Source organism: Streptococcus cristatus (genome assembly GCF_003943535.1).
Classification (GTDB): Bacteria; Bacillota; Bacilli; order Lactobacillales; family Streptococcaceae; genus Streptococcus; species Streptococcus cristatus_L.
In genome coordinates this window covers 1-57,671 of the sequence record NZ_RJPU01000006.1, presented here as the reverse complement: position 1 = coordinate 57,671, position 57,671 = coordinate 1, and the positions used below count along the sequence as shown (strand labels likewise).

57 protein-coding genes, 1 pseudogene and 1 riboswitch (1 of these 59 running past the window's edge) are annotated in these 57,671 nt (G+C 42.4%); of the genes and pseudogenes, 5 read left to right on the top strand and 53 right to left on the bottom strand.

All coding sequences use genetic code 11. The features are described 5' to 3' along the window. On the top strand, positions 1 to 590 hold the final stretch of the coding sequence (locus D8790_RS08225) for an alpha-amylase (protein ID WP_125388256.1). The gene continues 859 nt to the left of window position 1, outside the view; 590 of the gene's 1,449 nt are visible here — the last part of the coding sequence; its start codon lies beyond the left edge, outside the window; its stop codon occupies positions 588 to 590. Positions 591 to 677: 87 nt separating this feature from the next. Here the strand turns inward: D8790_RS08225 and D8790_RS08220 are convergent, their stop codons facing one another. The 30 genes from D8790_RS08220 to D8790_RS08070 all read right to left on the bottom strand — a co-directional run bounded on the left by D8790_RS08220 (position 678) and on the right by D8790_RS08070 (position 30,380). Then, the gene (locus D8790_RS08220; protein WP_125388255.1) at positions 678 to 1,949 is read right to left on the bottom strand and encodes a hypothetical protein; all 1,272 of its coding nucleotides are present in this window, start codon (positions 1,947 to 1,949) and stop codon (positions 678 to 680) included. A 15-nt stretch (positions 1,950 to 1,964) separates the two neighbouring features. Further along, positions 1,965 to 3,002, bottom strand: a complete 1,038-nt coding sequence (locus D8790_RS08215; protein WP_125388285.1) for a M42 family metallopeptidase — start codon at positions 3,000 to 3,002, stop codon at positions 1,965 to 1,967. A gap of 191 nt (positions 3,003 to 3,193) precedes the next feature. Continuing rightward, the gene (locus D8790_RS08210) at positions 3,194 to 3,898 is read right to left on the bottom strand and encodes an MIP/aquaporin family protein (RefSeq protein WP_125388254.1); all 705 of its coding nucleotides are present in this window, start codon (positions 3,896 to 3,898) and stop codon (positions 3,194 to 3,196) included. Positions 3,899 to 3,968: 70 nt separating this feature from the next. Continuing rightward, entirely contained in the window at positions 3,969 to 5,795 is a 1,827-nt protein-coding gene (glpO, locus tag D8790_RS08205; RefSeq protein ID WP_125388253.1) for a type 1 glycerol-3-phosphate oxidase, read from the bottom strand. Between the two features lie 68 nt (positions 5,796 to 5,863). Further along, positions 5,864 to 7,372 (bottom strand): glycerol kinase GlpK, encoded by a 1,509-nt coding sequence (gene glpK, locus D8790_RS08200; RefSeq protein ID WP_125388252.1) that lies wholly within the window; start codon positions 7,370 to 7,372, stop codon positions 5,864 to 5,866. Positions 7,373 to 7,529: 157 nt separating this feature from the next. Next, entirely contained in the window at positions 7,530 to 8,957 is a 1,428-nt protein-coding gene (locus tag D8790_RS08195) for an AcpB/EbpR/MafR family transcriptional regulator (protein WP_125388251.1), read from the bottom strand. 289 nt (positions 8,958 to 9,246) lie between these two features. After that, complete coding sequence (locus D8790_RS08185) at positions 9,247 to 9,996, bottom strand: CPBP family intramembrane glutamic endopeptidase (protein ID WP_125388250.1); 750 nt, start codon at positions 9,994 to 9,996, stop codon at positions 9,247 to 9,249. A 24-nt stretch (positions 9,997 to 10,020) separates the two neighbouring features. Continuing rightward, entirely contained in the window at positions 10,021 to 10,476 is a 456-nt protein-coding gene (locus D8790_RS08180) for a hypothetical protein (RefSeq protein WP_125388249.1), read from the bottom strand. Further along, positions 10,469 to 10,660, bottom strand: coding sequence for a hypothetical protein (locus D8790_RS08175; RefSeq protein ID WP_045496978.1), 192 nt, complete (start codon positions 10,658 to 10,660; stop codon positions 10,469 to 10,471). The genes D8790_RS08180 and D8790_RS08175 overlap by 8 nt, the downstream gene beginning before the upstream one ends. Positions 10,661 to 10,714: 54 nt before the next feature. Then, positions 10,715 to 11,602, bottom strand: a complete 888-nt coding sequence (locus D8790_RS08170) for a DUF4300 family protein (protein ID WP_125388248.1) — start codon at positions 11,600 to 11,602, stop codon at positions 10,715 to 10,717. A gap of 241 nt (positions 11,603 to 11,843) precedes the next feature. Further along, a complete protein-coding gene (locus tag D8790_RS08165) occupies positions 11,844 to 12,155 on the bottom strand; it encodes a hypothetical protein (RefSeq protein ID WP_048763436.1) in 312 nt (103 codons plus the stop codon). Between the two features lie 113 nt (positions 12,156 to 12,268). Next, positions 12,269 to 14,035 carry a glycoside hydrolase family 13 protein gene (locus D8790_RS08160; RefSeq protein WP_125388247.1) on the bottom strand — a complete coding sequence of 589 codons (1,767 nt, stop codon included), beginning with the start codon at positions 14,033 to 14,035 and terminating at the stop codon, positions 12,269 to 12,271. Between the two features lie 263 nt (positions 14,036 to 14,298). Further along, the gene (locus tag D8790_RS08155) at positions 14,299 to 14,970 is read right to left on the bottom strand and encodes a CPBP family intramembrane glutamic endopeptidase (protein ID WP_125388246.1); all 672 of its coding nucleotides are present in this window, start codon (positions 14,968 to 14,970) and stop codon (positions 14,299 to 14,301) included. A 135-nt stretch (positions 14,971 to 15,105) separates the two neighbouring features. Then, on the bottom strand, positions 15,106 to 15,234 hold the full coding sequence (locus D8790_RS08150) for a hypothetical protein (protein ID WP_000900078.1): 129 nt from the start codon (positions 15,232 to 15,234) through the stop codon (positions 15,106 to 15,108). Positions 15,235 to 15,245: 11 nt separating this feature from the next. Next, positions 15,246 to 16,052 (bottom strand): alpha/beta hydrolase, encoded by an 807-nt coding sequence (locus D8790_RS08145; RefSeq protein ID WP_125388245.1) that lies wholly within the window; start codon positions 16,050 to 16,052, stop codon positions 15,246 to 15,248. Between the two features lie 44 nt (positions 16,053 to 16,096). Further along, positions 16,097 to 17,455 (bottom strand): 23S rRNA (uracil(1939)-C(5))-methyltransferase RlmD, encoded by a 1,359-nt coding sequence (gene rlmD / locus D8790_RS08140; protein WP_125388244.1) that lies wholly within the window; start codon positions 17,453 to 17,455, stop codon positions 16,097 to 16,099. Between the two features lie 181 nt (positions 17,456 to 17,636). After that, positions 17,637 to 18,974 carry an LCP family protein gene (locus tag D8790_RS08135; RefSeq protein ID WP_125388243.1) on the bottom strand — a complete coding sequence of 446 codons (1,338 nt, stop codon included), beginning with the start codon at positions 18,972 to 18,974 and terminating at the stop codon, positions 17,637 to 17,639. After that, entirely contained in the window at positions 18,971 to 19,819 is an 849-nt protein-coding gene (pheA, locus tag D8790_RS08130) for a prephenate dehydratase (protein ID WP_125371724.1), read from the bottom strand. The genes D8790_RS08135 and pheA overlap by 4 nt, the downstream gene beginning before the upstream one ends. Continuing rightward, positions 19,816 to 20,292 (bottom strand): shikimate kinase, encoded by a 477-nt coding sequence (locus D8790_RS08125; RefSeq protein ID WP_125371725.1) that lies wholly within the window; start codon positions 20,290 to 20,292, stop codon positions 19,816 to 19,818. The genes pheA and D8790_RS08125 overlap by 4 nt, the downstream gene beginning before the upstream one ends. Next, on the bottom strand, positions 20,285 to 21,568 hold the full coding sequence (aroA, locus tag D8790_RS08120) for a 3-phosphoshikimate 1-carboxyvinyltransferase (RefSeq protein WP_125371726.1): 1,284 nt from the start codon (positions 21,566 to 21,568) through the stop codon (positions 20,285 to 20,287). The genes D8790_RS08125 and aroA overlap by 8 nt, the downstream gene beginning before the upstream one ends. 210 nt (positions 21,569 to 21,778) lie before the next feature. Continuing rightward, positions 21,779 to 21,970, bottom strand: a complete 192-nt coding sequence (locus D8790_RS08115; RefSeq protein WP_062005208.1) for a DUF3272 family protein — start codon at positions 21,968 to 21,970, stop codon at positions 21,779 to 21,781. Positions 21,971 to 22,008: 38 nt separating this feature from the next. Continuing rightward, entirely contained in the window at positions 22,009 to 23,673 is a 1,665-nt protein-coding gene (gene dnaX / locus D8790_RS08110; RefSeq protein WP_125388242.1) for a DNA polymerase III subunit gamma/tau, read from the bottom strand. Next, a complete protein-coding gene (msrC, locus tag D8790_RS08105) occupies positions 23,673 to 24,170 on the bottom strand; it encodes a free L-methionine (R)-S-oxide reductase MsrC (RefSeq protein ID WP_125371728.1) in 498 nt (165 codons plus the stop codon). Before msrC ends, dnaX begins: the two co-directional genes overlap by 1 nt. 221 nt (positions 24,171 to 24,391) lie before the next feature. After that, positions 24,392 to 24,994, bottom strand: coding sequence for a lysozyme family protein (locus D8790_RS08100; RefSeq protein ID WP_125371729.1), 603 nt, complete (start codon positions 24,992 to 24,994; stop codon positions 24,392 to 24,394). After that, a complete protein-coding gene (locus D8790_RS08095; RefSeq protein WP_125371730.1) occupies positions 24,994 to 25,968 on the bottom strand; it encodes a nucleoid-associated protein in 975 nt (324 codons plus the stop codon). Before D8790_RS08095 ends, D8790_RS08100 begins: the two co-directional genes overlap by 1 nt. A gap of 1 nt (position 25,969) precedes the next feature. Next, positions 25,970 to 27,232, bottom strand: a complete 1,263-nt coding sequence (gene glyA, locus D8790_RS08090) for a serine hydroxymethyltransferase (protein WP_125371731.1) — start codon at positions 27,230 to 27,232, stop codon at positions 25,970 to 25,972. A 47-nt stretch (positions 27,233 to 27,279) separates the two neighbouring features. Beyond that, the gene (locus D8790_RS08085; protein ID WP_125388241.1) at positions 27,280 to 27,870 is read right to left on the bottom strand and encodes an L-threonylcarbamoyladenylate synthase; all 591 of its coding nucleotides are present in this window, start codon (positions 27,868 to 27,870) and stop codon (positions 27,280 to 27,282) included. Then, complete coding sequence (prmC, locus tag D8790_RS08080; RefSeq protein WP_125388240.1) at positions 27,863 to 28,693, bottom strand: peptide chain release factor N(5)-glutamine methyltransferase; 831 nt, start codon at positions 28,691 to 28,693, stop codon at positions 27,863 to 27,865. Before prmC ends, D8790_RS08085 begins: the two co-directional genes overlap by 8 nt. Continuing rightward, complete coding sequence (gene prfA / locus D8790_RS08075; RefSeq protein WP_125388239.1) at positions 28,693 to 29,772, bottom strand: peptide chain release factor 1; 1,080 nt, start codon at positions 29,770 to 29,772, stop codon at positions 28,693 to 28,695. The genes prmC and prfA overlap by 1 nt, the downstream gene beginning before the upstream one ends. Before the next feature lie 35 nt (positions 29,773 to 29,807). Continuing rightward, complete coding sequence (locus D8790_RS08070; protein ID WP_062005196.1) at positions 29,808 to 30,380, bottom strand: thymidine kinase; 573 nt, start codon at positions 30,378 to 30,380, stop codon at positions 29,808 to 29,810. Positions 30,381 to 30,541: 161 nt separating this feature from the next. Here D8790_RS08070 and D8790_RS08065 point away from each other — a divergent pair. Continuing rightward, positions 30,542 to 30,730, top strand: a pseudogene (locus tag D8790_RS08065) (4-oxalocrotonate tautomerase); the annotation flags it as partial. A gap of 53 nt (positions 30,731 to 30,783) precedes the next feature. On the opposite strand, the gene D8790_RS08060 reads toward D8790_RS08065, so the two are convergent. The 12 genes from D8790_RS08060 to nox form a co-directional block, all read right to left on the bottom strand. Beyond that, positions 30,784 to 32,124, bottom strand: coding sequence for an MATE family efflux transporter (locus D8790_RS08060; RefSeq protein WP_125388238.1), 1,341 nt, complete (start codon positions 32,122 to 32,124; stop codon positions 30,784 to 30,786). A gap of 238 nt (positions 32,125 to 32,362) precedes the next feature. After that, positions 32,363 to 33,628, bottom strand: coding sequence for a nucleobase:cation symporter-2 family protein (locus D8790_RS08050; protein WP_005592204.1), 1,266 nt, complete (start codon positions 33,626 to 33,628; stop codon positions 32,363 to 32,365). Between the two features lies 1 nt (position 33,629). Continuing rightward, on the bottom strand, positions 33,630 to 34,211 hold the full coding sequence (locus D8790_RS08045; protein ID WP_125388237.1) for a xanthine phosphoribosyltransferase: 582 nt from the start codon (positions 34,209 to 34,211) through the stop codon (positions 33,630 to 33,632). Positions 34,212 to 34,327: 116 nt separating this feature from the next. Beyond that, positions 34,328 to 34,425: riboswitch (purine riboswitch) on the bottom strand. Next, positions 34,420 to 35,403, bottom strand: a complete 984-nt coding sequence (gene guaC / locus D8790_RS08040; RefSeq protein ID WP_125388236.1) for a GMP reductase — start codon at positions 35,401 to 35,403, stop codon at positions 34,420 to 34,422. (Overlaps the previous riboswitch by 6 nt.) A gap of 170 nt (positions 35,404 to 35,573) precedes the next feature. After that, a complete protein-coding gene (locus D8790_RS08035; protein ID WP_125388235.1) occupies positions 35,574 to 35,759 on the bottom strand; it encodes a twin-arginine translocase TatA/TatE family subunit in 186 nt (61 codons plus the stop codon). Then, a complete protein-coding gene (tatC, locus tag D8790_RS08030; protein ID WP_125388234.1) occupies positions 35,759 to 36,466 on the bottom strand; it encodes a twin-arginine translocase subunit TatC in 708 nt (235 codons plus the stop codon). Before tatC ends, D8790_RS08035 begins: the two co-directional genes overlap by 1 nt. Further along, the gene (locus tag D8790_RS08025) at positions 36,459 to 38,156 is read right to left on the bottom strand and encodes an FTR1 family iron permease (protein ID WP_125388233.1); all 1,698 of its coding nucleotides are present in this window, start codon (positions 38,154 to 38,156) and stop codon (positions 36,459 to 36,461) included. Before D8790_RS08025 ends, tatC begins: the two co-directional genes overlap by 8 nt. Continuing rightward, complete coding sequence (gene efeB / locus D8790_RS08020; protein WP_125388232.1) at positions 38,134 to 39,342, bottom strand: iron uptake transporter deferrochelatase/peroxidase subunit; 1,209 nt, start codon at positions 39,340 to 39,342, stop codon at positions 38,134 to 38,136. Before efeB ends, D8790_RS08025 begins: the two co-directional genes overlap by 23 nt. A 4-nt stretch (positions 39,343 to 39,346) precedes the next feature. After that, positions 39,347 to 40,219 (bottom strand): iron uptake system protein EfeO, encoded by an 873-nt coding sequence (gene efeO / locus D8790_RS08015; protein ID WP_125388231.1) that lies wholly within the window; start codon positions 40,217 to 40,219, stop codon positions 39,347 to 39,349. Positions 40,220 to 40,345: 126 nt separating this feature from the next. Continuing rightward, positions 40,346 to 41,899, bottom strand: a complete 1,554-nt coding sequence (locus D8790_RS08010; RefSeq protein WP_125388230.1) for a H(+)/Cl(-) exchange transporter ClcA — start codon at positions 41,897 to 41,899, stop codon at positions 40,346 to 40,348. A gap of 183 nt (positions 41,900 to 42,082) precedes the next feature. Further along, a complete protein-coding gene (locus tag D8790_RS08005) occupies positions 42,083 to 42,901 on the bottom strand; it encodes a PrsW family glutamic-type intramembrane protease (protein WP_125388229.1) in 819 nt (272 codons plus the stop codon). 203 nt (positions 42,902 to 43,104) lie between these two features. Further along, the gene (nox, locus tag D8790_RS08000) at positions 43,105 to 44,484 is read right to left on the bottom strand and encodes a H2O-forming NADH oxidase (RefSeq protein ID WP_125388228.1); all 1,380 of its coding nucleotides are present in this window, start codon (positions 44,482 to 44,484) and stop codon (positions 43,105 to 43,107) included. A 230-nt stretch (positions 44,485 to 44,714) separates the two neighbouring features. Here nox and D8790_RS07995 point away from each other — a divergent pair, with 230 nt between their 5' ends. Genes D8790_RS07995 through D8790_RS07985 form a run of 3 tightly spaced genes read left to right on the top strand, consistent with a single transcriptional unit; the run spans position 44,715 to position 47,527 of the window. Further along, positions 44,715 to 45,644 carry an FAD:protein FMN transferase gene (locus D8790_RS07995; RefSeq protein ID WP_312023757.1) on the top strand — a complete coding sequence of 310 codons (930 nt, stop codon included), beginning with the start codon at positions 44,715 to 44,717 and terminating at the stop codon, positions 45,642 to 45,644. Between the two features lie 19 nt (positions 45,645 to 45,663). Then, positions 45,664 to 46,272 carry an NADPH-dependent FMN reductase gene (locus D8790_RS07990; protein WP_005589803.1) on the top strand — a complete coding sequence of 203 codons (609 nt, stop codon included), beginning with the start codon at positions 45,664 to 45,666 and terminating at the stop codon, positions 46,270 to 46,272. Positions 46,273 to 46,294: 22 nt separating this feature from the next. After that, on the top strand, positions 46,295 to 47,527 hold the full coding sequence (locus tag D8790_RS07985) for an NAD(P)H-dependent oxidoreductase (RefSeq protein ID WP_005589802.1): 1,233 nt from the start codon (positions 46,295 to 46,297) through the stop codon (positions 47,525 to 47,527). A gap of 51 nt (positions 47,528 to 47,578) precedes the next feature. Here D8790_RS07985 and sdbB read toward each other — a convergent pair whose 3' ends face one another. From sdbB to D8790_RS07930, 11 genes are all read right to left on the bottom strand, one after another. Beyond that, the gene (gene sdbB, locus D8790_RS07980) at positions 47,579 to 48,130 is read right to left on the bottom strand and encodes a thiol-disulfide oxidoreductase-associated lipoprotein SdbB (RefSeq protein ID WP_045496869.1); all 552 of its coding nucleotides are present in this window, start codon (positions 48,128 to 48,130) and stop codon (positions 47,579 to 47,581) included. A 12-nt stretch (positions 48,131 to 48,142) separates the two neighbouring features. Then, on the bottom strand, positions 48,143 to 48,850 hold the full coding sequence (gene ccdA2 / locus D8790_RS07975) for a thiol-disulfide oxidoreductase-associated membrane protein CcdA2 (RefSeq protein WP_045496866.1): 708 nt from the start codon (positions 48,848 to 48,850) through the stop codon (positions 48,143 to 48,145). Positions 48,851 to 49,036: 186 nt separating this feature from the next. After that, positions 49,037 to 50,740 carry a cache domain-containing sensor histidine kinase gene (locus D8790_RS07970; protein ID WP_125388226.1) on the bottom strand — a complete coding sequence of 568 codons (1,704 nt, stop codon included), beginning with the start codon at positions 50,738 to 50,740 and terminating at the stop codon, positions 49,037 to 49,039. Beyond that, positions 50,737 to 51,471 (bottom strand): response regulator transcription factor, encoded by a 735-nt coding sequence (locus tag D8790_RS07965; RefSeq protein WP_125388225.1) that lies wholly within the window; start codon positions 51,469 to 51,471, stop codon positions 50,737 to 50,739. The genes D8790_RS07970 and D8790_RS07965 overlap by 4 nt, the downstream gene beginning before the upstream one ends. Before the next feature lie 59 nt (positions 51,472 to 51,530). Beyond that, the gene (gene msrB, locus D8790_RS07960) at positions 51,531 to 52,649 is read right to left on the bottom strand and encodes a peptide-methionine (R)-S-oxide reductase MsrB (protein ID WP_125388224.1); all 1,119 of its coding nucleotides are present in this window, start codon (positions 52,647 to 52,649) and stop codon (positions 51,531 to 51,533) included. A gap of 15 nt (positions 52,650 to 52,664) precedes the next feature. Beyond that, positions 52,665 to 53,228 carry a TlpA family protein disulfide reductase gene (locus tag D8790_RS07955; RefSeq protein ID WP_062004823.1) on the bottom strand — a complete coding sequence of 188 codons (564 nt, stop codon included), beginning with the start codon at positions 53,226 to 53,228 and terminating at the stop codon, positions 52,665 to 52,667. A 68-nt stretch (positions 53,229 to 53,296) separates the two neighbouring features. Beyond that, positions 53,297 to 53,617 (bottom strand): hypothetical protein, encoded by a 321-nt coding sequence (locus tag D8790_RS07950; RefSeq protein ID WP_125388223.1) that lies wholly within the window; start codon positions 53,615 to 53,617, stop codon positions 53,297 to 53,299. 27 nt (positions 53,618 to 53,644) lie between these two features. Next, positions 53,645 to 54,355: a thiol-disulfide oxidoreductase-associated membrane protein CcdA2 gene (ccdA2, locus tag D8790_RS07945; protein ID WP_002897620.1), complete on the bottom strand. Its 711-nt coding sequence runs from the start codon at positions 54,353 to 54,355 to the stop codon at positions 53,645 to 53,647. Between the two features lie 142 nt (positions 54,356 to 54,497). Then, on the bottom strand, positions 54,498 to 55,532 hold the full coding sequence (locus D8790_RS07940) for a HAMP domain-containing sensor histidine kinase (RefSeq protein ID WP_062004818.1): 1,035 nt from the start codon (positions 55,530 to 55,532) through the stop codon (positions 54,498 to 54,500). Beyond that, positions 55,529 to 56,227 (bottom strand): response regulator transcription factor, encoded by a 699-nt coding sequence (locus tag D8790_RS07935; protein WP_125371751.1) that lies wholly within the window; start codon positions 56,225 to 56,227, stop codon positions 55,529 to 55,531. The genes D8790_RS07940 and D8790_RS07935 overlap by 4 nt, the downstream gene beginning before the upstream one ends. An 80-nt stretch (positions 56,228 to 56,307) precedes the next feature. Continuing rightward, positions 56,308 to 57,671: SSURE domain-containing protein (locus tag D8790_RS07930; protein WP_125388222.1), on the bottom strand; the 1,364-nt coding region annotated here is incomplete at its 5' end.

Here is a 57,671-nt window from a genome sequence, read left to right as displayed (position 1 = left end):
TTGACGTCAAGCTCCACCATAATTTCTTTGACGCTAGCATAGCTGGGGCAGACTTTGACCTGCGGACGATTTTTGATCAGACGCTTGCCAAGAATCATCCTGAATCAGCCGTGACCTTCGTAGACAATCACGACACCCAGCGCGGACAAGCTCTGGAGTCCACTGTCGAAGAATGGTTCAAGCCAGCAGCCTATGCTCTCATCCTGCTACGAGATGAAGGACTGCCTTGCGTCTTTTATGGTGACTACTATGGTATTAGTGGGGAATTTGCCCAAGATAGCTTCCAAGACGTACTGGACAAGCTCTTGGATATTCGTCTCAACCTAGCTTACGGTGAGCAGACTGACTACTTTGACGATGCCAACTGTATCGGATGGATTCGCCAAGGCAAGGACGGTGGGCAGCCAATCGCTGTTGTTGTCAGCAATGACCAAGCCAGCAGCAAACGTATGCTGGTCGGTTCAGAATGGGCTGGAAAAGAATTCAGTGATTATCTGGGCAAGAGCTCTCAAATCGTGACGATTGACGAAGAAGGCTGGGGAGAATTTCCAGTGGAGGAAAAGTCAGTCAGTGTCTGGTCTGTCGAATAAAAATGCAAGGATTATTCCCTTGCATTTTTATGTGAATAGTTTACTCAAATGATATTGTTTACGATATAAGTGTGATAGTCAACTTTTTTACTTAATTTGGCCCCATCTCAAAGAAAATCTAAACATATCATTATCAATCATTATTTGATTGTCTTTAAAAATTACTACTGGTTCTTTGGGATTAATATTCTCAGCTATTTCACTAATACTTTTCAATGTATTAGTAATTTGATTATTTTGTATCGTTTTATCTTCAGCAAGAGACTTTCTTATTTCTTCTACAAAATCTGTATAAGCAATTTTATCATGATGACAAAGTTTCGATAAAACTTTGATTAGAATAGTATATATATCAGCATCCGTCCCGTCTTTCAAAGAATAAAGATTCCTCCTCTTACCTTTGGTAGGTTTTCCCTCTCGTAATTTTCTTACAGTCTCATTCTCTCCAGTATTTATCAATTTATAGATTTTTTCGACTTCATTCTTATCATACTCAAAAGAAATTTTTTCTTTACTACGCTCTTTTATACCTTTCGTTAAACAATATTGAGCGCATATTTTTTGCATTAAATAAGGATTTTTAAAACTATTTTCCACAAACGAGGTCAAAAGTTTCTCGCTAATTTCTGCATTCAATTCTTTGAATCCTTTACTCGCAATATATCCTAACTCCTCATTACTCCACGCAGGAACCTCTACATACTGTACTCGCCCCTTCATATCTGTTTCAACTTCAATTGGCTGATTTTGTCTCATAGGTATAAGAATTAATATGACATGCAAACCACGACTAATCGGTTCTTTCAACCTATGAATAATATCCTTTTGTTGTTGAGGATTTATATAATGAAAATCATCGAATATTAGTTTTATTTTGTTTGTAATTAAATACTCGATAGCTAATTGAAATAAATCTGAAGATGCCGTATACTTTACTTCTGTACCATTCTGTTTAGATACACCACCTTTCAGTGACCCTTTAGCTTGTAAAAATTTTAAAAAAGGAATTGATTCAAGACTTGTTCCAACTTCAACTTCTGAACCAAAAGAAGAGTTAGTGTAGCTAGTCCGGGTCTTAACAGGTCTTTCAATATCTAATCTTTCATAGATTACTTCTTCAATAGATTTATCTTTCAAGTCTAGTTCATAGATAAAAATCGCTTCATTACTAGGAAACTTTCGTTTCACTAATACTGTTTTTCCTAATTTACTTTTCCCAGCAACGACTCCTAGTTGACCATCAAAGTACACTAATTGTTCAAGTTGTTCTTCAAGCCCAATACCTAATCTATCATTATAAGTTACATCAGGCTGTGAACCCGGTGTAAAAATATTTTTCAATTCAATTTTTTTATTCATATTTTTAATCCTTTCTTACTCCACCAAGCCACTTCTCAGATAAGCGTCCACCATACGCTCTGTCGCGACAACTGAATCAATATGCGTGCGCTCGTAAGAGTGGCTGGATTCGATGCCAGCGCCTAACAGGGCATGCTTGACTTCTGCTCCTGCGCTCATAGCTGCAGAGGCGTCTGATCCGTAAAATGGATAGATGTCCAGTTTGTAAGGAATGTCCTGCTCCTTGGCTAAATTTACCAAATGCTGGCGGAATCCATAGTGATAAGGGCCTGAAGCGTCCTTAACACAGATGGAAACTGTGTACTCATCTGTCTGCTGGTCGTCACCCATCGCACCCATATCAACTGCCAAATACTCTACCGCTTGCGCCGGCAGGCTGGAATTAGCCCCATGACCAACTTCCTCAAAGACACTGAAAGCAAAATGAGTCGTCACTGGTAGCTGAATATTTTCCTCTTTGTAGACGCGCAAGAGATTGAGCAAAATAGCTGCGCTGACCTTGTCATCCAAAAAGCGGGACTTGATAAAGCCTGTCTCGGTAACTGTGGTACGCGGATCAAAGGAAATAAAATCACCGACTTCGATTCCTAAATCGCGCGTTTCTTTCTCACTTGTCACCTTTTCATCCAAACGGACTTCCATATTGTCCTGAGTACGCTCAACCGTCCCCGCATCCTTATAGACATGGCAGGATGTCTGGTGAACTAGGATAGTACCACTGATAGTCTTGCCACTGCTGTCCACATGGACTAGACAGTTTTCTCCTTCAATCATGTTCCAAGGGAAACCGCCAATTCGATCCAGCTTGAGGCGACCGTCTGGCTTGACCGCACGCACAATAGCTCCCAGAGTATCCACATGGGCCGTCACGACGCGATGTTGAGCATCATTTTCTCCCTTAACCACGACATGAACGCCGCCTTTATTGGTCCGAACAGGCTCATAGCCCAAGCCTTCTAGTGTCTTCACCAGATAGTCCGCCACCTCAGCTGTAAAGCCTGTTGGAGAAGGGATAGCCGTTAATTCTTGTAAATATTGAACAGTTTGATTCATCATAACTCCTTTAGATCATTTATACTGTCAATTATAGCATAAATCCGCTGTCAAATATCGTCCTGACTGGCTCTTTCCTCCTGATTTTAGATTGATTTAGCAAAGTCTTCGATGAAATTTGAAAATCTATACAAAAATCCTCTTCTCCAAGCATGTATCAATCTCGGAGAAGAGGATTGCTTTATTTTAGTCTAAAATAGGGAGAAGACTGCTACTGCAAGGACGGCTCCAATGATTGGTCCGACAACTGGGATCCAAGCATAGCTCCAATCGCCATTTCCTTTATTTGGAATCGGAAGGAGACTGTGCATGATGCGAGGTCCTAAGTCACGCGCAGGATTAAGGGCATAGCCAGTTGTTCCACCGAGTGATAGACCAATTCCGACAATCAATGTTCCGACTGCAAAAGTGCCAATGCCTGCTTGCAGCTTATAAAGTCCAAGAGCGAAGATAGTCAGCACTAGAACAAAAGTTCCAAGGATTTCGCTAATCAGGTTTGAGAAGGTATCTTTGATAGCTGGACCAGTGCTGAATGTGCCAAGAATATTAGCTGGATTTTCTTCAGCCAGATAGTGAGGCTTGAACTGTAGGAAGACAAGGAACTGTCCGACCATAGCACCTGCAAACTGAGCAAGGACGTAAGGAAGAACAGATGCCCAAGGCAAATCACCTTTGAGAGCTACTCCGATAGTTAGGGCTGGGTTCAGATGGGCTGGTCCAAGGTTGCCAGATACAAAAGCAGCGATGGCAACAGCGATCCCCCATCCCATGGTAATCACAATCCAGCCAGAGTTGTGGCTCTTAGTTTTGGGAAGAACCACGCCTGCAACGACGCCATTCCCCAAAAGGAGCAAGAGCAGGGTTCCTAAAAATTCACCAAATATTTCTTTCATCATCTATATTACTCCATTTAAAAGAAGGGGAGGCTAGACAGGAGAACTGGTCCGCCACCTCTTCTTCTATTTTCTATTTTTTCAATTCTGCTAAATCATTATTTGCGAGGGCAGCTTCTAGGTCATTTCGATAAGCTGCTTTTTCTTCTTCTGTCCAATCATAGAATCGACCCATTTCATCCAAAACTGGCTCTACAATCGCATCTAAACTATCACGCATAAAGAGCATGTGGTTTGTCCGGCGAAGCAGGAAGTCCACTGGGCTGAGTGCTAATTCATTACGCATAGCATAATGCAGCGACAAGGTATCCGCTAAGCTAAGTCCTGGTGCTTGTTCGATGCTGTGAGCGAGGGCAAAGACTTTAGGAGCATTTGAACCGTAGAGGTTTGCAAGATAGAAGGCTTCTTTGCTGTCCAATCCACGTGAAACACCAAGTTGAGCAAAAGCTTCGATTTCGGAATCTACATTTGCTGGATTGAGCTCTCCTCCTGAAACAGGGTAAGTCTTAGAGTTGATGAGCTTGAAGCTGCGGTCAAATTCTGCTTTGAGGATGTCAACCACGCGCTCCATAGCACCTTCTGCCATCTTACGATAGTCCGTAATCTTACCGCCAGCAAGGGTCAAGAGGCCATTATTATCACGTTCCAAGCTGGAACCACGAGATACTGCAGATGGATCCAAGTGTTTTTCAGATGTGCTGCTTTCAAGTTTAGTAACAGCCGCTTCAACATCCTCACGGGATTTTTCTTTAACCAGATAGCTTTCAACAGTCGCAATCAGTGCATTGAAGCTTTCATCGCTGATCGTACCGTTGTTTCCGCCGTTGTAGTCAGACGCGCTGTTTCCTGCAATCAGAGGACGCAGACCTGCCCAGCTACTTTCGATATCGTCAATCGTGATGTTTGCTTCTGGGAAGCGATTATTGACAATGCCCAAGAGGTAATCCACATCTTCTTGTGTTACTTTTGGATGCTCTAGGTCGCCAGTGTAGTCAGTGTCAGTCGTACCAAAGTAAGTCTTGTTTTCACGTGGAAGAACAAAGACCATTCGGCCATCTCCCAAGCCTGTGTCAAAGTAGACTGGCTGAGAAACCTTGATCTTGCTAGAGTCAACTACCAAGTGAACACCCTTGGTTGGACGCATTTGTGAATATTGCTCACCGTCGTTTGACAGATTGCGCACCTTGTCGCTCCAAGGTCCAGTTGTGTTGATGACTAGGCGAGCCTTGATTTCAAAGACTTCATCTGTCAAGAGGTCACGCGCAACGACTCCTGTAATCTTTCCAGCTTCATCAAATAGGAAGCCTTCTGCCTTGACATGGTTGGCAATCAGGGCGCCGTCTTGGTTGGCGCGTTTGATATTTTCAATTACCAGGCGTGCATCGTTGTTGCGGAAGTCAAGATAGACACCGCCGCCGACCAAGCCTTCCTTCTTGAGTTCAGGCTCCCGTTCTAGCACTTCTTCCTTGCTCAAGACCTTGTTAGCAGCTGGTGTGTTGTTAACACCCGCCAAGAGGTCGTAGAGGTCCATAGCCACTTTGAGACGGAAGAGGCTAAATGTCGCTCCATCCTCATCGTAAACTGGCAAGAGCATTGGATCTGGTTTTGGAATATGAGGGGCAATTTGCTGTACCACAGCACGCTCAGAAACTGTATCGGAGACCACTTCTACGTCGAATTGCTTAAGGTAACGAAGGCCTCCGTGGACCAATTTGGTAGAGCGGCTAGAAGTCCCTTCAGCAAAGTCCTGCATTTCAATCAGACCGGTCTCCAGGCCACTTGCAGCCGCTTGCAAGGCTACACCAGCTCCTGTAATCCCTCCACCAATAATCAAGAGATCCAAGGTGCGTTCCTGCATTTTTTTAATTGATAATTCTCGTGTTTTCTTTGAAAATTCCATAATTGTACACTTTCTAACTTAGTCGTTTCATGCTTCTACTGACTTGATTATCAAAATATGAATCAGTATTAGTCGTCGATTTCTGCAAAGACTTGAGTTGCCTTAACGGCTTTTTTCCATCCTTTGTAGAGTTGTTCCTTACGGGATTCATTCATAGACGGCTCAAAGAGTTCTCCAGTTTCATTGAGAGTACGGAGTTCGTCTAAGTCTTTCCAGTAGCCTACTGACAGTCCTGCCAAGAAGGCTGCACCGAGAGCCGTTGTTTCTAAGTTTTTAGCACGGGCAATATCGATTCCCAAAATGTCAGCCTGGAACTGCATGAGGAAGTTGTTCATAGCAGCACCGCCGTCGACTTTGAGGACTTGAATAGCAGTCTTGGCATCCACCTGCATAGTATCGATGATGTCGCGTACTTGGTAAGCGATGGATTGCAGGGTAGCCTTGATGAAGTCTTCCTTGCTAGTTCCGCGAGTCAGGCCAAAGACAGAACCACGTGCATTTTGATCCCAATACGGAGCGCCTAGACCTGTAAAGGCAGGTACGACATAGACTTCGTCGTTGTTGTGAGAATCGCGGGCATATTTTTCAGATTCTGGTGAATTTTCAACCATCCGAAGACCGTCGCGCAGCCATTGAATGGCACTTCCGGCAATGAAGATAGAACCTTCTAAAGCATAGTAAACTTTTCCGTTGATACCGTAGCCGATGGTTGTCAAGAGGTTGTTTTCAGACAGCTGCATCTCTTCACCAGTGTTCATGATGATAAAGGAACCAGTTCCATAAGTATTCTTGACCATACCAGGCTCAAAAGCTAACTGTCCAAAGAGAGCCGCCTGCTGGTCACCCGCCATACCAGAGATTGGAACTTCTCCGCCATAGAAATGGAAGGCGGCTGTTTTACCATAGATTTCTGAGTTAGAACGAACTTCTGGAAGCATAGCCTTTGGAATGTTAAGGATTTCCAAAATCTCATCGTCCCATTTGAGGTCCTTGATGTTATAGAGCATGGTACGTGCTGCATTTGAGTAGTCGGTCACGTGAGCCGCGCCGTCAGTCAATTTCCAAACCAGCCAGGTATCAATAGTACCAAAGAGCAATTCGCCCTTTTCAGCTCTTTCTTGAGCTCCCTCTACATGGTCCAAAATCCAGCGAACCTTGGTAGCAGAGAAGTAAGCGTCAATGATCAAACCAGTCTTTTCATGGAATTTTTCTACATAGCCTTGGCTTTTCAGCTGTTCAGCCAGAGGAGCTGTCTGACGAGATTGCCAAACGATGGCATTGTAGATAGGAAGTCCTGTATTCTTATCCCAGACGACAGTTGTTTCACGTTGGTTGGTAATTCCGATAGCCTCGATTTGACTTGGTTTCACACCACTTTCGATAAAGGCTCCAGCAATTACTGACTGAACAGAATTCCAAATTTCATTGGCATTATGCTCAACCCATCCAGCTTGAGGGAAAATCTGAGTAAATTCTTTTTGACTGGAGCTAACTTTTTCTCCTTTTTTATTAAAGATGATGGCGCGGGAACTAGTAGTTCCTTGGTCGATGGCCATAATGTATTTTTCTTGTGACATGAACTGTCCTCCTAGTAAAAATCTTGAGGATGTTTCCTCTACAGTAACTAGTATATAAAATAAAGCGTTTTCTCGTTCATCAATTTTTTTAAAATTTTAAAAAAATTTGAGGAGATTGTGTGAAAATCACAAAGAAACCTGGATTTCTCCAAGTTTCTTAATGAAATATCATGTGACGGATTTGAGCCAAATCTTCCAAATCTAAGTCATTTTTTAAATAATAGACGGGAACCTGCGGGCTCTGATGAATGGGATTATTGGTGATGATGAGGTCATAATTTTTAGCTGGATCGTAGGCTTCAATGCTAATAAAGCGATTGTACTCTAAGTACCGTCTTAAAATGGCTGTCATCCTGGAAACAACGATAAAGCTATCTGTCAAGTCCATTCCTATCTTGATGACTTGACCGTCATTTTCAGCAATATACTCCATCAGCTGGAGCCATTCCCACAGCACCTTTTTATCCAGAGATGTTCCCTGCTGGAAAATAGACAGTTTGCTAAAAATAGTGTCTGCCACTTGTCGATAATCGTATTCGCTCCATAAGTAAGGATGGCGAAGTTCCAGATCGTGCTTGTATTTATCTTGCAAGAGATAGCCTCGGAAAAGAAAGACGCGGGCGCAGAGCTGGCTGAGTTCGTAGGTCACTTGGTCTTCAATGTAATCCCCTAGCAAGTCCTGGCCCTTCATCTCTTGAATGAGTTGTGTAATCAGACTGGCAATTTCACCGCCAAAGCCCAGTATATATTCCATGGTGTGCAGGGGTAAAATCCGATGGGAAAGCAGAAATGAAAAGAAAATCATCATTTCGCCATCTTCGAGACTTAGAGTGATGTGCTGTCCGGCAAAGAAATCATTTGTCCGGCGATGCAAGCGCTGATAAAAGATATTTTCAAAATAGCTCTGCATTTTCTGTTCAATATTTTGGAATTGACAGGCATTGACGCGCAGGCGCTGTTGGGTAATATGCGCCCAAAGTGCTAAGTCCAATCGCTGCCCTTGAGAGAGCTGGGCTCCGCAGAGTTCTTCTAAAACGGCAACTTCCTGCCTTCTTTCTGATTTTTGAAGTTCTCTTTCCCAATCTTGACTGGACCAAACCTTACGAAAGAGGCAGAAATAAAAATAGCGGATCTGGTGCTCAGGCCCTTTCAAGCGGCCATTTTGGATAGATAGCTCAAACTCTGATAAAATCTGATTTAGACCAGCTATGTGGCGGCCTAGGGTCGCTTCACTAATCATGAGTTCTTGTGCTAACTGGTGAGCCAAAAACTGTTGATGATAGAGCAGGTAGTTTAAAATCTGGTATTTGACGGCATTGCTCAAAAAGAGTCTGCGAATGTCCCGTCCCTTAGTATCAGGTCCAATGGACAGACTGAGCGTTTCGTCTTGAAGCTGGATGGATAAGGCTGCATGATGCTCTATAGCCTTGTCGTTGATCAGGCTAATGTACTTGGTCAAGGTTGCTTTCGAGAAGCCTGTTTCAGACATGACGTCCTTCAAACTGGATGTAGAATGCTGCTGTAAATAAGACAGGACAATAAACTGCCCCGCTTCACTCTTTTCCATTAAGTCTGCTAGATACATTCGAAAACCCTTTCAATTTGCTAATCTTAGCTTAACACAAAAATAAAAAAAGACGAAGCAATCTGCTTCATCTGCTACATCCTTTTAAGCATAAGCGAAAAAAGGAAACCTGAACCAGCATAATAACAGCTAAACCATCAATCACCATGTGAGCGAGGGTACAAGGAGAGAGGCTCCGTACTACTCCCATCTGGGAAAAGTCATAGAATACCTTGTCTTACTAAAAGAGCAGCAAGGAGGGCAATCAATGCATACCAGATAGCGACTGATTATTTTGAAATAAATTTTGTCATTTTTCCTCCCTTACATACTTCTTTCTTGCAATGATGATGGCTAAACTGACAATAAGTAATTTACTGACTACAGAAAGCCATATATCTTCATTCACTAAAATCTGAGACAAGGAGTTGATCCAAGCATGAGTCATGACACAAATCCATAAATTTTGTGTTTTATGATATAAAGCCGATAAGATAAAACAGTTGGTTAGTAGACCTACTAGAAAAGGGAGTAACTGAATGACACCGAAAGAACCTTCAATGTAGAAGTAAAAAATATGCCAGCTAGACCAGGCTAAAAAGGTAATAAGAGTAGCTGATAAATAGGGTATTCTTTCCTGTAAGGTCGGCTGAAAGAAATAACGCCAGCCAATTTCTTCAACCCCACCAAAAAGAAGAGCTTTGAAAAAGAGTGCCACCGGCAAGAACCAAGATTGCATAATAATCTTACCATCAAAGATAAATGGCATAAACTCTAGGGACAGGAAAACAAGCACCAAACTATAATTAGCTAGACTATCTTTGACTTGAAAAAAATCTTTTAAAAGTTTTTTGAAACTAGATTGATGGTAGCCAATACTGGCAAGACTGCCCCAAAAAGCAGATGATAAGCCACCTAAAACAATAGCAATTATTCCAATTGTTGACGTAAAATCAACTTTCATTCTTCCTGCCCTTAAAAACCAAACTAGGAGACTCACTAGCAATAGTTGAGCAAAGGTACCTAGCAAATAAATAGACAGTGCTTGCTTTCTATTCATATCATAATTCCTTTAAAGGTTTCATCATCCATAGTGTTCAGAACCTTCAATATCTCGGTAGTGGAGTTCTAAATCTGAGATCAGTTTTTCGCCATATTCCAATAATTGAGCTTTAGTGAGAGCATTTACATTCTTGCCAGAAAAAGCAAGCTTTGCCTTCAAGTCAACTCGATAACTTCCAACAAGACTCGCTTGGATATAGGCTGCATAGTCATTTCTAGCAGATGCCCAGCCCATTAGTTGAAAGTCCATTTCAAAGTGAATGAACAACTCCCTATCATTCTGCTGCAGGTCTACAATAGTAAGACCTTCGCTATCATGAATTTCAGATGAATCAACCATAGCAAGCTTTTCTCTATTAAGATAGTTCAAATTCTCAGATAATGCTTTGAAGACGGACAATTCCTCTACTTTATGACCAATAAATTCCCATAAAATACTTTCTAAATCTTTTATTTGTAAGTACTGCTCTTTAATCATGATGCCTCTTAGTCTTTGCTAATAAGATGATGACACCTAGTAAAATAAGAATTCCAATTACAAAAACAGCTATTTCTAATTCTTTTAATCCTTCAATATAGGGTATGATATAAATACTTGATTCCACAAGTAGAAAACCGATAAGAACAAGGGCAATCGAAAAATATGTCTGTTTTTTATCCATTTTTATTTCCTTCCCTTAACTAGAGTTTACATAAAACTTAACTGGCTAAAAATTCTATTTCCCCTCTACCCACTTATCATTGTCCATGATAAAAGGCTTGGCCAATCCTTCTCCTGTGTAGTCTTTATATTTTGTCTGCAAGTATTTGTAGACATCTTCCTTGGTCGCAAACTTGATGGCCTGATACGGCTCTTCAAAGGTCAGCTTTTCGACAAACAGATAGCCGTCTTTATCTGGAACCAAGACGCCGACATGCCCCACAAAGAGAGAGTCACCATCAAGATTGTCGTGGACGATGACAGAAAGCATCCGAGCCTTTTCGTTAAACTTGAACTGTTTGAAGTATTCCTCCATTTTCTTAGCATGGACTTTTACATCTTGAGTCGCTTCAGTCTTGACTCTTGAAAACAGGATATTAAATTCTTCCTTATCCTTGGCATCGAAGAGCTTCCCCTTGTCAATCGAGTCATTATCGATGAACAAGAGTTCGTCATCTTTTTCTATTTGAGGAATTTCAATGCTATTTTTCAGCAAAGTATAAGTATTGATCCGGCAATTTGTCCCGATAAAATCGCCCTTCTTTGCCTGCCATAGAGGATTGATTTTTTCTACATCATATTCTGTTTTGGTAAACTTAGTGAAATCGCCCCTTAATCCAGTCGAGCCGACAAGAACGTTGTAGTCATTGACTAGATTGACAAAGTTATCGACACTGTCTTTATCCAAGTTAGCAGCCAGTAAATTCTTAACTTCTTCGACACTTTTTTTACTGTTTAGATTTGAATAAGTTGCCTTCCATGGATATTTTTCCGAGCTAGTCTGACCAACTGTCGGAATTTCTTGACCCCCGTTCGCTTGCTTTTGTGTCTTCCCACATGCAGCTAAGCTAAGAATGGCCAATGTGCAGGTACTCATCAAGATAATCTTTTTTACTTTCTTCATTCTTTCGTCCTTTTTACATTTTTCCTATATTCATCTTCAAATAATTCTTCTTGTTATTATATCAAGAAATACTGGAAAACAGAAAGGAAAAATCTATCTTGGATAGAAACTTCCTTAAGCCATAAAAAATGACTGCACCTTTATCAACTGCAGTCACTTTGTTTTATGAATTGATGAGCAAGGTAGAGTAGCTAACTCCACACGCCAACTTAAAGAAAGGAATCACTATACACTGGTAAGTCTACTTAATCTTATGCTTGTTCATCTTTTCTTCAAAAATAGCTGTCATGATGGCGCGCAATTCTTCACGCTCCTTTTCAGGAAGCTCTCCTGCTTGCTTGGCCACAGCGTAAAGTTCTGGGTATTGCTTGGCAACTCGCTCAACCGTCTTGGTCGTTGCATGCCCTCTCACAAGGAAAGGAATTCGCTTAAGCCATTCTTGTGGCACCAGCGCTAAAATCTTTTTAGCCGCTTCCTTATCGCTAATGACAGCTGTACTAAGCCCCTCTTTGATCTGCTCCTGCTCTTTTTCGGTAAAATCTTTTAATTCCATTCTGACCTCCTCTTTTCTAGTAAGTTACTTGCACTTCTTAAATAGACTGCTCTTAGATTGGGTTTTTGAAATTTGAGTAACCCTGACAAATACTTAAGTCAAATTTCCAAAAATTAATTTGCTTCAGTTTGCAAATCTTCCGTAAAGATTACAAAGCCTTTTGGTAAGATAAGAAGTTGCCCGTCCGCTACTTGGCAATGACTTGCTAGAGTTGCAGAATCACTGTCTAACAGGTAATTCTCCTTGGATTGGTTAAAAATTGCTCGGACCTTTTGACCATCATGATCCCATTCCAGAGACAGCACATCCGGCTTGATTTCTTCTAGAATATATTTCCCATGCTGGATAATGTCTGAAACACTCTTACGAAGCTGAATCAATTTCTTCATGAAATTAAGCATGTCATTGCTGTTGGAAACACGTTCCCAAGGCATAACACGACGACAATCTGGATCTGGCCCGCCGTCTAACTCTAGCTCGGTTCCATAGTAGAAACACGGTGTTCCCCTTTGTAAAAAGAGGCAGGATAGTGCAGACTTAACGAGTTGAACATCTCCCTTGGCAGTAGCCAAAATGCGCTCCGTATCATGCGAATCCAGAAGATTGAACATCACTTCTGAAATCTGCTGTCTATAATACATAGACTGGCTATTGATCTCATCAATGAATTGACTGGTTTTCTTGACCCCACGCAAAAAATAATCCTTAATACTATCAGAGAGAGGATAGTTCATGACCGCATGGAATTCATCGCCATTTAGCCAAGGCTGAGAAGTGTGCCAGACTTCCCCAAGAATATAAAGATCAGGCTTTTTAGCCAAGACAGCCTTGCGGAAATCTCGCCAAAATTGATGGTCGACTTCATTAGCCACATCCAAGCGCCAAGCATCGATATCAAATTCTTCAATCCAGTAGGTCGCAACACTCAACAAATAGTCTCTCACTTGAGAATTTGCCGTATTAAGCTTGGGCATATAGCTCTCAAAGGCAAAGGTATGATAAGGGAGCTTTCTAGGATTTCCCAGCTTATCCTTGGTCACTGGGAACTCTTGAACATGGAACCAGTCTTTGTAAACAGAATTTTCACCATGTTTGAGGACATCCTGCCACTGTGGAGATTGATCTCCTATATGGTTGAAAACAGCGTCCAGCATGATTTTCATGCCTCTCTGATGTGCCTGATCCACCAGTTTACGGAAGGTTTCCTTGTCTCCAAAATGACGATCAATTTCGAAATAATCTGTCGTATTGTACTTGTGATTGCTCGGAGATTCAAAGATCGGACAGAGGTAAAGACCTGTAATACCCAAGTCCTGCAAGTAATCCAGATGGTCAATAATCCCTTGTAAATCGCCACCAAAGAAATCCTCACTTTTAGGCGTGATTGACGAATCCCAAGCTATAGCTCCTTCTGACGAAAGAGCAGGATTGCCATTGGCAAATCTTTCTGGGAAAATCTGGTACCATACCGTCTCTGCTACCCAGTCAGGCACATGGCAAGCATCAATTTCATGGATATAAGGAAGTTTAAAGCCGTTTCCTTCATAATGAAGGTTTTCTAGCGAGTTTTCAACACATCCCTTATCTCCATACAAGATAGTCTGGCCTTGCTTATCCTTAATCTCAAAGAGATACTGAAGTCGCGCATAGCCGACTGAAACCTCCACCTGCCAATAATCAAACAAAGCATCGGAGGTGACTTTGACCATTTCCTTGCTGTCCTCATAATGATCCTCCATAAAGATAAAAGGATCTCCATAGTGCAAAGTGATTGCTTCAGTATCGCCTTTTTTCGTCCGAATGCGAATGTGCATTGTCTTATCCTTATAAAGATAAGCATACTCCGACTCTGGCCTGTGGTAAATAGCTGACAATTCCATATTTTCTCTCCTAGATTTCTCTTTATAAACTCATCGCAATTTTGTGCAAACGATTTCAAAACATAGCCCTAGTATATCACTTTAAAAAAATGAATGCAAGGTGTTGTTTTGGGGATATAGTAAAAAGCCTTGAGGCCAAGGCTTTTACTAATTAGATTTTTTAAGAAGCTTACTCTATACTTACATGAACTATATTACGCAAGAAATGTATGCGACAGTTATCGTCTCTATCCTAGAGTGAAGTCCATAGTTAAGTAGATATTTTACATATGAAACATTAGAAAAACAATACCTGTTGTATTGGCTAGAATATGCGATAAAGTTGTAATCAAACAATTTTTAGTCTTTTTATAAATAACGGAATAGATGATACTATCAATAAAAATCATCAAAACATCATAACTAACAAGTTCAAAACTTCCACTAGCAATATGGGCTACCGCAAACAATAAAGACGACACAATAGCACAAAGCCAAAATGGAAGAATTGTCATTGACTTACCAAGAAAGAAACCTCGCCATGCGATTTCTTCTCCTAAAGCCGCAATTATTACTTGAACCATAAGGAGTGGTATTTTATCGAAAGATAACATAGAATCCGTTCTTCCAACAATATGACTGGTGAACGCACCCTTAAATACCAAATCGCCAATAATCAACGTTGCTACAGCAGTTCCTATCGGGAGTAAAACCAAAAGAATTACTCCTTGTTTTTTCAAATCATTGAAAAATGATTTAAAGCGCAAACCTGATTCTATATGCGATTTTTTCTCAAAATGTTCAAGAACAAAGAAAAAGAGAATACCAATCAGTACGGTGAGACCTGATAAAGAAAGTTCAGGTATTATCTTTGTCAAAGACAGCACTGCCATTAGAAACAAACCAATGATTGTAGTATATACAGACTTTTTATCTATTTTAGCAAAATAAGGCATAAATATTTCTCCTTAACGTTAGTAGGGCGACATGGTTATTCTTTTGTCTTGAATTGTCAAATTAAGTGCACAATTCAAGACTTAAAAAAACTTTCGCTAAAAGGTCTATGGGCTTTCACGAGTAGAGCTACACACTCAGCGGTTCGAACTTACCGTATCATCTGTAAAAAAGCAGTCTTTCCGAAATAAAGGAAAGTCCTTAGTTTTGATATTGTTCCATTCGTAAACAGAACCTACAATGTCTCCAACAATTGCTCCGAGCATCCGTTTCCTCCTTACGGCATATCAGATTCGTTACACATTTCTAATGAATCACTCTTTAAAAATGGCACTACCAAATCAATCCACTCATAAGGCAGGTAAGCTGATAAATAGCCGTGGTTATAGCCCTTTGCTTCATACAAAATTGTATTTGAATGTAGCTGATGAAATAATTTCGCTGATTCTTTCACACAGTTCAATTCTTTTTCACCATAGATATACAGAACCTGAGCCTTGCTAGCAGAAATCATATCTTTCAGCTTGTAACATCCCATATAGTTTTTGTAAATGGTCACCAATGTTTTGACAGGGGTCCTTGGCAAATCCTCCAAATAATAAGCTTTTATTTCCTCTGGAAAAGCCAGTTTAGGATAGAGTTTGTTCATCATGCTTAACTGAAGTTTGCAAGAGAATTTATTGAACATCAGTTTACCAAATAGAGACACTAGAAAGATACTGATTTTAGCTAACCTTGGTTGAGGAATACAGAGGCTTCCATCTATGATGGCCTTCTTAGCAATTTCACTGTCTAAAGACAAAATCTCCATGGTAATTTGACCACCAAGCGAAACACCACCGATTGCAAACAATTTCCCACCACAGTTTGCTTTGATATAGTCTAGAATCTCCAAAGCAGAATCTTCAGTAGAAACATAATCAAGTTGATATTCCTCGCCGTGGCCATTCAAAGTGGGTAGAATTATACGATATTCTTCTGACAAGATTCGTGCTTGACGAAGATAATTCCACCAAGAACTTCCACCACCATGTATCAGTAAAATAGGAGGCAAATTCTTATCACCAAATTCATGGAATTTCATGTTTAAACTCCTTACTATAGGACTTTCACTAGCTACACCCATGTTTAATCAGCTTGTACAAGCAGTGATACCGTCTCAACATGATGCGTCTGCGGAAAGAGATCCACTGGCTGGACTTTCTTTAGTTCGTAGCCTAGCTCTTGATAGAGTTTGATATCACGCGCCATAGTAGCAGGATTGCAGGAGATGTAGACAATCCGCTGGGGCTCCATGCTGACACTGGAAGTTATAAAGCTTTCGGTCAAGCCCTTGCGCGGCGGATCGACTAGGATGACATCCGCCTTGATTCCCTGATCCAGCCAATTTTGGATGGCTTTTTCTGCAGGGGCGCAAACATAGCTGGCATTGGTGATACCGTTGAGTTCTGCGTTGCGCTGACTATTTTCCACGGCCTCAGGAATGACCTCGACTCCATAGACCTGCTGGACTCGGTCAGCCAGCGACAGACCAATGGTGCCAATGCCCGAGTAGGCATCCAGCACAATATCCTCTTTTTTAAAATCAGCAAAGTCAAAGGCCGTCTGATAAAGCTTCTCTGCCATCTCAGTATTGACTTGGTAAAAGGCTGGCGCAGCAATCTGGAACTGCTTGCCCAGCATGCTGTCAGTGATGAAGTCTTGGCCGTATAGTGTCCGAAACTCCCGACCGAAAATGGCATTGCCCGGCTGGTCGTTAATATTTTGCATGATGGACTTGATAGCTGGGAAAGCTTCTGTCAAGCGCTCAATTAACTGCTCCACTCGAAAAATCTTAGGCCGGCTGGTCACCAAAATCACCATGATTTCACCCGAATTGTGGCCACGGCGAACAACCAGATTGCGGATCAGTCCAGTGCCCTCCTTCTCATCGTAAGGCTTGAGGTCAAAGCGGCGTAGCAAGTCACGTACAAAAACGATGACTTGGTCGATAACTGGATCCTGAATATAAAAGTCCTCAATCGGCAGTAGATCATGGGAATTTTTTCGGAAAAAGCCAGTTTCCAGCTGGCCATTGACCCGACGGACTGGTACTTGGGCTTTATTACGATAGGCCAGTGGCTGATCCATGCCCAGTGTCTCCAGCACTTCCACATCCGAAATGCCAGCGATTTTATAAAGACAGTCCTGCACTTGCTTACCTTTAAAAGCTAGCTGGGCTGGGTAAGCCAAGTGTCCCAAATCAGCAATTCCAGTCCGTAGATAGGCTAAATCAACATGCTCATTGCGCTGGTCAGACTTCTTCACAAATTCCTCAACACGGCCAAAGCCGATCTTTTTGTTGACCTTGAGGATACGCATGCGAATCACTTCACTCGGCAGGGCATTTTCAATAAAAAAGACGCGGCCGTCTACCTTGGCTACACCCGCTCCCTCATGACTGAGATCTACAATTTCTACTTCAATAATATCGTTCTTTTTTAACATTTCTTTACTTTCTAATCAATCCTGCACTCAACTACAATTATACTAAAGCAGGGAATCACAGGATTTCTACTGTTTATTTCTTTCTTCCTATTGGAAAATATGTTCACATTTCTGCTCTGCTATTTTCCAAAAAGAAAGGGAAGAGACAAAATCTGTCACTTCCCATTATATCATAAGAGCCTTATCTTAATCCCATTTGTTTCAATCTTTCTTTATAGGCTTCAAAATCAATCAAGAGTCCTTGTCCACCATACATATCATAGGTATCCGTCCAGTCGCCTAGTTCTGGTATAGTGAGGCGCTCTATCCCATTGCGTGAATCAAGCACTAAGGATAAGCCTTGTGACCAAATAAAACTCTGAGGTACATTGGTCGAGGTCAAGGCAAAAACTTTTCCTAATGCTTCAGAGCCTGTAAAAAGCTTCGTAGGGTCTTTTATCTGCTGCATGATAGCGGTCAAGACTTCTTGCTGGCGACGTGTACGTCCAAAGTCACCCTCATCGTCCTTACGGAAGCGGGCATAGTTTAAGAGCGTCCGACCATCCATGTGCTGACGACCAACTTTGATGGTTTGAGTAGGAACCACTCCATCCTTCATGTTCAAATCATCTGGAACTTCCACTTCTGTGACTTTTTCCCCATCAATGGTCGAAAATTTAGCATCCATAAATACACCATTTGGAAAGAGGGTGTCAATTGCAGTCGCAAAGGTGTTAAAGTCCACTAGAGCATAGTATTTAATGTCAATATCGAAGTTATCTTTCAAAGCTTGACGAACTGCCTCAGCTCCACGATGATTGTCTTGTTCACCAAAAGTATAGGCGGAGTTCAATTTTTGATCATAATAATCATCATCCGTTGGCTCCGTGTAGGAATTGCTGACACCGTCAATATGAATCAAGGTATCACGCATAAAGCTGACTAACTTCATTTTATGGTCTTTATTGCCAACGTTCAAGACCATAATTGAATCAGTCCGAGTCTCCGTTGAATTTTCTCCAATTCGGCCATCCGTTCCTAAAACAAGAATGTTGATCCCATCTCGAGCATCATGGCCATCAAAGTACTCAACATCAGCCGCTTTAAGATTTCCTGGTCTCGCTGTATTTAAACCTTTGAAAAACATAAAGAGCATGCCAGAAACAACCAAAAGCACAAAAATCAGGAGCCACATCAGCACCCGCTTAGGACGAATTTTTTTGTAGGTTCTCGGAGTTTTCTGAGTTGATTTTTTCACTTCTTGCTTCAAAGAAGCACGGGAATTCTTTTGACTTCTGCTAAGAGAACCTTTACCCGGGTATTTGGGTAACAAACCGGATGAATCCGTCTTCGGATCTTCTGATAAAGCCTGCACGGTCTGCTTGGTAGACGCCTTTTGCGCAGCATCTGGCCGTCCTTTCGACTTTTGGCGGAGGTAATTATACTCCTCTTTTTCATGTTCGTTAAGATAGTAATAGTTTGTATGGAGATAATCCAGCCTTAACTGCTCGTGTCGACTAAGATTTTCTGTTTCTCTCATCTCTGCTCCAATCTATAATCCTGAATTTGAAAAACGGGATAACTTCCTATAATTTTAAAGGTGATACCAAGTGTAGCAAGCTCTTGGTAAGCGAAATCCACTAATTCTTTCCGTTCATTATCAATATCAATAATAAAGAAATATTCCCCTAGGGCTGTTTTAAGAGGGCGACTTTCAATCTTTGTCAAGTCAATACCGCGCCAGGCAAAGGTTGATAGTGCCTTATACAATGCACCGGGCAGATTATCCGGTAAAGTCAGAGCCAAACTCTGCTTTTCCTCTTGCTTTACAAGCTTAAGAGCAGGGGTGGTTTGTCCCAAAATCCAGAAACGAGTGAAATTTTCCTCCATTTCCTGAATATCCTGAGCCACCACTTGCAAACCATACTCGACTGCCGCAGTCCGCGGTGCGATAGCGGCAAAAGGTTGGTCAGGATGCTCTGCTACAAAGCGAGCCGCATAGGCTGTACTAGCTGTGATTTCTATTGCTGCTTCTGGATAATGCTGGCGAATATAGCCCTTCCCCTGAGCAAGCGCCTGAGGATGGGAAAAGACTTTTTCAATAGGCTTATCTAAGCTGGTCGCCAATAGCTGCTGCTTAATGGGCTGAACAATCTCTGCTACCGCTTGAATATCAGCCTGATGGAAAAGATAATCCAAGGTCTCATGGACACTTCCTTCAATCGAATTTTCCACGGGAACAACTGAATAATCCACCTCTTTCCCTTCATAGGCCTTCATCACTTCTGTGATATTTTGGTAGGGCACCAAGTCTGCTTGGGGAAAGGCTTCTCGGGCAACATGGTGGGAAAAAGATCCCTTGGGTCCTAAAAAAGCTACTTTCATTGAATTTCCTCAATAATTTCTTGTGGCGTTTTTCCTACCACGTCAATTGTTTGTGTCGCGACCGCCTCATAGAGAGCCTGCCGTTGTTCAAAAATCTCTTGCAAATCTGCTTTGCTCTTGGTCAGATACAAGGGGCGCTGATTTTCCTGATCTTGCTCAATCCGGCGAAAAAGGGTCTCAAAGTCAGCTTTCAGATAAATATTTTGGGGATTTTTAGCTAATAAGTCACGGTTTTGGGGGCTCAAGACGACACCGCCGCCTGTAGAAAGCACGATATCCTGCTGGATACACTCAGCCAGGACTTCAGCTTCAATTTTTCGAAAGGCTGGCTCACCATATTGGGCAAAATACTCTTGGATGGACATGCCGATTTTTTGAACAATCAGCTCGTCCATATCCAGAAAATCTGCTGACAAGGATCTCGCAATCGTTGATTTTCCCGCTCCCATGAAGCCAAGTAAAATCTTAGCCATTCACCAAGCCCTCCAAGTCTGAAAAGAAGCTTGGATAGCTGGTATTGATAGCCTCTGCCCGCTCCAGCTCCACCTCTCCATCCGAAACTAATAGAGCCGCAATGGCTGCCATCATTCCAATACGATGATCGCCGAATGTATTGATGGTTGCACCATGAAGAGGCGTTTTTCCATCGATAATCATGCCATCTGCTGTGGGAGTAATGGTTGCTCCCATGCTATTTAAAGCATCTGCAACAACCTGAATCCGATCGGTTTCTTTGACTTTTAACTCCTCTGCATCTCGGATTACCGTTCTGCCCTCAGCTTGGGTCGCTAAAAGGGCAATTATCGGAAGCTCGTCTATCAAGCGCGGAATAATTTCTCCGCCAATCTCCGTTCCCTTCAGCTCAGAAGTCTCAACTGTAATCGTAGCGGATTTGGCCACCTCATCTATATTAGAAAGGGTCATCTTACCGCCCATTGCCTTGATAACATCAAGAATCCCTGTCCGAGTTTCATTGATTCCTACATTTTCAAGGACGATTTTGGACTGGGGCAGAATCAAACCTGCAACCAGCCAGAAGGCTGCGCTGGAAATATCACCAGGCACTCTCACTTCTTGTCCTGTAAAGGTCTGACCACCCTGCACACGGATTTCCTTACCCTTGACCTCAATTTGACCGCCAAATTGGACAATCATATCTTCTGTATGGTTACGGGTAATTTCCTTTTCAATAATGATTGACTCGCCTTGAGCCTGTAAAGCCGCAAAAATCAAGGCTGATTTGACCTGAGCGGAAGCCACTGGCAGCTGATAATGGATAGGCTTTAAATCTTTTCTTCCATGGATGTGAAGTGGCGGTAAATCTCGTTCTGTCTGACCCCAAATATCCACACCCATCTGACTAAGAGGCAGGGTCACCCGATCCATCGGACGCTTGGACAAACTATCATCCCCAAACATCTCTGCTGCAAAATCCTGACCTGCCAAAACACCCGAAATCAAGCGGATAGAGGTTCCTGAATTTCCCATGTCTAATTTATTGTGCGGCGCCTTGAGACCATCAAACCCAACACCGTGGATCTTGACAGTCTTTCCATCATCCTCTATCTTGATGCCTAAATCGCGAAAGACCTGCATCGTAGAAAGGACATCCTCACCTCTCAAAATATCGTGAACCACTGTAAGGCCCTTGGCCAAGCTCCCGAACATAATCGAACGGTGACTAATAGATTTGTCGCCTGGCACACGGATGCGACCATTCAGACCTTTTGCCTTTGTTCTTAACTTCATAGATGCCCCTTTCAATTGCTACTAACTTCTATTTTATCATAAAAATAGCAATTTTCTAAAAAATTCTTGTATTCATTCCGACTTCTTCCTTCTTTCTACTTTTCTACATGATAAAAGAGGCTGCGACACTCGTCTATCAGCCTCCCTTTATTCCTTGTCAAAACCACGAGAGTGCCAGATTCTTGCTCTAGCCATTCTCTGATTTAGCCATTATTTGTGTCCTAAATGCTTATCAATCTCATCCATAATTCGCCCCATCACATAGCTAATCTGCAGATTGCGACCAATCAAGATAGCCCAGAAAATAGCCATCAGATAGTCTTCAGACATGATTGATTTATTAAAAAAGTACGTTTCTAAGGCTGTAAAAGCCGCCATTACTATAAATTGTCGTCTATTCATTCTTCCATTATAGCATGAAAAATCATAAAAATCTAAATTCAATCATCTTGCACGGTGATTTTTTCCGCTAGAAAATCAAAGCCTTCTGGTATCAATCTTTCTTCCTGCTTTTCAGCTGCTTCTGCTTTATTGCTGCGACTTCTAGCTGAAAATTCTGCCCGAATCTGAGTCCAGTCCTCGAGAGAAATAGCCAGAATATCTGGTGAAAAGCCAGCAGCATTGCTCAGCAGATTTCCAAACATGGTATTGAGATTTTCTCTTTTCATGGTCTGCTCAGCGTTGAAATGAGACTCAAAAGCCAAAATAGCATGGTTTTCATTGGCTGCAACTGGCTGCGAACCAATGAGCAAAGCCTTGTCCGCTCCTGCCAAACTCTCGATAATTTCACCCCAAGCATTTTGCAGCTTGGTCAAATTGCTGCGAGCCAATTCAGGATTTTCCACCGCCTCTTCCAAAATAGCATTGACCTTATTGCGGTCTACTCGATAGGTCTTAGCCTTCTGAGGTCGTGCCTCTGATTTCTTATCTACTGGAGCTGGCTGACTGCCTACATTGGCCAATTGTTGCTTAAGCTCTTGGATCTCCTGCTTGAGATTAGATAGTTCTTCTGCCAAGTTGTCAGGAATCTGATTCAAGCTGGCTTTTTCCTCAGCCAGTCGAATGGTCATCATTTCTGTATAAATCTTAGGCTGTAGGCTATTCTTGATGTCTGCTAGACTCTTGGTCGCCATCTCAATCATGGCAAAGAGAGTCTCTTGCGGTGTCTTGAGATTTTCCAGAAAGAGCTCGCTGGCATGATGATTTTCCCCGCCAGTTTTGACAATGAGCAAATCACGAAGATATTGCAGGAGGTCCGTCACGAAGCGGGCCATATTTTTGCCACTGTCAAAAATCAGATTGAGATTATCCAAGGCTGCAACTGCATCATGAGCAATCAAGGCAGCTACATAGGCATCCAAAGCTCCCAAGCTGATAGAGCCTGTAATTTCTTCGGCAATGTCAGTAGTCAAACAATTTTCCTGAGTTAAGCTAAGAGCCTGATCGAGGATAGATAGGGCATCCCGCATCCCGCCCTCAGCTCGACGGGCAATAATCTGCACACCTTCCTGCTCAAAGTCAATCCCTTCCTGTTCCAAAATCCACTCGATATGACCAATAATATCCTGAGTCTTGATAGACTTAAACTCAAAACGCTGGACGCGTGAAAGAATGGTCGCTGGAATCTTATGCAGCTCTGTCGTCGCTAGGATAAAGACCACATTTTCGGTTGGCTCTTCCAAGGTCTTGAGCAAGGCGTTAAAGGCCCCAGTCGAGAGCATGTGGACCTCGTCAATGATATAGACCTTGTGCTTGGCAAGACTGGGTGCATAGGTTGACTTGTCCCGAATGTCACGAATCTCATCTACCCCATTATTTGAAGCAGCGTCGATTTCGATGACGTCTTCAAGGCTTCCCTCAGTGATAGCCTGACAGATATAGCAGTCATTGCAGGGCTCACCGTCCTTTTGATTCGGACAGTTCATAGCCTTGGCAAAAATCTTGGCAACACTAGTCTTCCCTGTTCCACGCGGACCAGAAAAGAGATAGGCATGGCTGATTTTGCCTTGCTCCACAGCCTGACGCAGGGTGGTGGCTACTACCTGCTGCCCCACTAGCTGACCAAAGGTCTGACTGCGGTACTTTCGATATAAAGCTTGATACATTAGGCTTTTTCTCCAAACATTTCAAAATTCCAAGTCGTTTTTTCAAGCAAAATCTGAACAAACTTTTCTAGATATTCCTGATCTACCTTATCATAATCACCCGTCAAGGCTGAGTCCAAATCTAGCACTCCCAAAAGGTGGCCATCTTTTACCATGGGCACCACAATCTCGCTCTTAGCACGGCTATCACAAGAGATATAGTTGGCATGCTGGGTCACATCATCTACGATAATCGTCTGCTCTTTCTCAGCAGATTCCCCACAGACTCCCTTACCTAAGGCAATATGGACACAGGAAACACCGCCTTGAAAAGGCCCCAGAATCAGCTCGTTCCCATCAAAAAGATAGAAACCAGTAAAAACCGAATTGGGCAGGGCTTGATTGAGCAGGGCGCTAGCATTAGAAAGATTGGCCAAAGCGTTGGTCTCACCCTCCAACAAGGCTTCCAGCTGAGCCAGTAATAGTTGATAATTTGAAATTTTTTCCCTTTTATTCATACTTTCTATTATATCAAAAAGCACGTCCTACAGAAGAAAAAATCAAAACTTTTTAGCTTCTTTTCTAGTCCGAGCTTCAATTTGAAAAACATTTTCTTATTCTGACCGCTACAAAAGAGAGACCTAATCCTTATTTTTCTTTATTCAAAAATAAGAAACTGAGATTATCCATCCCAGCCTCTTATTCCTATAGAAAGGCGATCTATGCTCAACTCATCTGTTTACAGCCACCCCATAAAGCGGATAAGGTACATATTTAGTCGTACCTGACGCGAATAGTAGTAATTTCCACCATTAATATAAAGCTTGGGGCCGTAAAAAATAGAAAGTATATTATAGTATGAATAGGTTTTTCCAGTCACATTGCCAAGACTCGGTGCAACCACTTCTTTTGAGTATTTTTTTGCAAGCTCGAGCGTATTCTCGCCGCCATTTTGCGCAACATAGTCGATATAAGCCTGGCCGAAATTGTAGGCCTGAACTGCCGTCCAGACATCCACCTTTTTCTCGCTGGCCAGCTCTAGATTGTCCGATAAAGTCTGAATACCTTGCCGAACACTTTCTTTATTGTCTGTAATCGAATTGATTTCGCCTGTTGCACTCTCACTAGACTGCATGAGGTCGTTGTTTCTTCCCTTGGTTTCTGTGTAGATCATGGCTAGGACTAGCTCTTCATTAGCCGCTGTGTCCTGCTCGTCCAGCACTTCTCTAACCAAGCTTTGATAGGTCATAACCTGCTTAACATCACGATGGACTTGATAGCCTTTTATCGCGATGGCAGCCAGAATGATGAGCAAAATCAATCTTCTGATAAATTTAAACATTATTTACTTTGTATATCCTCGATATTTTTGATGAGAATAGAATAGGTCCCGTTGTCGTTCTGGATAAATTCCACGGATTCAGCATCCTGATAAACATTATTGGGAACGATTAGCTCTATTCCATTAGAGAGGGATAATTTTTGATTTTCGAACTTCTTTTTCTGGCGACTGCTGTCAATCTCATCAAACTTGATTGGCTCTGGCACAGTTTCCTTAACTTGGTCAATAAAGGTAAGTCGAGCTGTCAGATTGCTGTCAAACAGCTCGTCTGCCAACTTTTCAGGAGACAATTCATCATTTTCTTCCAGATTTTTGAAAATGCTGGATTTGACCTTAGACTGGAACTGAAAGTCGTCTGTGTTAAAGCTTTCAGCAATCTTTTGAGCTGTTTTTTCCAGAGCTTTGATAGATTTTTTTGGTGAAATCTTGGGACTGACCTGCAAGAGATTATCCGAAAAATAGTTGAGAAAGGCACCATTGTACTTGATGCGCTTTTCAATCAGATGGTACTTGCGAGACTGGAGATTGATGACCAGAGCCTCGTCCGCACCTGTACCAAAGCCAGGCAGATTGTTCTGCGTCAGCTTGATTGGATTGTCCGTCTCACCACCCAAGTGGGTCAGGGTTTCCCGCAGCGCAATCCGCAGAAAAGCAAAATGCTCCACGCCTTCCTTGTCAAACTGAACGAAAATCAGATCGTTGGTTTTCTGGTTTTCACTGACCGAAAACTCTTCCTGCCAAAGTTTGGCCACTGTCACGGATGTTTCCAGTAAGTCGTCTGAAAGCTGGGCTAAAAAGACATTATCAGGTTCGAAAATGCCTGTTTTAGCCTCGTCTGAATAGACCTGTTCGATTTTCTTACGCAAGTATTCCTCAATCTTTGGAGTAATGTTGAGAAACTTATCCGACAGCAGCAGTTCGGTATCAGCTGGACTGAATTGATGAATGATGGCCTTTTTTACGTAAATGTCCATCTTAGTTCAAACCTTCATAGAGCGGAAAAGCATCCGTCAGTTCACGAACTTCCGCCCGCACTTGGTTCAGCACCGCTTCGTTTTCAGCGTTTTCCAGAGCCTTGATAATAAGCTCAGCCACCTTGATACTTTCTGCGACACCAAAACCCCGAGCTGCAATAGCTGCTGTACCGATACGAATACCGCTAGTCTTAAATGGTGACAAAGTCTCATAAGGGATGGAGTTTTTATTAAGCGTGATATTGACCTCATCCAAGAGATTTTGTGCTACTTTCCCATTTTCTACAACCTTAGTGACATCAACCAAGAACAGGTGATTTTCAGTACCGTCAGAAATCACGCGGAACTTATCATGCTGACGGAAGACTTGCGCCATAGCTTGGGCATTGTCCAAAATCTGCTGGGCATAAACCTTGAAAGCTGGATCAAGCACTTCTTTAAAAGCCACAGCCTTAGCTGCAATGACATGCTCCAATGGTCCGCCTTGAATGCCTGGGAAAATAGCTGAATTAATTTTCTTAGCTAAGTCTTCATCATTTGTCAAGATCAAACCACCGCGAGGGCCGCGCAAGGTCTTGTGGGTCGTCGTAGTTGTGATGTCCGCATAAGGCACTGGGCTCGGATGGAGGCCAGCAGCGACCAAGCCAGCGATGTGAGCCATATCTACCATAAGCTTGGCACCCACTGCATCAGCGATTTCACGAAATTTTGAAAAGTCAATGATATGAGAGTAGGCTGAAGCACCCGCCACAATCAGCTTAGGCTGAACCTCTTTGGCTTGCTTGAGGATGGCATCAAAGTCCAGTAATTCTGTTTCTGGATCAACACTATAGGATACAAAATTGTAGGTTTGGCCAGAGAAGCTGACTGAAGCCCCGTGAGTCAAGTGACCGCCAGCAGACAAATCCATGCCCATAACAGTGTCGCCCGGCTCAATCAAAGCCATATAAGCTGCGCAATTGGCCTGACTTCCTGAGTGAGGTTGCACATTGGCAAACTTGGCACCAAAAATTTCCTTAGCGCGCTCAATTGCCAAGCTCTCCACTACATCCACTACGTCTGTTCCACCATAATAGCGGCGACCTGGGTAGCCCTCAGCGTATTTATTGGTCAAAATAGAACCTTGAGCCGCCATAACAGCTTTAGAAACGACGTTTTCTGAAGCAATCAGCTCGATATTATGTTGCTGACGCTCTTCCTCATTGGCAATGGCATCCCAGAGTTCTTTGTCAAATGCTTTGTAGTCTTCTTGGTCAAAAATCATAAGGTGTCTCCTTTTTTTGAGAAAATAGGGCGCTAGGCTCCTAATAGTTAAAATGTTATATCATTTACTTGGGCGAGAATATCCTCGCGAGTGATTGCCCCTTGGCGTAAAATAAGAGCCTTTTCTCCAGACAAGTCTAGAATGGTTGAATCCTGACCAGTCAAGGAAGCATCATCTTCTACTCCCGAGACTTGCTCTTGAAAATCCATCATAATCTGCTGGAAATCAGTTCCACTGGCTTTTCCAGAAAGATTGGCGGATGGACCAATCAAGGGTCCGTACTTGCGAATCAAGTCCAGCGTAACTGGATGCTTAGGAATCCGAAAGCCCACAGTTTCCATACCAGAGTTAATCCAAGATGGCACACGGTCATTAGCCTGGAGGATAATAGTCAGTGGCCCAGGTAGGAAGGCTTGATAGAGTTGCTTCAGATAACTGGGCTGGTTCTTAGAAAAACGGTAAACTTCTTCCAAGCTAGCCACATTGAGATTGAGAGCCTTGTCACGCGGTCTTCTTTTTAATTCATAAACTCGCTCAACCGCCTCTTCGTTCAAGGCTTGGGCAAAGAGGCCATACACCGTTTCCGTCGGCAGGACAACCGCTCCACCTGCTGCCAGAGTCTTTTCAATCTTATCCATTGTCCACTGCCACCATTCTATCTTTGCCAAATTGATCCTTCAAGACTCGGATTCGTTTTTGCGGGAAAGATTTTTTGAATAACTCCGCAACGCCGTCTCCTTGCTTGTAGCCAATTTCCAGATAAATTTTTCCTTTTTCTGTCAGATAGTCTCCTGCCTGCTCTGCTATTTTCCGATAGACGGCATAGCCATCCTCCTCAGCAAAAAGGGCCATGTGAGGTTCTGAGGTCAGAACGTTAAGTCCAACTTCATTCTTATCCGCTTCTGAAATATAGGGCGGATTGGAAACGATGATGTCAAAGCTCCCACTGATTGCTTCAAAGCAATCGGATTGGACAAAAGTAGGATTGAAGCCGCAGGACTGAGCGTTTTCCGCCGCCAAGGCAAGAGCATCTTCTGAGAGATCAGAAGCAGTAATCTGCCAGTCTGGGCGACTGCTTGCCAGTGCCAGAGCGATGGCCCCACTACCCGTTCCGATATCCAAGACAGACAGAGAGCTTTCAAGATTTTCTGACAAAATCAACTCCACTAGCTCCTCAGTCTCAGGCCTTGGAATCAACACCCGCTCATCCACCTTAAGAGTCAAGCCGTGAAAATCACTGCTACCGATAATATACTGGGCCGGCTTATGAGCAAGCAGTTGCTCTTGAATTGCTTTTAGCTGCTCACGTTCTTCCTGGCTAACTGCTCTCTGAAGCTTGAGAACAAAGTCGGTAAAAGAGAGGTCATTGAGTGCCCGATAAACGAAAGACAGGCTTTCCGCTTCTTCTCCCGCTGCTACTAGCTCCTGCTCTAACTCAGCCAAATATTGAGCTAAGGTCATTATTTATTCAGCTCTTCTAGTTTTTGCGTTTGGTCATAGAGTACCAAGGCATCTACAACTTCGTCCAATTTACCAGACAAGATGGTATCTAATTTTTGGAGAGTCAAGCCAATACGGTGGTCTGTGACACGGTTTTGTGGGAAGTTATAAGTACGAATCCGTTCTGAACGGTCACCAGTACCAATCGTTGACTTACGTTCAGCGTCTTGTTCATCCTGAGCAATCTGAGCAAAATGGTCAGCAACACGCGCACGGATGATCTTCATGGCCTTCTCACGGTTTTTCTGCTGGGTCCGTTCTTCCTGCATTTCAACCTTGATATTGGTTGGCAAGTGAACGATACGAACAGCAGTAGCAACCTTGTTGACGTTCTGTCCACCAGCACCAGATGCGTGGTAGATATCAACACGAAGGTCTTTTGGATCAATATCGTATTCTACTTCTTCGATTTCTGGCATGACCAGAACTGTGGCTGTTGAAGTATGAACACGACCTTGGCTTTCTGTCACAGGGACCCGTTGTACACGGTGGGCACCTGATTCATACTTGAGTTTAGAGTAAACAGACTGACCAGAAACCATAGCCACTACTTCTTTGAAACCACCGACGCCATTCATAGAAGCTTCCATGACTTCAAAGCGCCAGCCTTGGGCTTCCGCATACTTCTGATACATCGTCAGCAAATCTCCAGCGAAAAGGGCTGCTTCATCACCACCAGCTGCTCCACGAATTTCAAGGATGATATTCTTATCGTCGTTTGGATCCTTTGGAAGGAGCAAGATTTTCAGTTTCTCTTCGTATGCTTCTTTTTCAACCTTGGCATCCTTGAGTTCTTGCTTGGCCATTTCTTCCAAGTCCGCATCTCCGCCAGACTCTTTAATCATCTCTTCAGCATCGATAATGTTTTGAAGAACTTGCTTGTATTCGCGGTAGGCTGTTACCGTATCACGAGTGGAAGCTTCTTCTTTTGAAAGCTCCATGAAACGCTTGGTGTCTGAGACCACATCTGGGTCACTGAGTAATTCTCCAAGCTCTTCATAGCGGTCTTCCACTGCCTGTAACTGGTCATAAATATTCATCTTTGTAATCTATCTCCTTGATTTTCTAATTCATTCTACTTAATGGGTGGATTGAAATAATGCTTGCGGCAAACAGAAATATAGGTCTCATGTCCGCCGATTTTGATCTGTTCGCCATCATAGACAGGTTTCCCATTATCCGTCCGCAAAACCATGGTTGCTTTTTTTGAACAATATTGGCAAATGGTTTTGATTTCGTCAATCTTATCAGCCAGGAGCAAGAGATGCTTGGAGCCTTCAAAGAGTTCATTGCGAAAGTCATTTTTCAGACCAAAAGCCATGACTGGAACATCCAGCTCATCCACTACTCTAGCCAAATCATAAACATGATGGCGTTTCAAAAACTGAGCCTCATCAATCAAAACGCAGTAAGGCTTTTCAGGCAGACTTTGAATATAGCCAAAAATATCTGTCTGGTCCTCGATTGCCATCGCAGCTCGCTTCATGCCGATACGGCTGGAAACAACGCCAAGGCCATCACGTGTATCGACAGCCGAGGTCATGATTACTACACTTTTCCCCTGCTCTTCGTAGTTGTGGGCCACTTTTAAAATTTCAATGGTCTTGCCCGAATTCATTGTGCCATATTTATAATATAACTGAGCCATTTTATATCTACATTCTCTCTAAGTATTGTCTTTCTAGGACTTTCAGCACTGTCCATAAACTTTGCTGGAAAGACCGACCGTACTTCCTATTATTTTACCACAATTCACTATTCTTTAAAACCTAATTTGTGATAAAATAAGATTAGCAAAAGAAAAGGAGAAATCATATGCCATTTGTCAGAATTGATTTATTTGAAGGCCGCAGCTTAGAACAAAAGAAAGCTTTGGCTAAGGAAGTCACCGAAGCCGTTGTCAGAAATACTGGCGCACCTCAGTCTGCTGTCCATGTCATCATCAACGACATGCCAGAAGGAACTTACTTCCCTCAAGGTGAAATGCGAACAAAATAAAATCAAAAAGACTGAGATAATAACTCAGTCTTTTAATTTTATGATGAAAACGCTCAGCGTCGCTTCTTTTGGATATAATTCAATCGCAGTTGGTAGAGGATTGCACTCACGACCAAACTCGCAATCAGTCCAATCCAGTACCCATAAGGTCCCAAGTCCGTAGCCTGATCTAAAAACAAGCCCAGAGGCAAGGAAACGCCCCAGTAAGCCAGCAGACCCAAGTAAAATGGAGCTTTCGTATCCTTGTATCCTCGCAAAATTCCCTGCAAAGGAGCGGCAATCGTATCAGCCAATTGGAAAAAGAGGCTAAAGGTCAGAAAGATTGAGGTCAGACGTATGAAATCTGGATCTGAGCCATAAAGGCTGGCAACCTTATCTCGGAAAATATAGAGAAAAATCAAGGTAAAGACCGCGAAACCAGATGCTACAATTCTACCCAAAGTGCAATACTTTTTCACATCGTCAAGTCTTTCAGCTCCCAACTCATAAGAGACGATAATGGCCATAGCTGTAGAGATACTCATAGGGAAAGCATACATGAGAGTAGAAAAGTTCATAGCGGACTGATGGCTAGCGATAATCAAAGATGAAAATTTTGACATCACCAGTCCGACGATTGAAAAGATGACAACTTCGGCAAAGACTGTCCCTCCTATTGGCAAGCCTAAGCGAAAACCTTCAGCCAAACCAGCTTTGCTCAAGGGACGAATTTTCCAGAGTTGGTACTGACGGACTTTAGGATGTTTGATGGCAAGTAATAGTGATATGACTAATAAAACCCAATAAGCCAACGAAGTGCCCAGTCCCGCACCAGCTCCGCCCATTTCTGGAAAGCCAAAAGCTCCATAAATCAACACATAATTAAAGCTAGCATTCAAAGGTAGGAGCAAGAGCATCAAATACATAGAAAGCCGAGTCAGCCCCAAAGCATCCAAGAGAGAGCGAATAACGCTAAAGAGCAAGAAGGGAATGATACCGATGGACAAGTACCAAAGATAATGCTGGGCCACATCTTTTACCAGGGGGTCTAAGCCCAAACGCTGCAAAACCAAAGGGGCACCCACAAATACCAACGCAAATAACAACAGCGATAGAGCCAAAGAAAGATAGAGGAACTGATAAAAATCTGAAGCAATTTTTTCATCTTTCCCCTTTCCCAAATGATGACCGATGATCGGAACCAAGGCAGACACAATCCCCGTCAGAAAGGAAAAAAATGAACCCCACAGACTGGTCGCCATAGAGACACCTGCCAGATGCAAGGTATCGTATTGGCCCGTCATGGTCGTGTCAACAAAGGAAGCCGAGAAATTTGCCAGCTGATAAATCAAGATGGGAAGAAAAATTGAGACAAACAAGCTTAGGCGTTGTTTCAAATGATAAGTCTGATACATGTTGAAGTCCTTTTTTTAATCTTCTTTAACTATACTACAAGCCAACTGAATAGTCAAAAGAGGCTGGGACAAAAGTCCTAGCCTCTCAATTGTCTTTGGATTGTCGCGCAAGACGCAGTGGTTGAGTGGGCTCTACTACGCTGATTTCATCAGCTTTTACAGCCCTACTCAACTGTGCGGAGGTGGGACGACGAAATCGAATTTTAACGAATTACCGATTTCTGTCCCACTCTCTTTCTTATTTATTTTTGCGATTTAAAATAGCGTTTAGGACAATGGCAATCAGACTAGCCATGACAATTCCATTTGAGAAGAACATCTGAAGGCTGGTCGGTAAGCTGTTGAAAAGACTGCTACCATTGAGTCCGACACCTGCTGAAATAGAAATCGCTGCAATGAGGAAATTATGCTCACTGTGCTCAAAGTCAACACGCGCTAAGATTTGCATCCCCTGAACGGACACAAAACCAAACATAACTAGCATGGCACCACCAAGAACTGGACTTGGGATAATTTGTGCCAAGGCTCCGAATTTTGGCAAAAGGCCGAGGAGAATCAGGAAACCAGCCGCATAGTAAATCGGCAACCGCGTTTTGATACCGGATAATTTGACCAAGCCAACATTCTGAGAAAATCCTGTGTAAGGGAAAGTATTGAAGACACCACCCAGCAGGACCGCAAGTCCTTCTGCTCGATAGCCATTTCGCAGACGGGTGCTATCAATTTTATCTTTCGTAATGTCAGAAAGCGCTAAGTACACACCCGTTGACTCCACTAGAGAAACCGTTGCGATGATACACATCATCACGATAGAAGAAAATTCAAACTTTGGTGCTCCGAAATAGAAAGGGGTTGGCACATGGACCAGCGGAGCCTGTGCAACGGGCGTTAAATCTACCAAGCCCATAGCACCTGCAATGCCCGTACCGACAATCAAACCAATCAAAATAGAGATGGATTTGATAAAACCTTTGGTAAAAATGTTAATCAAAAGAATAATCAGTACCGTCACAGCTGCTAGAATCAGACTTTGGGCGGTCGGCTTATCTACATTATTTCCCATATTGCCAATGGCAACTGGAATCAAGGTCAACCCAATGGTCGTAATGACCGAACCAGTCACAACTGATGGAAACAGATTAGCGATTTTTGAGAAAATCCCAGCGATCAGAACAACATAAATCCCTGATGCAATCAAGGCACCAAACATAGCGCCACTACCATGGCTCTGCCCAATGATAATCAGAGGGGCAACGGACTGGAAGGCCACGCCCAGCACGACTGGCAGACCGATACCAAAATATTTATTTAATTGAAGCTGCAAAAGAGTTGCAACACCACACATAAAAATATCGGTAGAAATCAGATAGGTCAATTGCTCAGCCGAATAGCCCAAGGCCCCAGCAATCATAATTGGAACCAGAATGGAGCCTGAATACATAGCCAACAAATGCTGCAAACCTAAAATGGCTGCCTGTGAATGTTTTTCTTCATTATAGTTCATCTTATAGATCTGCCTCTCTAAATACAACTTTTCCATTTTCAAATCGGTCAATTCGGGCCAAGGAAAGAACTGTTTGTCCTTGAGCCTCTAGCAAGCTTCGACCATCTTGGAAGGATTTCTCAATCACGATTCCAACGGCTGTCACCTCAGCGCCAGCTTCTTCAATGATTTTAATCAAGCCCTTAGCTGCCTGACCATTTGCCAAGAAATCATCAACGACCAGAACCTTGTCACTTGACTCCAAAAACTTACTAGCGATGGAGACAGTCGAAGTGACCTGCTTGGTAAAGGAATATACTTCTGCCGTTAAAATTCCTTCAGTCATGGTGATGTTCTTAGACTTTTTAGCAAAAATCATTGGAACACCCAAGGCTTCCGCCGTATAGACAGCCGGTACAATCCCTGAAGCCTCAATCGTCACAACTTTTGTAATGCCTGCATTCCTGAAATGCTCAGCAAATACTTGCCCGATTTCTTTCATAAGCGAAAAATCGACCTGATGGGTCAGGAAAGAGTCAACTTTGAGAATATTTTCTCCCAAAACGTTGCCGTCTTGCAGAATTCTCTCTTCTAATTTTTTCATGTATCTCCTCTTAACATATCTTGTCTTAACATATCTTGGTTCAATGATGAAAGGACCTACCACGATAAGCAAGTCCTTTCTTTTAATGACAAATAGCCTGACACTAAAAGTACCAGAAAGTCATTAGACTCACTTATTGTTAGATGTTTGGCATCTTGTAGAGACCTTGCCCCAATCATTAGCAAGATAAATAAGTTATTCTATTTCATTAATGAGCATCGCCATTCCAGATGGAGTTTTTGACGATGACATAGTCCACGCGAGTCAGGCTATGCAAATCACGCCCCCCCGCATAGGAAATCGAGCTCTGCAAATCCTGCTCCATTTCAGTTAATGTATCTTGCAAGTGGCCCTTAGCCGGTAGCAAAATCTTCTTACCTTCGACATTTTTATAAGCACCTTTTTGATACTCGGATGCAGAACCATAGTATTCTTTAAACTTATCGCCGTCTACCTCGATGGTTTCACCTGGGCTTTCAATGTGGCCTGCAAAGAGCGAACCAATCATGACCATGCTGGCTCCAAAGCGGATTGATTTGGCAATATCACCGTGCGTCCGAATCCCTCCGTCCGCGATAATAGGCTTGCGGGCAACCTTTGAACACCAACGAAGAGCAGACAATTGCCAGCCGCCTGTACCAAAACCTGTCTTGACTTTGGTAATGCAGACCTTGCCTGGGCCGATGCCAACTTTAGTCGCATCTGCGCCAGCATTTTCCAGTTCCCGCACAGCTTCTGGAGTTCCGACATTTCCAGCAATGACAAAGGTCTCTGGTAGTTCTTTCTTGATGTGTCGAATCATTTGAATCACGCTGTCTGAGTGCCCGTGTGCAATATCAATGGTAATGTATTCAGGTGCATCATCTTTGAGGCTGCTAACGAAGTCATACTCATAGTCTTTCACACCGACGGAGATCGATGCAATCAGGCCTTGCTCATGCATCCGTTTGACGAATGGTTTGCGCCCTTCCTCATCGAAACGGTGCATAATGTAGAAATAGCCTCCTCGAGCAAGCTCCTCAGCGACAGATTCGTCAATAATCGTCTGCATATTGGACGGAACGACTGGCATCCGAAACGTATGTTTACCAAATTTCACACTGGTGTCAGCCTCTGAGCGACTTTTCACAATACATTTCGCTGGAATTAGTTGAATATCTTCATAGTCAAAAACCTGAAAATCATTGAGCATGGAAAACTCCTTATCAATACTTAAAAATGACCTACCTATGCTGTTCAGCATCGCTACATCTATCCAGACGTTTCCAGAAAAAGTATATCACAAGGTACAGGTTTTGTAAAATATTTCAAATATATTATTGATAAAGTTCGGGAATTAAGAAAAACACGGTCGCCCGTGTTTTAATCTTTCTTATCTTTTTCTGAGTCGGAGTCTTCTGCTCCTCCATCGACTGCCTTTTTAAACTCTGAAAACATTTTTCCAATCGACTGCCCTAACTCTGGTAGACGTTTTGGTCCAAAAATCAGTAAGGCACCTAGGACGATAACGATAAGCCCTGGTAGCCCGATGTCTTTTAAAATTCCCATTACGATGTTCTCCTTTTCTCAATCATTTTACTCAGTAGGATACTGACTTCATACAGCAAAATCAGTGGCACTGTCATTGACAAATCACTGATGAAATCAGCCGGCGTCAAGATTACTGCTAATACTAATAAAACGAAATAGGCATAGCGTCTATATTTTATCAAAAATTGCGGTTTGAGCAAACCGATTGATGTCAGAAAGGCCACAATGACAGGCAATTCAAACAAGCAAGCAATCGGAATGGTCGTGTGAAACAGAAAGGACAGGTAGTTCTGCGCTGTCATCTGGACGGCAAATAAACCATCTCCTAAAGAGAGCAAAACTTGCAAAATAGCAGGGCTGACGAAGTAAAAACCAAAGGCCAAGCCCAAGACAAAGCTGAAAAATGTAGCTGGTATGTAAGCAAAAATCGCCTTTGCTTCACTATTTCTCAGAGCAGGTCGGATAAATTCCCAAATCTGATAGACCATAAAAGGCAGGGTCAGTGAGAAAGCCACAAGACTAGCCAAGCTAATATAAATCCAAAGGATGTCGTCTGGTCCCAATACAATCAGCTTCTGCTCAAAGGAAGCGGTCAACCATTTGTAAATATCCGCTGCAAAAAGTAGACTGAGCAGAAAAATCAAACCAAACCAGATTAAGACAGCAAGGAAGCGCCATCTAAATTCCGTCAAATGCTCAACAATCGTCTGTTCCTTACTAGGCATCTGCTCGCTCCTTTTGTCGATTTCTAAAGGTCACATAAAGAACAACGACAAGAAAAATTGCTTGACTTAGTACTACTTCTAGGCTCGGATAAATTCCCAGCCAATCAATGGTTGGAAGATGAGAAATCAAGTGACTAGGGAAAATAGCTGTTAATTGCAAGGCATGAATGCTGACACCTAACATTTTAAAGGCCAAGGCGTAGATCAGCCAAGTTAGACCAAAGAAAATCCGATGAGGCCGAATGAAACTGCTGGCCTTGGTCATTAGAATTGCGAGCAAGACTAAAACCAAAATAGCAAGTCCCAGTCCCAAAAAGAAGTCTAGCAAAGTAATGCGCGGTAAAATGCCTGCATAGAACAAGATGGTCTCTGCTCCTTCACGGAAAACAGCGAGAAAGCTCAGGGCAAACATAGAAATAAAACTACCACTGGCTGTCACTGCCTGCATCTGACTTTCCATGAAGTCATTCCACTTCTTGACAGAGGACTTGCTGTGGAGCCAAATGCCGACCAAAATCATCATGACAACCGCAAAAATCCCCACTGCCCCCTCAATAATTTCACGATTGGAGCCAGAGGCGACAGCTGGAAAAAGAGACTGTAGCAAAATGGCAATGACCGCACTGGCTAGTACGCCCAAGCCAGCACCAGTATAGACCCATTTGAGACCTTTTTTCATCTTGGAGGCCTTGAGCGTCGTGACAAGTGCCATCACGATCAAGAGAGCCTCGACGCCCTCACGCAGCAAAATCAGCATAGCATCAAAGAAAGTATAAGACCCGCTGGTGTCAATCTGTTCTAGCTCACTGATTAAGGACGCGAGCTGGTCTTGATACTCCTTATCCTTGCCCTTCACCATGATGACAGGCGACTGGCTTTCTACTTTGGTATAGAGGGAGGGATTTTTAGTGCTGACATCTCCTTCAACGCTTGGCCAAATCGTGATAAATTTCTTCATCACAGCCTTGCCCTGCTTCTCGTCTCCTTTTTGGAAAGCAAGCAGAGCTTTTTTCAAAAGACCAATACCATCTGCCAGTGTAAGATTTTCACTGCTAGCAGACGCTTCCTCTCCCTTGACAAAGCTATCAATCGCTGCCGTCAGATCATCATAGGAAGTTTGAATAGCTTCAAAATCCGTTGGCTCTGTCTCGATGGTACTCCGTAAAAATGAAATGGCCGTTTCCACCTTGCCATAATGAGCCGTGCTATGATCCCGTACCACTCCTTCATTGGCGGTCCAGGTCGAATTCATTTTTTTATAGGCTTCACGAATCTTTTCAAGATCTTTGCTCTTAATCGCTGCCTGAAGAGCTTGAAATTTTGATTCTAATTTATTGACCAGCTTGTTTTTTTCCGCCTCAAGATCAACAGGATTCTGCTCCTTTTCAAAAGCCAAAAGAGCAGCTGAAACCTTGGTCAGCTTGTCCTCTGTCACATCGCCTGAGATAGTCAAGGCCTTGTTGACTTCTTTCCCTACAGCTGAGTCATGGTTGCTTAAAGCTGCAAATTCAGTCTGAATTTCCTCCAGCAATTCTTTGGCACTAGCTTGGTCGCCTTTTTGAACGGCGGTGCTAGCATCCGTAATCTTGATGAAGAGACTGCTATAAGAATCCTCAGCTGATACAGGCTGAGCTAGGAGTACGAGCGCCAACAGTAAAAACAGGATCTTATTCAAATAATTTCTGACCAAGATATTCTCCTTCTTTGACACCGCCGAAGCAAGCAAACAAGCCACTGCCCACATGGGTGACATATTCATTCATCTTATCCTGTGCTCCAAGATTGGTCTGCACTTTGATAAAACTGTCGGGATCCTTTTGGAAAGAGATAAAAAGGAGGCCTGTATCAAATTGACCCGTTGTTTCATCAATCCCATCCGAATAAGAATAGGAACGACGATAGAGAGGCTTGTCGACTTCCTTGGCTAGTCGCACATGTGCATCAACTGGAAGCAAAGCCAAGTCTACCTCGTCAAATTCATTCTTCTTGCCAAAGGGCGCTCCGCTCTCCTTATAACGGCCAAAGGTATTTTCTTGCTCTTGCAAATTGGTCCGATCCCAAGTCTCAAGAAACATCTGGATCCGGCGGACAGCCATATAAGAGCCCCCCTTCATCCAGTCCTTGCTGTCACACCAAACCACCTTGTCAAAATCTTTCTCCTTGGTGACATTGGCCGTGCCGTCTTTAAAACCAAATAGATTGCGGGGAGTAGACATACGATCGCCAATGGCAGCAAAGCCAGCCTGACTCCATTTCATGGTGACAGCATTTCGCGCTTTACGAACCAGATTGCGAACAGCATGAAAAGCCACCTGCTCATCATCCGCACAAGCTTGAATGACAATATCCCCACCAGTATATTTCTCTTTTAGTTGTTCCTTAGGGAAAGGAGGCAAGTCGCGGAATTCCTTAGGCTTTTTATCCTCCAAGCCCATTTTTTTCAGAAAAGAAGCGGAGACGCCAAAGGTTAAGGTCAGTCGGTAAGGGTTGAGTCCGACCGTTTCTCCAGTATCCGTAGGTGGCAAGAGGGCATTAGAACCATCTTTTTTGACTAAATCTCCATTGACCAACTTTTCACTGTAAGCGGTCCAGTCCTTGAACATCTGGATAATGGTCTCTTTATCCGTCGTATGCAAGTCCAGGATGACAAAATAGATATTCTTTTGCATGGCTGTTGTGATGCCAGCTTGATGCTCACCGTAAAAACTGATTTCTTCATCACCGTCAGCTAATTTTTTGTCTTCTTTCGCTTGATTAGCGAAAAAAGCAGATGCACTGGAGACACCAAGTGCTAAGCCTGCGCCTCCAATCCCTGCTTTTTTAAGAAATTCCCGACGATCCATTTTTTTATTAAACCATTTTTCGTCCTTGGTCATCTTCTTACTTCCCATCTAGGATGATACCCATTTGCGAGAGAGGCTCGCCCAGTTTTGTGACAGCTTCTCCTAGCTCTTTAGTATCTTCCTTGCTCAATTCGGTATAAAGTTTATAATTCTTAGAATCCGTCATGTGCTTGTCTAACAAACTATTAACATTCTTGAACTCAGTTTCTATACTTTTTACCAGTTTTTCATCTTTCTTCTCAATCAAAGGTTTAAAGAGTTCGAAAATCTTTTCTGCCCCTTGGATATTGGCACGGAAGTCATACAAATCCGTATGTGAAAAGATTTCTTCTTCACCAGTAATCTTGCTGGTCGCCACTTCGTTAAGGAGATCGACTGCACCAGTCAGCATAATGTCTGGCGTAACCTCAACAGTCGCGATTTTAGCCTTTAATTCTTTGATGTCATTGACCAACTGGTCTGCATATTTCTCCGTACCAGCCGTTGTATTGCTTTCCCACAGAATTTTTTCAATCCGGTGGAAGCCTGACCAGCCTTCTTCGGTCTTGTTTTCATCCACATAGTCAGCTAAGCGGAAGTCAATTTTCACATCGGACTCTCCGAAGCTTTCGGCAATCGGCTCTGAACGCTCGTAGCTCATGCGAATTAGCGGATACATTTTCTTGGCTTCATCAAGCTTGCCTTCTTTGAGCGTATCTCTGAACTTCTCCGTATCCGTCAGTAATTGGTCGATTTCTTTCTGCACAAAAGCCTTATACTCTGTTGTTGCCTTATCCAAAGCTTTCTGGTCAGAGGACGATAGACTTGTTTTAGCTTCCGAACTGCTGGCACTTGTATTCGATTTTTGATTAGCAGCACAGCCAGTCAGTAAAATAGCTGTTGACAATAAGACAATTCCAAGTTTTTTCATCTTGACTCCTTTATTTTCCCTAAAAGGGGCGAATTCATATAAATTATAACAATTTATTTCTCATATTTCAATAAATTGTCAGATAATTATAATAAAACTTTCCTTTCTGAGTAAAAAATGAGCATTTCAAAGCAAGATATCCTTAATTTTGCCAATTTCTGACTTCTTAACGACTACATAAATCGTATCTCCTAGGTAGAGACGACTGGCTCCATTGACCGTCTGAGTCTTACCCTTATGGATATTCATCGTGATTAAAACGCCATGCGGTAGCTCCAATTCATGCACCTGCCGCCCTGCGATCTTTTCTGAAACAGGAATTTCAATCAGGGTCGTCTCACCGTCATCTTCAATCCGATCTGGCAGCATTTTTTCAAGCATGGCTTCATAGACAGGCGCTCCCTTCAGCAGATCCATAGCAATATAAGCCATTAGAGTAACCAAGCCCAGTGGCATAAGATTTCGAATATCTCCCACCATCTCTGTAACGAGAATCATAGCTGTCAGCGGAGCTTTGGAAATAGCACCAAAATACCCACTCATTCCCAAGATGATAAAGATTGGAAATTGTTCCTGCGTGATAAAGCCAGCCTCTACACAAAGGGCTCCAATTGCTGCACCTAGTAAAGAACCTAAAGCCAGAATGGGCAGAAAAATACCACCAGGAAGTCCGCTACCATAACTAATCATACTCCATACAAAACGGAGTATGAAAAAGAAAATCAAGCTTCCAACTGTGTAATGAGCACTCGTCAAAGACAAAATCAACTGATTCCCACCGCCCAGCAAATGAGGCAGAAAATAGCCAATCGGAACGATTAAAACAAAGGCAAAAATCGGATAATAGTTTTTCGGTAGCCTAAATATTTTTCCCAGGGCTTCATAGACCAGATGAATATTAAGGACTGCTTTTTCATAGAGAAAACCAGCCAAGCCCAGAAACAAGCCCATTAAAATATAAATCCAGTACTGATTCAGCTCCATGAAAGGAATATTATCCGGCATATCCAAAACAGGAGTCAGGCCAAATATAGACAGCGAAATAAAATTCGCCACCAAACTTGCAGCCAAGGTTGAAACCCAAAAGAAGCGGGAGAAATGATGGTACACTTCCTCAACAACAAAGAGCAAACCTGCAATTGGCGCATTAAAAGCCGCAGCCAAGCCCGCAGCCGCACCACTGGCAATCAAGGTTCGTTCCTCTACCGGACTCAAATTCAGCCACTTAGATATACCTTTTCCACTCATCGCTCCTAGCTGAATACTCGGTCCCTCACGTCCCAGCATCAAGCCACTGGAAATTGCTAAAATACCAACTAAGAATTTTTTCCAGAGAATGCTCCACCAAGAAAGTGACATCAAGCCTTTCAACTCGGCCTCAACTTGTGGAATCCCTGAACCCTTTATATCCTTTTCTGTAGCTACCAATCTAGCATTTATAAAGACAACGAAAGCATACAAGAAAAGCAAGCCCACCAGCCAAATCCACTCACTCCTGCCCCTCACATAAGCCTCCTGAATCAAGTGAAAACTTTTCTCAATCAAAAAACGAAATGCTCCCACTACTAGTCCAGCAAAAATGCCTACCAGAATCCCTCTAGATACTTGGGAAATGATGGAGCTGGAAATAAAATTAAATTCTTTTCTCGTATCAGAAATCTGTTCTTTTTGTTTGATCATAATCTCTCTCCAAAAGATCTTATAGCAACATTTTAGCACAACATGTGGGCAAGAAACAAGGCGATAGCCATGAACATTTTGCTTTTGGACATAAATTTTTTAACATCAATTTTATCAGATTTAAAAGAATGCCAAAAATGTAGTTTGAGCATCAAAAAAACGACCTTGAAGGTCGTTTCGTGTTTAGATTGACAAATCTTCTCGATCAATCTTGCCAGCTGTTCGATAAGCTTGGTAGAAAATGAAGACAGCCACAGCAGTCATGACAGGAACGATGACTGGGATATCCGTTTCAATAGAAGTCAATGGAGAGTTCCAGAAGAAGTGGAGAACAAAAGCTGATAAGAAATAAAATAGTCCAGCTTTAAAGTAGACCTTTTGAGTCTTAGCAAATCGGAACATCAGAGCTAATCCGGTAGTGGTCAAAGCAGTATAGAGCCAGTGAGAAGCTACCCCACCAGTGATACGGCCTAAAATACCAGAGATAGTAAAGGAAAATCCTTCAGGAAGGTCGGAAAGGATGTAAGAAAAGTCCTCACTAATCTGAAAACCTATGCCAGCTGTAATTCCCAATAGTAAAAAGCCTTTAAGTTTTTTGACTGGCACTAGATAGACAGCGAAAGCAACTGCCAAAAGCTTAAGCGGCTCTTCAACCAGCGGAGCTGCAAGGGCATTCTCCAGATAACTAATCACTGTATTCGGAAAGCTCGTGCTGACCCACTCGTGGATATAAGTATTGGCTAAGCCAGACGTCCATCCAGAAATGAATAGCCCACCTAGCAGAGCAAGCTCAAGGCTAAATGCAGGTGTCTGCCATTTTTTACCCAAGCTGCGGATCAAAAGCAGAGCTGGGATGATATAGAGCAGGGCTAAAAGGGCTGACAGTCCGACAATCCCATAACTAGTACCTGACATACTGCCAGTGGTATAAGCTTGTGTCTCGTATTCCAAGCCGATTGCGCTCAGAAGGAGAAAAGTGAAAAGAACAATGTTTTTCTTCATATAACAACTTTCTAAAATTTTATTTTCATCTTAGTATAACAAAAAAATCTAAAATAGAACTAATTTTAAAACTCATTAGAATGATTATTAATTATTGTACGAGTTGATAAACATATAATATATATGCCTCATTCTGTATTGTATTGACAATTCAACTCGATAAAACAAGTAACAAAAAAGTCCCTTATCGGGACTTTCATTGATTATTTTTCAGCTGTAAGTGCAGCCATAGTGATGTAGTTGTATGGTTTGTTAAAGTGTGGCAAGAAGAAGAGATCTGTCAAGGCCAACTTGTCAATTGTTACATGCTCTTGGATAGCAAGTGAGAACATGTGGATTCCCATGCTAATTGCAGAGTCACGAGACACCATTTGCGCACCAAGGATTTCGCGACTGTCTTTGTCAAAAACAATCTTAATCGCAACTTCGTGGTTATCATGCTTCATAAATTCTGGTTTTTGAAGATCGTTAAAGCCTGTTTCAGTTGCATTGTAACCTGCTGCTTTTGCTTTTTCAAGAGTCAAACCAGTTGAAACCATGTGAAGACCATAGATTGAAATACCGTTTGATCCTTGCACACCGATTCCTTCCAATTCATGTCCACAAGCATTGTAAGCACCAACGATACCAGTACGTACAGCGTTAGATGCAAGAGCGATATAGCTAGTGTCTTTACGAGCATTGTCATAAACAGTTGCACAGTCACCAACAGCGTATACACCTGGGATAGATGTTTCTTGTTTCTTATCTACAAGGAAAGCACCGTTACGGAAGAGTTCAATCTTACCGTCAGCAAGAGCTGTGTTTGGACGGAAGCCAACAGCAAGAACCACCATATCCACATCAAATGTTTCTTTGTCTGTTACCAAGCGTTCAACTTTTCCATCACCTTGGATGGCTTTAACTGTTTGACCAAGAGCCAAGCGAATGTTGTGGTCTTCCAAGTTCTTCGCCATCATTTGTGTGAAGTCTTTGTCATAGTAGCCGTTCAAGACTGTGTCTACGATATCGACAAGCACCACTTCTTTTCCAAGACGCTCGAAAGCTTCGGCAAGTTCTACACCAATGTAACCACCACCAACAACGGCAATGCGCTCAAGGTGTTTGCTCTTGTCAGCAAGTTTTTCGATGACTTCTTCTGCATTTTGGTACAACTTAACAAATTGTACATTTTCAAGAGTTGCTTTGAATTCGCGGTTGCCCTTAACGATTTCAACACCTTCGATTGGAGGCAAGATTGGAGTTGAACCAGTTGCAAAGATCAATTTATCATAAGACTCTTTGTGCTCTTTTCCTTCAACTTCTGCAGTCACAACTTTGTTATCGTAGTCAATTGAAAGAACTGGTGAGTTCATGTAAACTTTAGCACCTTTTGCTTCCAATTTTTCTTTATCAGAGTAGAAGAGACCTTCTGGACCATCGATTTGTTCACCGATCCAAAGTGCCATTCCACAACCAAGGAATGAAATATTTGAGTTTTGGTCAAATACCACAATTTCATTTTCATGACCAAAGTTGTCCAACATCGTATTAATACAAGCTGTACCAGCGTGGTTAGCACCAACTACAACGATTTTACTCATAGAATAATCCACCTTTAAATTTAATTTACCAGACTAGTATACCATGTATCTGTTAGCGTTTACAAGATATATGCTCAGAATTATTTTAAAATTTGGCAAATAACTTTTATTTTAAACAAGAAATTTCAATTTTTCTGAAAATATTATATATTTACAATTGTGAAAACGGTATCTTTCTGTTATACTAATAGAGAAGATTAAGAAATTTAATAGGGAAGGTTGTGATAAAAGTGGATCTTATTTCTAGATCCATCCATTTAATGGGATCGACTATCACTATTTCGATTCTCCATGAAAAGGCCGACAGTCTTTTAGACCAGGTATTTTCTCTCCTAAGATTGTATGAAAAGCGCTTTAGTGCAAATGATGACAGCTCTGAGCTCATGCAAATCAATCACGCTGCCGGTAAACATCCCGTTTGTGTCCATCCTGATTTGTTTGAGTTGATTGAGTTGGGAAAAAAACATAGTCTCGCTCCGGACAGTCATCTCAATATTACCTTGGGACCCTTGATTCAAACTTGGCGAATTGGCTTTGCAGATGCAAAAGTTCCCAGTCCAGAAGAAATCAAGCAAGCGCTGTCACTCACTGACCCTGAGTGTATCGAGTTAGATGCAACCGCCTCCAGTGTTTTTCTGACAATGGAAGGCATGAAAATCGACTTAGGCGCCCTTGCAAAAGGTTATATTGCAGATAAAATCGCTGCGTTCTTACGGAGACAAGGCGTTACTTCTGCCCTCATCAATCTTGGTGGAAATATCTTAACCATCGGTCTAAATGAAAAGAATAATCGTTACTGGCGCATTGGCATTCAAAATCCAAGCTTGCCACGTGGAAACAACCTAGCTCTTCTGTCCGTTCAGAATCAGTCTGTCGTGACTTCAGGGATATATGAAAGAAAACTGCAGGTAGATGGCAGGGTTTATCATCATATTTTTGACCGCACCACAGGCTACCCAATCGACAATCAACTAGCTAGTCTCACGATTGTTTCATCAAAGTCCGTCGATGGTGAAATATGGACGACCCGTTTATTCGGGGAAAGCCCTACTTCCATCTTAGAGAAAGTCGAACAAGAAAATGGAATCGAAGCCTTCGTTATTACAGAAAATCATCAAATTTTTTATTCATCTGGTCTCAGCCCAGAAATCTTATCCTAAATCCAGAAAGGAACCTACTATGTTAAAATTTATCGGTCTAGTTGGTACAAACTCAAAGAAATCAACCAACCGCCAACTCCTGCAGTACATGCAAAAACATTTCGCTGATAAAGCAGAAATCGAGTTGATTGAAATCAAAGATATTCCTATTTTCAACAAACCATCTGATATGCAAGTTCCAGAGATCGTTAAAGAAATCGCTGCGAAAATCGAAGCTGCTGATGGTGTTATCATTGGAACACCTGAATATGACCACTCTATTCCTGCTGTACTTATGAGTGCCTTGGCTTGGTTGTCTTACGGTATCTATCCATTACTTGGTAAACCAGTGATGATTACAGGAGCCTCTTATGGAACTTTGGGTTCATCTCGCGCCCAACTACAACTCCGTCAAATTTTGGATTCGCCAGAACTCAAGGCTTCTGTTATGCCAGGTTCTGAATTCCTACTTTCTCACTCACTTCAAGCCTTTGATAAAAATGGAGACTTGATTGACCTCGAAACCATTCAAAAATTAGACGCTCTTTTTGATGACTTCCGTTTGTTTGTTAAAATTACAGAAAAATTATCAAGTGCCCAAGCACTTCTTCATCAAGAAGCTGAAAACTTTGACTGGGAAAAATTGTAAGTACTAGAAGGGAAAGAATCACATGAAATTTGTTGGACTTGTCGGCTCAAATGCAGACCAATCATACAACCGTAAATTACTAGAATTCATCAGAAAACAATTTAAACTGAAATTTGAATTAGAAGTTTTGGAAATTGATGAAGTTCCACTCTTTAATCAAGATGAAAAATGGGACGAATCCTTCCAGCTGCGCCTTTTGTACAACCGTATCACACGCGCTGACGGTGTCATCATTGCCACTCCTGAGCACAACCACACCATTACAGCAGCTCTCAAGAGCGTCCTTGAATGGCTCTCTTATGAAGTTCACCCATTTGAAAGCAAGCCTGTCATGATTGTGGGAGCTTCCTACTACGACCAAGGAACGTCTCGTGCCCAAGTACATTTGCGTAAGATCTTGGATGCTCCAGGTGTCAATGCTTATACTTTACCAGGAAATGAATTCCTTCTTGGTAAAGCGAAAGAAGCTTTTGATAATGAAGGCAACATCACAAACGAAGGAACTGTTAAATTCCTTGAATCTTGCTTAGATAACTTTGTAAAATATGTTGAGGTAGTCTCAAAATTGAAAAAACCTAAACCAATTGCTCCTGAAGACTTAGATGTCACGAACCCAATCGCAACAACCATCACAGAAGTTGACCCTGACGATCCAGAATGGGTAGAAAAAGCTGCAAAAGCTGTTGGTGCTGTTTCTGGCGATACCTATGTCAAGCTTGACCATGGTATCCTGACTGTTAACCAAATCGACATGTTCTTAAAGGCTATGCCGTTTGAATTGACTTATGCAGATGATAACAACCAGTTCCTTTACTATAACAACGCTCATCAAGATCCGGACACTATGTTTGCCAAACGTGTACCATCCCAATCAGGTGGCCGTCTCTCAACTCTACACAACTCTCTTCCTGCTGCTCGCATGAAGAACGTAGAATGGGTAGTTGGTGTTCTTCGTAACGGTGATCAAGAGTACGTTCGTACAATCGTGCCGGGCTCACCAGCAGGTGTTATCAATACCCACAACTACCAAGCAATGTACTATCCTGACGGATCCTACGCTGGTATCAACGAAATCGTCTTCAACTTCCAACCTTGGCTAGATTGGTATCTAAAAACAACTGGTCAACGCTTGGTTGGAGGAAGTGGTCCTTTTGCTCCTGCAGCTGCAGCAGCCGATGCCACTTCTGGTGCTTCAGATACTGGCGGTGGTCACGGCGGTGGAGATGCCGATGCAACATCTGGCGCTAGTGCTTAATCAGAACAAAATGAAAAGAATGGATTTTTACATCCATTCTTTTTCTTTATTTTATTTCATTTCCTTGAAGGCCTTTTCTGCTTCTTCGTTGCTGATTGCTCCAAAATGAATCTTCCCAATTTTTCCTTTGCTATCAATGAGGATTTCTGTTGGAATACTGCGAACCTGATAGGCTTGGAAGATTGCACCAGACGTGTCAAATAGAACGGGCACATCCTTATATCCTTGTTCTTGATACCATTTTGGGAAGTCCTCAACAGACTTCTCTCCTTGGAGACCCGGTGCTACAATAGACAATATTTCAAAATCACGGTCTTTTTTACCAGCTAATTCGACCAATTCTGGCATACTTCGCTTACAAGGTCCGCACCAAGAAGCCCAGAACTTCAGATAGACTTTTTTTCCACGGTAATCAGAAAGCTTGACAGTTTTTCCATCCATCGACTGAAGAGTGAAGTCCGGTGCCTCCTGACCAACTGCAACCTGCGATTGGACACTTGTACTGGACTGGCTTTGACTATCCATCCCCTTTTCATCAGATGAACAAGCTGATAGTGTCAGAAAAGCTATCGAAGCAACAACTAACGAAAGAATTTTTTTCATCTTTTTCTCCTTTTATCCAAAAATTCCTGATAAGGCATTTAACTGCCCGAGCATGAGAAGGATTCCCATAAAAATGATTAAGGCTCCTCCAATTTTTTTCATTAGCCCCATATAGGGTTTGATTTTTGAAAAATAGCGCATAACGAAGCTAGAAGCTAAAGCCAAGATGAGAAATGGTAAGGCCATTCCCAAAGTATAAACCAATGTTAGGAGCGCTCCTTGGATAGCTCCATTTCCTCCAGAGGCAGCTAGAGCCAAAACCGAACTAAGGACAGGGCCAATACAAGGTGTCCAACCAAAACTGAAACTAATACCAAGTAAAAAGGCTGACAGAAAATCATTCCGACGACTGTTCTTCTTAAATTCCACATTTTTCTGGAATTGTAACTGCCTGATATTAATCAGCTCCATCTGGTGAATTCCTAGCAAAATGATGATGATCCCCATCAGATAACGGAATTTCTCATCGTAAATCACCCTTCCTAAGAATCCTGCACCGAAGCCTAGTAGAAAGAAAACTAAAGAAATTCCAGCAATGAAACACAGGGTCTTGATCAGACCAGTCCAAGCGATCTTTCTGCCTAAAAACTTGACTTCTCTAGGCTCTTCTTCATCCAGCAATATCCCTATGTAGACTGGTAACAAGGGAAAGATGCAAGGCGAGAAAAACGAGAGAATTCCAGCCAAAAAGACCGAAACAAAAAATAAACCAGACTCCATCCCAACCTCCTTTAAGATGTGTTTTCAATATTATTATAACAAACGATTTAAAATTTTCCACATTTTGCTACACTATCCTCATCTTTGTATAATTTAGCAGAGAAGCCGTCTGTAAAAGGCCTATTTCATTCCTAAACAGCAAAAAAGCCGGAAAGTTTCCGGCTTGAGTACTGAATGATAGCGAACTTAAGCATCTGTTACTAGCGGCAAGTAAAGACAAATCTGGGTGAATTTACCTGGTTCGGACTGGATTTCCATATGGTAGTCTTCTCCGAACTGCAACCTCAAACGTTGATCAACATTTTTCAGACCAACCCCACCTAAGCGAGGGAGAGTCTTGTCCACTGAATTTTGGAGATCAAAGCCGCGACCGTTATCATAGATAGACAGTATCAGCTGCCCCTCTTCTGCTGCTGATGTCACCCGAATCACGCCTTGTCGGTCAATTTCCTTGATGCCATGATAGATGGCATTTTCAACCAAGGGCTGAAGTACTAGCTTGGGCAGTTTATAATCAGCTAGAGATTCATCCTCTTCAATCTCATATTGGAGCTTGTCGCCATAGCGCTGCTTCTGGATAAAAAGATACTGACGAACGTGATCGATCTCGTCTTTGAGGGCAATCTGTTCGTGTCCTTGATTAAGCGCCAAACGGAAATACTGAGCGAGTGATTTTGTTACCTCAACAACACGCTTGCTGTCATTAAATTCAGCCATCCAGACAATCGTATCTAAGGTATTATACAGGAAATGGGGGTTGATTTGAGCCGAGAGAGCTCGGAGCTCATAGCGGCGAACATTTTGTTCTTCAGTCTTAACCGCTTCCATTAGTTGTTCGATTTGATCCAGCATTTTATTGAACTGCTGAGCCAAGTCAACCAACTCTGGAGAACCCTTAGCTTCTGCTCGCAGGTTTGAGTCGCCTGCCCCAATTTTCAGAATAACAGCTTGCAGATTCTGCAGAGGCTTAATCCACAAACGCAGAACAAACCAAATACCAGTCAAGCACAGCAGGAGTGCTAAAAGGCCCAGTCCCACAAAAGAATAAAGCATCTGTGACTGAAGCATCTGCAATTGCTCTAATGAAGCGACGCCAATTAGAGTCCAGTCGCTGTCCGCAATATCAATCTGGTAGACAAAGGCCTGTTTCTGGTCTGCATAACCATCCTTGACCGATATATAGGGCTGCATAGCTTTCATTTCCTGGCTGGATGAATAAACACTTTTCTTGGGATGATAGACAAATTCATGCTGGCTATTGACAATAAAGCTAAAGCCCTTCTTTCCTAGCTGAAGCCTATCCAGATAGGCTTTGAGACTATTGTAGCCGATATCCAGACGCAACACACCGAGATTCTGCCCTGCTTCATCCACTACTTCCTGAGTGACAGAAACAACCCACTTCTCCTTCTCAGATGACAGAGATTCTTTCCGAGCAGGGGTCAAGACAGGCATGGCTTTGGTATGAACAGCTTCCTGATACCATTTTTCATTCATCATATCAGAGGATGTCTGCATACTGATTTGAGAATCTGTCGAGACCACGCGCCCGTCCTTGGTAACCAATACTGCCGACACTAAATCCGGATCAGTCGCAATAATGGTTTTCATCAAAGCCTGTACTGACGTTTCGCTGCTTTCTTGATTCTGAGCAAACTTACGAATCGTTTCTTCCTTGCTCAGTGTAGAGGTGGTTTGTTTTAATTTTTGCAAATAGGAAGCAATAAACTGCCCGCTTTGCTCCATGCTATTGCGCGTCGTTCGCTCTGTCAGCTGCCGAATAGTCTGCGAGCTAGTCTGATAGTAGAGACTCCCAACAGACCCCAAAAGTAAAAGGACCAGCAGAAAAATATAGACAATCAACTGGATAAGAAGCGGATATCGTTTCATTTCTCCTCTCCTTTTTTAAACTGCCGAGGTGTCAGCCCGACCACCTGCTTGAAGCGCTGAGAAAAATAGTTCATATCTTCAAAACCAACCTGCTCTGCTATTTCATAAATCTTCAAATCTGTAGTCAGGAGTAAGAGTTTAGCTTTTTTCATCCGCTCTTGAATCAAATAATCTTGAAAAGGCAAGCCTAATTCTTTTTTGATAAGAACACTTAGGTAGGACGGACTAAACCCCAATTGGAAAGCCAAACTTTTCAGACTTAATTCTGAATCAGCTAGACGCGCATGAATAGCCTCTTCCAACTCAGAGTGCTGTCCCTGATCAACCAAGTTTTGAATCTGAGCTTTTTTACGCTCCTTATCAAGCTTAGTCTGCAGCTTGGCCAACATTTCCTCAACATCATCCTTAGAAAATGGCTTTAGCAGATAGTCATCTGCACCTAGCTTAATGGCTGTCCGAGCATAATCAAAATCATCATAGCCCGTCAGAAAAACGATATGGCACTTAGGAGCCTGCTCCCTGACTAGCTTGGCCAGTTCGAGGCCGTTCATCTGTGGCATATTGATATCGGTCAGCAGGATGTCAACAGGATTTTCCTGAAATTTCTTCCAAGCTTCTATCCCATTTTCAGCCCGGGCAATGACTTGCATACCAAACTGCTCATAGTTTACCAAGGACGCAATCCCCTGTCTTACCAGATACTCATCCTCTACAATCATAATTGAATACACAAGATTCAACTCCTTATTTTTACTGGATTTATTATAGCAAATTTTCAATCAAAATGCTCTTAAACATAATCCAAAAGATAGCCGTAGCCCTTCTCCTCCATCTCAGCTTTTGGAATGAACTTAATTGACAAACTATTGATGCAATAGCGCAAGCCACCCTTGTCCTTAGGACCATCTGTAAAAACATGCCCCAGATGAGAATTTCCAACACGACTGCGAACTTCAGTCCGTGTCATATTAAAGCTCTTGTCTTCTTTGTAAGTCGCAACATCTGGACTGATAGGACGTGTGAAACTCGGCCAACCGCAGCCTGAGTCAAACTTATCCTTTGATGAAAAGAGAGGTTCGCCTGTCACCACATCCACATAGATACCAGCATCAAACTTATCCCAATAGCGGTTAGAAAAGGCCCGCTCTGTGTCATTCTTTTGTGTAACTGCGTATTCTTCTGGCGAGAGCTTAGCCTTAATCTCTTCATCGCTAGGCTTAGGATAGCGACTAGCTTCGATAACAGGGTATGCAGCTTGATTGACATCGATATGGCAATATCCATTAGGATTCTTTTTTAGGTAATCCTGATGATAATCTTCTGCTTTGATAAAGTTTTTCAGAGACTCTTTTTCAACAGCCAAAGGCTTCTCATATTTCTTAGCAACTTCATCAAAAACTTGATTGATGGTATTCAAATCTGCTTCATCCTTATAATAAACACCTGTCCGATACTGGGTACCCTGATCATTTCCCTGCTTGTTTTTAGAAGTTGGATCAATAATGCGGAAATAGTGAAGTAAGATTTCTTTGAGAGATATTTTTTTTACGTTATAGGTAATTTTTACCGTCTCAGCGTGACCAGTTTGGGAGACCAATTCATACTTGGTCGTGTCGCCCTTACCATTTGCATAGCCTGATACTGCATCTATTACACCTGGCACGCGAGAAAAGTACTCTTCTACTCCCCAAAAACAGCCGCCAGCCAGATAAATCTCCCGCTTGTCCTCTTCCTTGACATCTTCTTTCTTCTGTTTAGTCACTTCTGTCTTGCTCATAGAGGCTTTCTTGATTTGCTCAATATTGGCCTGAGCTGGGCTAATAGACATGGAGCCCTTGATTAAGAAAAATAGACCAAAACAGGCAAGCAAGCCAAACAAAACCAGAAAAATCTTCCATTTGCCTTCCATGCTCTTTACTCCTTTCTACTTGATTTCTTTCAGTGTTTTTTCAATATCTTCCTTGCTCATATAGCCCACATGAGTTTTAGCAAGGGAGCCATCACTATTGATAAAGAGAGCAGATGGGTAGGATCGAATACCGTATTCTTTCAGTAATTCTCCCTTAGTATCCATGAGAACTGGGAAGTCTTTGTAGTCCAAAGACTTGTACCATTTCTTAAAATCATCTGCTGACTTTTCTCCATTAAAGGTCGGAGACACCACCGACAGGACAACATAATCTTTTCCAGACTGCTCCTTAGCCAAATCATTGGTATCTCCAAGAGTGGATAGACAAATAGAGCACCAAGATGCCCAAAACTTAAGGTATACTTTCTTGCCTTTGAAATCAGACAACTTGTAGGTCTTGCCGTCTACTCCTTGCAGACTAAAGTCCTTAGCCATTTTTGTAGCTTGATTAGAATTTGCCTTACTAGTCATGGAACTTTTATCATTTTTAGAAGCTTCTGAGTTCATTTGCTGATTTGAGCAAGCTCCCAATAAGCCGACACAAAGCAGACTGGCAGTCAAAATCGATAGTTTCTTCATCGTTTTCTTTCCTTTCAAAATAAGGAGAAAGCCGACAAAACTGACGACTTCCACCCTTATTGATAATTTTATTTATCAGATGACATCTCTGATGAATCTTCCATGTCATCCTTCATACTTGAGTCGCTAGATTTCATATCATCTTTCATGTCAGACTTACTGTCGGACATCATAGAAGAGTCCTTCATCTCATCCTTTTTCATCTTGTCATCAGACATGCTAGAGTCTTTCATATTCTCCTTCTTCATGTCATCTTTTTTCATATCATCTTTTTTCATCATGCTACTATCATCAGTCTTTTTCATATTAGTGTCTGACTTTTGACTGGAGCAAGCAGCCAAGGCAAAGATACTAAGTGCAGCGATTGTAAGGGTAGCGATTTTTTTCATGATATTTCTCCTTTAATTATATAATATTTATCCAAATAGCGATGCTAAAGCGTTTAGATTTCCGAGCATAAGCAAGATTCCCATGAGGATGATGAGTGCACCGCCGATTTTCTTAAGCGTTCCCATATAAGGTTTGAGTTTCGCAAAGCGCTGCAATACCCAGCCAGAAGCCAAAGCCATAGCTAGAAATGGAAGTGCTAATCCAAGTGTATAAACCAACATAAGTAAGCCTCCCTGAAGAGCGCCGTTACCGCCAGAAGCAGCAATTGCTAAAACAGAGCTCAGAACAGGTCCCACACAGGGCGTCCAACCAAAGCTAAAGGTGATACCCAAGAGAAATGCGTTAAGAAAATCACTTCTTTTACTATTCTTTTTAAGTTGGATGCTCTTTTGCTTTTGCAGCTGCTGGATATTGATGATTCCCATCTGGTGGATTCCCAGTAGAATGACAATTCCACCCAGAACATAGCGAAACCAAGGAGCATAGAGGACTTGTCCTAGAGCGCCAGCTCCATAGCCCAAAACTAAGAATACAGTTGATAAACCAGCTATGAAACATAGAGTCTTAGCCAATCCATACCAGGAAATGTCTTTTCCCATAAACCGAACCGTTTTCGGCTGATCCGAATCCAGCAAAATCCCCACATAGACTGGCATAAGCGGTAAGATACAGGGGGAGAAAAAGGAAAGAATCCCTGCCAGAAAAACAGAAATAAAGAACAAAAAACTTGTTGCCATTTCAAAAACCTCTCTATCAATTTCTGACTCTAGTATAAAATAAAAATCTCCCTAAAAATAGGGAGATCGATTTGGAAAAACTTGAATTTGGTTTTATCTTTGCTAAATCAAGAATTGAAAACGTATACCAATTGCTGTGGATTTATGTTAGGTTGAGAGTAAATGTAAAAGTGCTTCCTAGGCCACACTGGCTTTCAACCATTATTTCTCCACCCAGCTGATGAGCCAACTCACGAGCAATAGCAAGGCCCAGACCATGCCCACCTGTCTTCATATTACGAGATGTTTCTACACGATAAAGGCGTTTGAAAATCTTATCCAAATCCTCAGGAGCAATACCCTGTCCTTCATCCTTCACACTTATTGTCAAGATCTGCTCAGTTAATTGAGCCACGACCTCAATTTTAGTTCCAGGGTCTGAATACTTAAAGGCATTATTTAGCAAGTTGACCAAGATACGAGAAAGTTTATCGTAATGGCTCTTAATTTTCGCTGACTCAGGAGACACTTGAATGTAGATGTCTCGCTCCTCTTGCTCAATCAATAGTTGAAATTCACTCATGACCTCAATCAATAGCTGGTCTAGAAAGACTATTTCAGCTTCTCCATCTGATTCTATTCGAGGCTGGGCATTAAGAGTCAAAACATCCAACTCTTCCACCAATTTATTCAAACGCTCTGTCTGACGGCTAATCGTGGTCAAGTAATGAATCTGCTCCTCTTCTTCGATCACTCCATCTAAAATCCCCTCCACAGTCGCCTGAATAGAGGTAATGGGAGTTTTAATATCGTGAGAAAGCTGGGCAATCATCATTCCTTTTTCTCGTTCACTTTCATCAAGCGATTCAAACGTTTCTTGCAAATTATGCGACATATCGTTAAAAGCCTGACCTAACTCTTGAAATTCGATAGGGCCCTTGGCGTCAATCTCTGTACTAAAATCCTTGTCAGCTATATTCTGAGCCTGTTTTTTCAGATGCCGAAGGGAAGAAAATACTGGCGATAAAAGAAAGAGACTGACTGCCGCTCCTATAAAACTAGCAATCAAGGTCATTCCAACTAGGAAATAAATCTCGCTTTTTACAATCAACATTCGCTGGACTGCCCAGAAAACGAGTAAAATCGTTAGTAGGCTAGAAATTAGGTACCCTACTAGAATGTAACTTTTTAATTTCATTTTATACCTCGTGCTCCTTCCATTTTATACCCCAGACCCCAGACAGTTTTGACGGCAGGAGTGTCTGAACTGGCATACTTGGTCAATTCCTGTCTCAGAGCATGTATATGAACATTAAGGGTATTGGTATCATCTACGAAGTCTTCCTGCCACACCTTTTCGTAAAGCTCCGTCTTTGAAAAAACTCTCTCAGGATTACTAGCTAAAATCCAGAGCAGTTCAAAGGATTTCACTGTTAATTCCAAAAAATGCTCTCCGATGCGAGCCTCATGAACCGCATGATTCATCACCAAATCACCGAGCTCAATTTGTTCGATCTCGCCTCCACGATGCAGTCGGCGCAAAATGTTATTGACTCTTAGAACTAGCTCACGCGGACTAAAAGGTTTGGCTATAAAATCATCTGCTCCTAAGCTCAAACCGTAAATTTTGTCTTGATCGCTAGTCTTAGCCGTTGTAAAAAGAAAAGGCTGATCAGGTGCTATATACTGAACCTCACTGATAAAGTCATAACCGTCCATATTCGGCATCATGATGTCCGTTATGATCAGGTCAACAGATTTCTTTCGGAAAAGATCTAACCCCTCCACGCCATCTCGAGCCACTAAAACATGGTAGCCTTCCTGCATAAGATAGCGCTTTTGAATATCTAGAATATCCATCTCATCATCAACGAGTAAAATTGTCTTTCCCATTTGCCAATCTCCTGATAAAAACAGTGTTATACTGGCTTTAGTATAACACTATTTTTAGTATTTTTTAAATGATTTGAACCTTAATCTTTTTGTTTTTCTTTCAAACCTAGAAGGCTAAGAATTCCTGCCAAAGCTAGTCCTAAGAAACCAATGGTAGCTGTAGCTGTTTGAGCTTCACCAGTTGTGGGTAACGTAGGCTTATCATTTTTTTTCATTGTATCTGCCATCGGCTTAGAAGTTAGGTGTTCCCCCTTCACATCAGTCATGCGATGATCTACTTCCTTCGTACCCTCAGCTGTACTCATAGAATCTGTTGCAGAAGGCTTCTTATTCATCTGACCTTCTTGAGATGGTGTTGTAGAAGGTTTCATATTCATTTGACCTTCTTGAGATGGTATTGTAGCCATTTCTTTTCCACGAAGCTGAATCGTTACTTGACGAGTCGCGATAAGATTTGTCAAATCTGGTTTTCCATCTTTAGCACCATAGACCTTGACAGTAGCTTGGTAAGCATATGTGCCGTTAGCGCGAAGTTGGTCGAGAAGGTCTTGGCCGTCTTTACCTGTAGTATTGCCGTTCAAATCCACTTCGTAGAAGTATTGACCTTTCGCTAAGCCTTCAAGTGGCAAGAGAGCTGGATTTTTAGCTGTTCCATTGTCTGACCAAGGTGCCTTGTCAGAAGATTTGAGCAAGAGGCGCGTCAACATGCCGTCGCCACCGAAAGCTTCATACGGAATGACTTGATTGACACCAGCCAAGAATGGACCGGGAACGTTCGCTTTTTCTAAATAGCTGGCCGGAACGTCGATATGATCTTTAATATTTTTAGTGACCGAATCTTTGACTGCTTCTTTTGAAACAAGGCCGTTCAGGTTAACAGTTACATTTTTTGTAGCTACGAGATTGGTTAAATCTGCTTTTCCATCTTTAGCACCATAGACTTTTACAGTCGCTTGGTAAGCATATGTGCCATTAGCGCGAAGTTGGTCGAGAAGGGCTTGCCCGTCTTTACCTGTAGTATTGCCGTTCAAATCCACTTCGTAGAAGTATTGACCTTTCGCTAAGCCTTCAAGTGGCAAGAGGGCTGGATTGTTCGCTGTTCCATTATCTGACCAAGGTGCCTTGTCAGAAGATTTGAGCAAGAGACGCGTCAACATACCATCTCCACCGAAAGCTTCATACGGAATAACTTGATTAACACCAGCCAAGAATGGACCAGGAACATTTGCTTTTTCTAGATAGCTTGCTGGAACGTCGATATGGTCTTTAATATTTTTAGTGACTGAATCTTTGACTGCTTCTTTTGAAACAAGGCCGTTCAAGTCAACCGTCACATTTTTTGTCGCAACAAGATTGCTTAAATCTGCTTTGCCGTCTTTGGCGCCATAAACTTTGACAGTAGCTTGGTAACTGTGAGTTCCGTTAGTGCGAAGTTGGTCGAGAA

Bases quoted from the DNA above. Each gene is read 5' to 3' on its own strand.
- D8790_RS08220 (WP_125388255.1), bottom strand. From the start codon at position 1,949: ATGAATAAAAAAATTGAATTGAAAAATATTTTTACACCGGGTTCACAG.
- D8790_RS08215 (WP_125388285.1), bottom strand. From the start codon at position 3,002: ATGAATCAAACTGTTCAATATTTACAAGAATTAACGGCTATCCCTTCT.
- D8790_RS08210 (WP_125388254.1), bottom strand. From the start codon at position 3,898: ATGATGAAAGAAATATTTGGTGAATTTTTAGGAACCCTGCTCTTGCTC.
- glpO (WP_125388253.1), bottom strand. From the start codon at position 5,795: ATGGAATTTTCAAAGAAAACACGAGAATTATCAATTAAAAAAATGCAG.
- glpK (WP_125388252.1), bottom strand. From the start codon at position 7,372: ATGTCACAAGAAAAATACATTATGGCCATCGACCAAGGAACTACTAGT.
- D8790_RS08195 (WP_125388251.1), bottom strand. From the start codon at position 8,957: ATGTATCTAGCAGACTTAATGGAAAAGAGTGAAGCGGGGCAGTTTATT.
- D8790_RS08185 (WP_125388250.1), bottom strand. From the start codon at position 9,996: ATGAATAGAAAGCAAGCACTGTCTATTTATTTGCTAGGTACCTTTGCT.
- D8790_RS08180 (WP_125388249.1), bottom strand. From the start codon at position 10,476: ATGATTAAAGAGCAGTACTTACAAATAAAAGATTTAGAAAGTATTTTA.
- D8790_RS08175 (WP_045496978.1), bottom strand. From the start codon at position 10,660: ATGGATAAAAAACAGACATATTTTTCGATTGCCCTTGTTCTTATCGGT.
- D8790_RS08170 (WP_125388248.1), bottom strand. From the start codon at position 11,602: ATGAAGAAAGTAAAAAAGATTATCTTGATGAGTACCTGCACATTGGCC.
- D8790_RS08165 (WP_048763436.1), bottom strand. From the start codon at position 12,155: ATGGAATTAAAAGATTTTACCGAAAAAGAGCAGGAGCAGATCAAAGAG.
- D8790_RS08160 (WP_125388247.1), bottom strand. From the start codon at position 14,035: ATGGAATTGTCAGCTATTTACCACAGGCCAGAGTCGGAGTATGCTTAT.
- D8790_RS08155 (WP_125388246.1), bottom strand. From the start codon at position 14,970: ATGCCTTATTTTGCTAAAATAGATAAAAAGTCTGTATATACTACAATC.
- D8790_RS08150 (WP_000900078.1), bottom strand. From the start codon at position 15,234: ATGCTCGGAGCAATTGTTGGAGACATTGTAGGTTCTGTTTACGAATGG.
- D8790_RS08145 (WP_125388245.1), bottom strand. From the start codon at position 16,052: ATGAAATTCCATGAATTTGGTGATAAGAATTTGCCTCCTATTTTACTG.
- rlmD (WP_125388244.1), bottom strand. From the start codon at position 17,455: ATGTTAAAAAAGAACGATATTATTGAAGTAGAAATTGTAGATCTCAGT.
- D8790_RS08135 (WP_125388243.1), bottom strand. From the start codon at position 18,974: ATGAGAGAAACAGAAAATCTTAGTCGACACGAGCAGTTAAGGCTGGAT.
- pheA (WP_125371724.1), bottom strand. From the start codon at position 19,819: ATGAAAGTAGCTTTTTTAGGACCCAAGGGATCTTTTTCCCACCATGTT.
- D8790_RS08125 (WP_125371725.1), bottom strand. From the start codon at position 20,292: ATGGCTAAGATTTTACTTGGCTTCATGGGAGCGGGAAAATCAACGATT.
- aroA (WP_125371726.1), bottom strand. From the start codon at position 21,568: ATGAAGTTAAGAACAAAGGCAAAAGGTCTGAATGGTCGCATCCGTGTG.
- D8790_RS08115 (WP_062005208.1), bottom strand. From the start codon at position 21,970: ATGAATAGACGACAATTTATAGTAATGGCGGCTTTTACAGCCTTAGAA.
- dnaX (WP_125388242.1), bottom strand. From the start codon at position 23,673: ATGTATCAAGCTTTATATCGAAAGTACCGCAGTCAGACCTTTGGTCAG.
- msrC (WP_125371728.1), bottom strand. From the start codon at position 24,170: ATGAATAAAAGGGAAAAAATTTCAAATTATCAACTATTACTGGCTCAG.
- D8790_RS08100 (WP_125371729.1), bottom strand. From the start codon at position 24,994: ATGTTTAAATTTATCAGAAGATTGATTTTGCTCATCATTCTGGCTGCC.
- D8790_RS08095 (WP_125371730.1), bottom strand. From the start codon at position 25,968: ATGGACATTTACGTAAAAAAGGCCATCATTCATCAATTCAGTCCAGCT.
- glyA (WP_125371731.1), bottom strand. From the start codon at position 27,232: ATGATTTTTGACCAAGAAGACTACAAAGCATTTGACAAAGAACTCTGG.
- D8790_RS08085 (WP_125388241.1), bottom strand. From the start codon at position 27,870: ATGGATAAGATTGAAAAGACTCTGGCAGCAGGTGGAGCGGTTGTCCTG.
- prmC (WP_125388240.1), bottom strand. From the start codon at position 28,693: ATGACCTTAGCTCAATATTTGGCTGAGTTAGAGCAGGAGCTAGTAGCA.
- prfA (WP_125388239.1), bottom strand. From the start codon at position 29,772: ATGAATATTTATGACCAGTTACAGGCAGTGGAAGACCGCTATGAAGAG.
- D8790_RS08070 (WP_062005196.1), bottom strand. From the start codon at position 30,380: ATGGCTCAGTTATATTATAAATATGGCACAATGAATTCGGGCAAGACC.
- D8790_RS08060 (WP_125388238.1), bottom strand. From the start codon at position 32,124: ATGTATCAGACTTATCATTTGAAACAACGCCTAAGCTTGTTTGTCTCA.
- D8790_RS08050 (WP_005592204.1), bottom strand. From the start codon at position 33,628: ATGAACTATAATGAAGAAAAACATTCACAGGCAGCCATTTTAGGTTTG.
- D8790_RS08045 (WP_125388237.1), bottom strand. From the start codon at position 34,211: ATGAAAAAATTAGAAGAGAGAATTCTGCAAGACGGCAACGTTTTGGGA.
- guaC (WP_125388236.1), bottom strand. From the start codon at position 35,403: ATGCTCAATGATTTTCAGGTTTTTGACTATGAAGATATTCAACTAATT.
- D8790_RS08035 (WP_125388235.1), bottom strand. From the start codon at position 35,759: ATGGGAATTTTAAAAGACATCGGGCTACCAGGGCTTATCGTTATCGTC.
- tatC (WP_125388234.1), bottom strand. From the start codon at position 36,466: ATGCCTAGTAAGGAACAGACGATTGTTGAGCATTTGACGGAATTTAGA.
- efeB (WP_125388232.1), bottom strand. From the start codon at position 39,342: ATGACCAAGGACGAAAAATGGTTTAATAAAAAAATGGATCGTCGGGAA.
- efeO (WP_125388231.1), bottom strand. From the start codon at position 40,219: ATGAAAAAACTTGGAATTGTCTTATTGTCAACAGCTATTTTACTGACT.
- D8790_RS08010 (WP_125388230.1), bottom strand. From the start codon at position 41,899: ATGATCAAACAAAAAGAACAGATTTCTGATACGAGAAAAGAATTTAAT.
- D8790_RS08005 (WP_125388229.1), bottom strand. From the start codon at position 42,901: ATGAAGAAAAACATTGTTCTTTTCACTTTTCTCCTTCTGAGCGCAATC.
- nox (WP_125388228.1), bottom strand. From the start codon at position 44,484: ATGAGTAAAATCGTTGTAGTTGGTGCTAACCACGCTGGTACAGCTTGT.
- D8790_RS07990 (WP_005589803.1), top strand. From the start codon at position 45,664: ATGTTAAAATTTATCGGTCTAGTTGGTACAAACTCAAAGAAATCAACC.
- D8790_RS07985 (WP_005589802.1), top strand. From the start codon at position 46,295: ATGAAATTTGTTGGACTTGTCGGCTCAAATGCAGACCAATCATACAAC.
- sdbB (WP_045496869.1), bottom strand. From the start codon at position 48,130: ATGAAAAAAATTCTTTCGTTAGTTGTTGCTTCGATAGCTTTTCTGACA.
- ccdA2 (WP_045496866.1), bottom strand. From the start codon at position 48,850: ATGGAGTCTGGTTTATTTTTTGTTTCGGTCTTTTTGGCTGGAATTCTC.
- D8790_RS07970 (WP_125388226.1), bottom strand. From the start codon at position 50,740: ATGAAACGATATCCGCTTCTTATCCAGTTGATTGTCTATATTTTTCTG.
- msrB (WP_125388224.1), bottom strand. From the start codon at position 52,649: ATGGAAGGCAAATGGAAGATTTTTCTGGTTTTGTTTGGCTTGCTTGCC.
- D8790_RS07955 (WP_062004823.1), bottom strand. From the start codon at position 53,228: ATGAAGAAACTATCGATTTTGACTGCCAGTCTGCTTTGTGTCGGCTTA.
- D8790_RS07950 (WP_125388223.1), bottom strand. From the start codon at position 53,617: ATGAAAAAAATCGCTACCCTTACAATCGCTGCACTTAGTATCTTTGCC.
- ccdA2 (WP_002897620.1), bottom strand. From the start codon at position 54,355: ATGGCAACAAGTTTTTTGTTCTTTATTTCTGTTTTTCTGGCAGGGATT.
- D8790_RS07940 (WP_062004818.1), bottom strand. From the start codon at position 55,532: ATGAAATTAAAAAGTTACATTCTAGTAGGGTACCTAATTTCTAGCCTA.
- D8790_RS07935 (WP_125371751.1), bottom strand. From the start codon at position 56,227: ATGGGAAAGACAATTTTACTCGTTGATGATGAGATGGATATTCTAGAT.